53 protein-coding genes (2 of these 53 cut by a window edge) are annotated in these 57,277 nt (G+C 71.9%); 5 read left to right on the top strand and 48 right to left on the bottom strand.

Features of this window, described 5'->3' with window-relative positions; all coding sequences use genetic code 11:
• From IH09_RS02470 to fmt, 14 genes are all read right to left on the bottom strand, one after another.
• Positions 1-1,400: the 5' portion of a flavin monoamine oxidase family protein gene (locus IH09_RS02470; protein WP_052853581.1), read on the bottom strand. The gene continues 292 nt to the left of window position 1, outside the view; 1,400 of the gene's 1,692 nt are visible here — the first part of the coding sequence; the start codon lies at positions 1,398-1,400; its stop codon lies beyond the left edge, outside the window.
• Positions 1,401-1,600: 200 nt separating this feature from the next.
• Positions 1,601-2,413: a carbon-nitrogen hydrolase family protein gene (locus IH09_RS02465; protein ID WP_052853580.1), complete on the bottom strand. Its 813-nt coding sequence runs from the start codon at positions 2,411-2,413 to the stop codon at positions 1,601-1,603.
• A gap of 655 nt (positions 2,414-3,068) precedes the next feature.
• Positions 3,069-3,830 carry an ATP-binding cassette domain-containing protein gene (locus IH09_RS02460; protein ID WP_052853579.1) on the bottom strand — a complete coding sequence of 254 codons (762 nt, stop codon included), beginning with the start codon at positions 3,828-3,830 and terminating at the stop codon, positions 3,069-3,071.
• A gap of 17 nt (positions 3,831-3,847) precedes the next feature.
• Positions 3,848-4,306: a MarR family winged helix-turn-helix transcriptional regulator gene (locus IH09_RS02455; protein ID WP_052853578.1), complete on the bottom strand. Its 459-nt coding sequence runs from the start codon at positions 4,304-4,306 to the stop codon at positions 3,848-3,850.
• Positions 4,307-4,463: 157 nt separating this feature from the next.
• The gene (locus tag IH09_RS02450; protein ID WP_052853577.1) at positions 4,464-4,823 is read right to left on the bottom strand and encodes a DUF6204 family protein; all 360 of its coding nucleotides are present in this window, start codon (positions 4,821-4,823) and stop codon (positions 4,464-4,466) included.
• A 204-nt stretch (positions 4,824-5,027) separates the two neighbouring features.
• Positions 5,028-5,483 (bottom strand): Lrp/AsnC family transcriptional regulator, encoded by a 456-nt coding sequence (locus IH09_RS02445; protein ID WP_052853576.1) that lies wholly within the window; start codon positions 5,481-5,483, stop codon positions 5,028-5,030.
• A gap of 10 nt (positions 5,484-5,493) precedes the next feature.
• Positions 5,494-6,966 (bottom strand): amino acid permease, encoded by a 1,473-nt coding sequence (locus IH09_RS02440; protein ID WP_052853575.1) that lies wholly within the window; start codon positions 6,964-6,966, stop codon positions 5,494-5,496.
• A gap of 375 nt (positions 6,967-7,341) precedes the next feature.
• Positions 7,342-8,781, bottom strand: a complete 1,440-nt coding sequence (locus IH09_RS02435; protein WP_052853574.1) for a GuaB1 family IMP dehydrogenase-related protein — start codon at positions 8,779-8,781, stop codon at positions 7,342-7,344.
• A 166-nt stretch (positions 8,782-8,947) separates the two neighbouring features.
• On the bottom strand, positions 8,948-9,391 hold the full coding sequence (locus IH09_RS02430; protein ID WP_052853573.1) for a barstar family protein: 444 nt from the start codon (positions 9,389-9,391) through the stop codon (positions 8,948-8,950).
• On the bottom strand, positions 9,388-9,858 hold the full coding sequence (locus IH09_RS02425; RefSeq protein WP_052853790.1) for a ribonuclease domain-containing protein: 471 nt from the start codon (positions 9,856-9,858) through the stop codon (positions 9,388-9,390). The genes IH09_RS02430 and IH09_RS02425 overlap by 4 nt, the downstream gene beginning before the upstream one ends.
• 154 nt (positions 9,859-10,012) lie before the next feature.
• Positions 10,013-11,029 carry a sugar-binding transcriptional regulator gene (locus IH09_RS02420; protein WP_052853572.1) on the bottom strand — a complete coding sequence of 339 codons (1,017 nt, stop codon included), beginning with the start codon at positions 11,027-11,029 and terminating at the stop codon, positions 10,013-10,015.
• A 230-nt stretch (positions 11,030-11,259) separates the two neighbouring features.
• The gene (gene rpe, locus IH09_RS02415) at positions 11,260-11,940 is read right to left on the bottom strand and encodes a ribulose-phosphate 3-epimerase (RefSeq protein ID WP_052853571.1); all 681 of its coding nucleotides are present in this window, start codon (positions 11,938-11,940) and stop codon (positions 11,260-11,262) included.
• Between the two features lie 194 nt (positions 11,941-12,134).
• Entirely contained in the window at positions 12,135-13,568 is a 1,434-nt protein-coding gene (locus IH09_RS02410) for a transcription antitermination factor NusB (protein ID WP_052853570.1), read from the bottom strand.
• A 107-nt stretch (positions 13,569-13,675) separates the two neighbouring features.
• Positions 13,676-14,614 carry a methionyl-tRNA formyltransferase gene (gene fmt / locus IH09_RS02405; protein WP_052853569.1) on the bottom strand — a complete coding sequence of 313 codons (939 nt, stop codon included), beginning with the start codon at positions 14,612-14,614 and terminating at the stop codon, positions 13,676-13,678.
• A gap of 250 nt (positions 14,615-14,864) precedes the next feature.
• On the opposite strand from fmt, the gene IH09_RS02400 reads away from it, so the two are divergent.
• Complete coding sequence (locus IH09_RS02400; protein ID WP_052853568.1) at positions 14,865-15,410, top strand: hypothetical protein; 546 nt, start codon at positions 14,865-14,867, stop codon at positions 15,408-15,410.
• A gap of 292 nt (positions 15,411-15,702) precedes the next feature.
• Here the strand turns inward: IH09_RS02400 and IH09_RS02395 are convergent, their stop codons facing one another.
• The 14 genes from IH09_RS02395 to pyrR all read right to left on the bottom strand — a co-directional run bounded on the left by IH09_RS02395 (position 15,703) and on the right by pyrR (position 32,647).
• Entirely contained in the window at positions 15,703-17,838 is a 2,136-nt protein-coding gene (locus tag IH09_RS02395; RefSeq protein WP_052853567.1) for a primosomal protein N', read from the bottom strand.
• Positions 17,839-18,215: 377 nt separating this feature from the next.
• Positions 18,216-19,439 (bottom strand): methionine adenosyltransferase, encoded by a 1,224-nt coding sequence (metK, locus tag IH09_RS02390; RefSeq protein WP_052853566.1) that lies wholly within the window; start codon positions 19,437-19,439, stop codon positions 18,216-18,218.
• A 241-nt stretch (positions 19,440-19,680) separates the two neighbouring features.
• Positions 19,681-20,916, bottom strand: coding sequence for a bifunctional phosphopantothenoylcysteine decarboxylase/phosphopantothenate--cysteine ligase CoaBC (coaBC, locus tag IH09_RS02385; RefSeq protein WP_052853565.1), 1,236 nt, complete (start codon positions 20,914-20,916; stop codon positions 19,681-19,683).
• 102 nt (positions 20,917-21,018) lie between these two features.
• Positions 21,019-21,291, bottom strand: coding sequence for a DNA-directed RNA polymerase subunit omega (rpoZ, locus tag IH09_RS02380; protein ID WP_005319902.1), 273 nt, complete (start codon positions 21,289-21,291; stop codon positions 21,019-21,021).
• A gap of 70 nt (positions 21,292-21,361) precedes the next feature.
• Positions 21,362-21,979 (bottom strand): guanylate kinase, encoded by a 618-nt coding sequence (gene gmk / locus IH09_RS02375; protein WP_094794692.1) that lies wholly within the window; start codon positions 21,977-21,979, stop codon positions 21,362-21,364.
• A 38-nt stretch (positions 21,980-22,017) separates the two neighbouring features.
• A complete protein-coding gene (locus IH09_RS02370; protein WP_052853563.1) occupies positions 22,018-22,341 on the bottom strand; it encodes an integration host factor in 324 nt (107 codons plus the stop codon).
• Between the two features lie 192 nt (positions 22,342-22,533).
• Entirely contained in the window at positions 22,534-23,385 is an 852-nt protein-coding gene (pyrF, locus tag IH09_RS02365) for an orotidine-5'-phosphate decarboxylase (RefSeq protein ID WP_052853562.1), read from the bottom strand.
• Positions 23,382-24,491, bottom strand: coding sequence for a quinone-dependent dihydroorotate dehydrogenase (locus tag IH09_RS02360; protein WP_052853561.1), 1,110 nt, complete (start codon positions 24,489-24,491; stop codon positions 23,382-23,384). The genes pyrF and IH09_RS02360 overlap by 4 nt, the downstream gene beginning before the upstream one ends.
• Before the next feature lie 117 nt (positions 24,492-24,608).
• The gene (gene carB, locus IH09_RS02355) at positions 24,609-27,920 is read right to left on the bottom strand and encodes a carbamoyl-phosphate synthase large subunit (RefSeq protein WP_052853560.1); all 3,312 of its coding nucleotides are present in this window, start codon (positions 27,918-27,920) and stop codon (positions 24,609-24,611) included.
• Entirely contained in the window at positions 27,913-29,055 is a 1,143-nt protein-coding gene (carA, locus tag IH09_RS02350) for a glutamine-hydrolyzing carbamoyl-phosphate synthase small subunit (protein WP_052853559.1), read from the bottom strand. The genes carB and carA overlap by 8 nt, the downstream gene beginning before the upstream one ends.
• Positions 29,052-29,639 (bottom strand): PH-like domain-containing protein, encoded by a 588-nt coding sequence (locus IH09_RS02345; protein ID WP_052853558.1) that lies wholly within the window; start codon positions 29,637-29,639, stop codon positions 29,052-29,054. The genes carA and IH09_RS02345 overlap by 4 nt, the downstream gene beginning before the upstream one ends.
• Complete coding sequence (locus tag IH09_RS02340) at positions 29,636-30,922, bottom strand: dihydroorotase (RefSeq protein WP_052853557.1); 1,287 nt, start codon at positions 30,920-30,922, stop codon at positions 29,636-29,638. The genes IH09_RS02345 and IH09_RS02340 overlap by 4 nt, the downstream gene beginning before the upstream one ends.
• Positions 30,923-30,925: 3 nt before the next feature.
• Positions 30,926-31,912 (bottom strand): aspartate carbamoyltransferase catalytic subunit, encoded by a 987-nt coding sequence (locus tag IH09_RS02335; RefSeq protein ID WP_052853556.1) that lies wholly within the window; start codon positions 31,910-31,912, stop codon positions 30,926-30,928.
• A gap of 96 nt (positions 31,913-32,008) precedes the next feature.
• Entirely contained in the window at positions 32,009-32,647 is a 639-nt protein-coding gene (pyrR, locus tag IH09_RS02330) for a bifunctional pyr operon transcriptional regulator/uracil phosphoribosyltransferase PyrR (RefSeq protein ID WP_052853555.1), read from the bottom strand.
• A gap of 196 nt (positions 32,648-32,843) precedes the next feature.
• On the opposite strand from pyrR, the gene bldD reads away from it, so the two are divergent.
• Positions 32,844-33,344, top strand: coding sequence for a transcriptional regulator BldD (gene bldD, locus IH09_RS02325; protein ID WP_052853554.1), 501 nt, complete (start codon positions 32,844-32,846; stop codon positions 33,342-33,344).
• 192 nt (positions 33,345-33,536) lie between these two features.
• On the opposite strand, the gene nusB is transcribed toward bldD, so the two are convergent.
• From nusB to rpsD, 15 genes are all read right to left on the bottom strand, one after another.
• Complete coding sequence (gene nusB / locus IH09_RS02320; protein WP_052853553.1) at positions 33,537-33,971, bottom strand: transcription antitermination factor NusB; 435 nt, start codon at positions 33,969-33,971, stop codon at positions 33,537-33,539.
• Positions 33,972-33,973: 2 nt separating this feature from the next.
• A complete protein-coding gene (efp, locus tag IH09_RS02315; RefSeq protein WP_052853552.1) occupies positions 33,974-34,540 on the bottom strand; it encodes an elongation factor P in 567 nt (188 codons plus the stop codon).
• Positions 34,541-34,606: 66 nt separating this feature from the next.
• Positions 34,607-35,713, bottom strand: a complete 1,107-nt coding sequence (locus IH09_RS02310) for an aminopeptidase P family protein (RefSeq protein WP_052853551.1) — start codon at positions 35,711-35,713, stop codon at positions 34,607-34,609.
• A 129-nt stretch (positions 35,714-35,842) separates the two neighbouring features.
• The gene (locus IH09_RS02305) at positions 35,843-36,730 is read right to left on the bottom strand and encodes a Pro-rich N-terminal domain-containing protein (RefSeq protein WP_052853550.1); all 888 of its coding nucleotides are present in this window, start codon (positions 36,728-36,730) and stop codon (positions 35,843-35,845) included.
• 200 nt (positions 36,731-36,930) lie between these two features.
• Positions 36,931-37,371 (bottom strand): type II 3-dehydroquinate dehydratase, encoded by a 441-nt coding sequence (aroQ, locus tag IH09_RS02300; protein ID WP_052853549.1) that lies wholly within the window; start codon positions 37,369-37,371, stop codon positions 36,931-36,933.
• Positions 37,368-38,459, bottom strand: coding sequence for a 3-dehydroquinate synthase (gene aroB, locus IH09_RS02295; protein ID WP_052853548.1), 1,092 nt, complete (start codon positions 38,457-38,459; stop codon positions 37,368-37,370). The genes aroQ and aroB overlap by 4 nt, the downstream gene beginning before the upstream one ends.
• Positions 38,456-39,013, bottom strand: a complete 558-nt coding sequence (locus IH09_RS02290) for a shikimate kinase (RefSeq protein WP_052853547.1) — start codon at positions 39,011-39,013, stop codon at positions 38,456-38,458. The genes aroB and IH09_RS02290 overlap by 4 nt, the downstream gene beginning before the upstream one ends.
• Entirely contained in the window at positions 39,010-40,194 is a 1,185-nt protein-coding gene (aroC, locus tag IH09_RS02285) for a chorismate synthase (protein ID WP_052853546.1), read from the bottom strand. The genes IH09_RS02290 and aroC overlap by 4 nt, the downstream gene beginning before the upstream one ends.
• A 143-nt stretch (positions 40,195-40,337) precedes the next feature.
• Complete coding sequence (locus IH09_RS02280; RefSeq protein ID WP_052853545.1) at positions 40,338-41,165, bottom strand: shikimate dehydrogenase; 828 nt, start codon at positions 41,163-41,165, stop codon at positions 40,338-40,340.
• Between the two features lie 10 nt (positions 41,166-41,175).
• Complete coding sequence (gene mltG / locus IH09_RS02275; RefSeq protein WP_052853544.1) at positions 41,176-43,014, bottom strand: endolytic transglycosylase MltG; 1,839 nt, start codon at positions 43,012-43,014, stop codon at positions 41,176-41,178.
• A 128-nt stretch (positions 43,015-43,142) separates the two neighbouring features.
• A complete protein-coding gene (gene ruvX / locus IH09_RS02270) occupies positions 43,143-43,607 on the bottom strand; it encodes a Holliday junction resolvase RuvX (RefSeq protein ID WP_052853543.1) in 465 nt (154 codons plus the stop codon).
• Between the two features lie 14 nt (positions 43,608-43,621).
• On the bottom strand, positions 43,622-46,291 hold the full coding sequence (alaS, locus tag IH09_RS02265) for an alanine--tRNA ligase (protein WP_052853542.1): 2,670 nt from the start codon (positions 46,289-46,291) through the stop codon (positions 43,622-43,624).
• Entirely contained in the window at positions 46,291-46,638 is a 348-nt protein-coding gene (locus IH09_RS02260) for a DUF6167 family protein (RefSeq protein WP_052853541.1), read from the bottom strand. Before IH09_RS02260 ends, alaS begins: the two co-directional genes overlap by 1 nt.
• 8 nt (positions 46,639-46,646) lie before the next feature.
• A complete protein-coding gene (locus IH09_RS02255; protein ID WP_242640829.1) occupies positions 46,647-47,081 on the bottom strand; it encodes a DUF948 domain-containing protein in 435 nt (144 codons plus the stop codon).
• Between the two features lie 434 nt (positions 47,082-47,515).
• Entirely contained in the window at positions 47,516-48,127 is a 612-nt protein-coding gene (rpsD, locus tag IH09_RS02250) for a 30S ribosomal protein S4 (RefSeq protein ID WP_052853539.1), read from the bottom strand.
• A 184-nt stretch (positions 48,128-48,311) separates the two neighbouring features.
• Between rpsD and IH09_RS02245 the strand changes: the two genes are divergently transcribed.
• Complete coding sequence (locus IH09_RS02245) at positions 48,312-49,064, top strand: DUF2470 domain-containing protein (protein WP_052853538.1); 753 nt, start codon at positions 48,312-48,314, stop codon at positions 49,062-49,064.
• A gap of 117 nt (positions 49,065-49,181) precedes the next feature.
• On the opposite strand, the gene IH09_RS02240 is transcribed toward IH09_RS02245, so the two are convergent.
• The 4 genes from IH09_RS02240 to IH09_RS02225 form a co-directional block, all read right to left on the bottom strand.
• Complete coding sequence (locus IH09_RS02240) at positions 49,182-50,540, bottom strand: replication-associated recombination protein A (protein ID WP_052853788.1); 1,359 nt, start codon at positions 50,538-50,540, stop codon at positions 49,182-49,184.
• 66 nt (positions 50,541-50,606) lie between these two features.
• On the bottom strand, positions 50,607-51,248 hold the full coding sequence (locus IH09_RS02235; RefSeq protein ID WP_052853537.1) for a vitamin K epoxide reductase family protein: 642 nt from the start codon (positions 51,246-51,248) through the stop codon (positions 50,607-50,609).
• Between the two features lie 391 nt (positions 51,249-51,639).
• On the bottom strand, positions 51,640-52,902 hold the full coding sequence (gene hisS, locus IH09_RS02230) for a histidine--tRNA ligase (RefSeq protein ID WP_052853536.1): 1,263 nt from the start codon (positions 52,900-52,902) through the stop codon (positions 51,640-51,642).
• A 10-nt stretch (positions 52,903-52,912) separates the two neighbouring features.
• Positions 52,913-53,626 (bottom strand): MBL fold metallo-hydrolase, encoded by a 714-nt coding sequence (locus IH09_RS02225; protein WP_052853535.1) that lies wholly within the window; start codon positions 53,624-53,626, stop codon positions 52,913-52,915.
• A gap of 170 nt (positions 53,627-53,796) precedes the next feature.
• Here IH09_RS02225 and IH09_RS02220 point away from each other — a divergent pair, with 170 nt between their 5' ends.
• Complete coding sequence (locus IH09_RS02220) at positions 53,797-54,624, top strand: peptidylprolyl isomerase (RefSeq protein ID WP_052853534.1); 828 nt, start codon at positions 53,797-53,799, stop codon at positions 54,622-54,624.
• A 241-nt stretch (positions 54,625-54,865) separates the two neighbouring features.
• Positions 54,866-56,095: a DUF349 domain-containing protein gene (locus tag IH09_RS02215; RefSeq protein WP_052853533.1), complete on the top strand. Its 1,230-nt coding sequence runs from the start codon at positions 54,866-54,868 to the stop codon at positions 56,093-56,095.
• Between the two features lie 84 nt (positions 56,096-56,179).
• Here the strand turns inward: IH09_RS02215 and IH09_RS02210 are convergent, their stop codons facing one another.
• On the bottom strand, positions 56,180-57,277 hold the 3' portion of the coding sequence (locus tag IH09_RS02210) for a RelA/SpoT family protein (protein ID WP_110952016.1). 1,500 nt of this gene lie beyond the right edge of the window; only the last 1,098 of its 2,598 coding nucleotides appear in the window; its start codon lies off the right edge, out of view; it ends in the stop codon at positions 56,180-56,182.

The following is a 57,277-nucleotide window of genomic DNA, read 5'->3' as shown; positions in this document are numbered from 1 at the left end:
TTCTCCCAGGAGACGGTGACCGGGTTGCCGATGATGTGGGACCGGATGTCGACGTCGGGGTAGATCTCCGAGAGCGACTTCAGCATCACCTCCATCCGCTCTCCCGCGTTCAGCGGCAGCCACTTGAGGCTGTCGTCGCACCAGGTGTAGGAGAGGCAGATGACGGCGGGCCGGTCCGGGCCGTTGTCGAGGAGGTACGTACCGCGGGTCATCCGGTCGGTGAGCGTCATGCTCATCGCGTCCCGGCCGGTCCGCTCGTCGGTGTCCCGCCAGAACGGCCGGTCGACGGGGACGAACAGCTTGGACGACTCCATGTAGTGGGTGCGCTCCATCGCCGTCCAGTGGTCGATGGGGAACAGCGCCTCATCACAGGCGATCTTGCTCAGCAGCATCCAGGACTGCGCGGTGAAGACGGCCGCCTCGTACGTGCGGATGTCGCCGGCCGCGTCGGTGACCGTGACGCGGTTGCCCGCGGTGCGGTTCAGCCGGGTCACCGCGGGGCGCGGCGCACCGTCGTGCAGCGTGGCGAGCGAGGTGCCCTGGGCCCAGTGCACGATCTTCTCCGGGGCCCGTTCCCACAGGCGCAGCGGCAGTTGCTGGCTGCCGCCGACGATGCCGCGGTGGTGGTCGTCGGCCTCGGTGTAGACGACGCGCAGGATCTCCAGGATGGAGTTGGGGAAGTCGGTGTCCCAGCCGCCGGTGCCGAAGCCGACCTGGCCGAAGATCTCCCGGTGCCGGAAGGACGAGAAGGCGCTGGAGTCGCAGAGGAAGCCGTAGAAGGTCTGGTTGTCGAGCTTCTCGACGAGCCGGGCCCAGATCTCGCGGATGCGCGGTACGTCCCGTTCGCGGAGCGCGCGGTTCATGGCGGAGAAGTCCGCGCCCTCCTCCAGGCAGGCGTTCCAGGCGTCCATGACCTGGCGGAAGACCTCGGGGAGGTCGTCCACGGTGCGCGCGTAGTGCGTCTCGCCCTTGAGGTCGACGACGGTGGAGGGGGTGGCGGCGGCCAGCGGGTTGGGGAACGGCTCGGTGTGCAGGTCCACCAGGTCGATGTAGTGCTGGAGGGCGGTGGAGCTGGGCGGGAAGCGCATCGCGCCCATCTCGGCGGTCAGCGAGGGGTCGCAGCCCTCGAAGCCGACGGTGCGCAGCCGGCCGCCGATCCGGTCCGCCTCGTAGACGACGGGCTTGAGGCCCATCTTCATCAGCTCGTAGGCGGTGATGATGCCGGAGAGACCGCCGCCGATGACCGCGACCTCCTTGCCGTGTTCGACCGCCGGGACCTGGCCCAGGCCCGCCGGGTGGGCGAGGAAGTCGTCGTAGGCGTACGGGAAGTCCGGGCCGAACATGGTGATCGGCGGCTGGGCATCCGCGTGGTGGGCGGCGGTGGGCACCGTGGACGTCATCGGGTACGGACTCCTTGCGGGCGGGCGGCCGGCGGGCTGCGCGGGGCACCGGGGTGGTTCAGGGCAGGGCAGGCCGCGGCCATCGGGTCCGCGGCACGTCATCTCACGTCGGGTCCGGCCGATCGGATCGGACGCGGTCGGGTCGAGTCGGAGTGGGTCGGTTCATGTCGGGCCGGGTCACTTCACGTCGGCCGGTCGCCTCACGTCAGCGGGCCGTACAGTTCCGGCCGCCGGTCGCGCAGATACGGGTTGTCCGCCCGGGACCGCGTCAGGAAGGCGGTGTCGACATCGGCCTGCACCAGCTGCTCGGAACGGCCGGCGCGGGTGCGGACGACGCCGTCGGGTCCGGCCAGGCAGCTGAGTCCGACGAACTCGAACTCGCCCTCCGTACCGACCCGGTTGACGTAGGCGATGTACAGCTGGCTCTCGAAGGCGCGTACCGGGATGACGGACTCGGCGACGAACTGGAAGGGGTGCATCTGCGCGGTGGGCACCAGCAGCAGATCGGTGCCGGCCAGCGCGTGCGCCCGGACGTTCTCCGGGAACTCCACGTCGTAGCAGATCAGGACGCCGATCCGGACGCCGGCCAGATCGGCCTGGACGACGGCCCGCTCGCCCGGGGTGAACCACTCGCGCTCGAAGCTGCCGAAGAGGTGCGTCTTGCGGTAGTTCGCGAGCCGGGTGCCGTCCGGGCCGATCAGCTGTGCGGAGTTGTGGACCGCGTCGGGGCCGGTCTCCCGCGGCGCGCGCTCGGGGTAGCCGTAGAGCACCGCGAGACCGTGCTCGGCGGCGATCCGGCCGATGGCCCGTGCGCTGTCGCCGTCGGCGGTCTCGGCGAGGCGGTGGACGTCGGCGCCGATGGCGTAGCCGGTGAGGAACAGCTCGGGGCAGACGAGCAGTCCGGCGCCGGTCGCGGCCGCCTCGCGCGCCGCCCCGGCCAGCACCCGCAGATTGTGCGCCACGTCGCCGGGCCGTCCCGAACTCTGGAGCAGGGCGGTACGCAGCGACGACATGGGACCCCTCGGCGGGACGGTTCGGGTGGGACGCATTGACGCTACGGTCCGCCGGCGAGGCTGGACAAGGCGGCACCGTTGCGCGCCGACAGAGGATTCGTTGCGTGTGGGAGTAATTCGACGGCGATTCGTTGCGTTCGGTGTCTGCGCAGGTCACGCGGCCGGTCCGGGATGACGGGCGGACGCGGTACGGACTGAGGGCGGGCGTGCGGCTCGACCTTGGCCTGAAGTCCGCTCAAGGTGGCGGGCTCCGTCCCCGGACTCCGAGACGATGGCGCGCCGCCTCCAGCACCTGACCGTCCGCGTCGAGATCACCGGCCTGATGGACCGTTACCTGTGTTCGCTGGACGAGGCCCGGTGGTCCCGGCGCAGCGCGCCCCCACTCCCGAGTTCGGTCACCGGTGTCCCGTCTCGGCAGAGATGAGCCACGGCGGGGCCGTGACCTGCGCCAACTCGCCTACACCTTCGCGCCCCCGTGACCTGCGGTGTCCCGATCACTCTGAGCCGCCGAGGGCAGCCGGATCGGGTCAGACGAGACCGGCTCCCCTGCGCCGGGACCGGACAGCTCCGGCGGCCGGAATGTCCACCGCAGACCACGGTGGTGACCGCAGAGGCTCCGCCGTGGCACGTCCGGCGCCTGCCGCGGCAGGGGGTCTCAGGTCTGGACCCGCCGGGTGAAGCGGCGCAGGGCGAGCCAGCCGAGGGCGGCCGTGCCGACGGTGAGGGCCGTGAGATAGGCCCAGGTCGGCATGTGACCGGTGGCGGGCGTCAGGTTCGCGCGCAGGCCCTCGCTCATGTAGACGAGCGGGTCGGCGAGGGTGAGGACCTGGACCCAGCCGATCGGGTCCAGCGCGCTCCACGGGTAGTAGACGCAGCCCAGCATCGTGGCGGCGGCCAGGAGCAGGCCCAGCAGCGCCCCGAAGGCGGAGGCGTCGATCGCCGTACCGAGCAGCAGCCCGATGGTGGACGCGAGCAGCGCGCTGAGGGCGAACTGCTCCAGCAGCTCCAGCGCCCGGCGCCGGGCGGCCGAGGCGGACATACCGAAGTAGCGTCCGCGGAAGGCGAGGTTGTCCTGCACGGAGAGCGCGCGGTCCAGGGTGTTGGCCTGGGGGACGACGCCGATGCGGGACTTCACGCCGACCGGGTCGGCGCCGACCTCGCGGCCCGCGACCCAGGCGCTTCCGGCAGTGGGCGTGACCAGCGTGGTGAGCATGCCGATCGTGGTGGACTTGCCCGCGCCGTTGGTGCCGAGCAGGCCGAAGAACTCGCCCCGGCCGACCGTGAGGTCCAGACCTTCCAGGGCGACGAGACCGTCCTGCCCTCGCCGGTAGACCTTGCGCAGGCCCTCCGTACGGATGGCTGTCGCATCGTCGGCCGGGATGACCGGTGGCTGGTACGGGGCGGGTGCGGTCTTCATGGGGGACTCCTACGGGGTTACGGGGGCGGGGTTCCCTGGCCGGAAAGCCCGGTGCCGCCGAGGCGGGTCAGCAGGGTGGACAGGCGGCCGACGTCCTCCTTGCTCCACAGGGGAGCGGTGAAGACCTCGGCGGCGATCTGCTCGGCCGAGGCGAGCATGTCCGTCAGGCGTGCGCGGCCGGTGTCGGTCAGCGCCGCATAGGCCACCCGTCCGTCGCGGGCATCCGTCTCCCGCGTGACGAGCCCGATCCGCTCCAGCGGAGCCAGTCCCCGGGTCACCCCGGAGGCGGTCAGCCCCAACGCCTCGGCCAGGTCCACCCGGCGCATCCGGTCACCGGGCGCCTGCCGCAGGCGCAGCAGCATCGTGAAGTCGGCCAGGCTCACACCGTGCAGCCCCGACAGGGTCGCGTCGAACCGCTTCACCAGGGCCGTCTGGGCCCGTACGAGACGCAGCGACACATCCAGCGCATCACTCATTGCCACCTCCTTGACTGCTCAAGCATAGCATCATGCTTGAGCAGTCAAGGATTCATTTATTTCAGGGCGGTGGAGAACTCCCGCGCCGGATGCCGGGACGCAGGTCGCGCGACCGGGGTGTCTCCAGCAGACGGAAGGAGGGGGTGCTGCTGCGGAATCAGACGTTCTGCTGGGCTGCGGCGCGGCGCTGCCGTTTGCTCAGGGCTGCCTGGGAGAGGTCCTCGGCGGTGCTCCGCAGGTTCTTGTAGCCGTAGCCGCGTGCGGCCAGCCACGCCTTCGCCGACTCTTCGGCGCGTTCGGTCGCTTCCAGGATGTCCTCTTCCTCCTCCCCCGAGTCCAGGAAGCGGAAGGTGAAGGCGGGGCGCGCGGCCACGTCGTAGCTGAGGTGCCCCTCGGAGGTGAAGGCCGCGTGCAGGATGTCATGCTCCGCGGCACGGGCCAGGAGCTCGGCCCGCTGATCGGTGCCGAGTCCGTCGAAGGCACCGCGGACGGTGATACGGAAGGTACGAGTACTCATCCCGCGACCCTAACCAGCGCGGTCGGAGTAACTCCACCCTGTTTCCGGCGGCATCCGGCGGGGGCCGACGCAGGTGAGCCGCGCGTCGGCACCATTCGGCCGGGCCGTGCGCCCGGGGACCGATGCCGTCATCGGGATCGCCGTGCGTCGACGAGGGCCCACCGCCCCGGCTGCCGGCGGCCCGGGGATCGGGACGACCGGGAACTAGCCCGGCGCCCCCGACCCGAAGCGCCGCAGCAGTGGCGAGAGCACCAGCACGGACTTGGTCCGCTCCACGAACGGCTCCCCCGCGATCCGCTCCAGCACCCGCTCGAAATGCCGCATGTCGGAGGCGAAGACCTGGACGATGGCGTCCGCCTCACCGGTGACGGTGGAGGCGGACGCCACTTCCGGGTAGCGCGCCAGACCGCGGTGGATCGCCTCCGGCGAGGTGTTGCGGCTGCAGTACAGCTCGATGAAACCCTCGGTCTCCCAGCCCAGCGCGGCCGGATCGACCCGTACCGTGAAACCGGTGATGGCGCCGTCGGCCCGCAGCCGGTCCACGCGGCGTTTGACGGCCGGCGCGGACAGGCCGACCTCCTGGCCGATGTCGGCGTAGCTGCGGCGGGCGTCCTCCGCGAGGGCGTGGACGATGCGTTCGTCGAGGTCGTTCAGTCGCACAGCGGGTGGATCACTTCTCTGCCGTGGTCAGCCGGGACCGGCGCATGCCGTATCCGAAGTAGACCACAAGGCCCACGGCCATCCAGACGCCGAAGACCACCCAGGTCACGGGGCCGAGGTTGCCCATCATGTAGATGCACAGCAGGAAGCCGATCGCCGGGAAGAGCGGGGCCAGCGGCGTACGGAAGGCGCGCGGCATGTCCGGGCGGGTCCGGCGCAGCACGATCACGGCGACGTTGACCAGCGCGAAGGCGAAGAGGGTGCCGATGCTGGTGGCGTCGGCGAGCTGGCCCAGCGGGACGGCGGCGGCGAGCACCCCGCAGAACAGCGAGACGATCACGGTGTTGGCGCGCGGTGCGCCGGTCCTGGGGTGCACCCGGGAGAACACCTTCGGCACCAGGCCGTCGCGGGACATCGCGAAGAGGATGCGGGTCTGGCCGTAGAGCACGGTCAGCACGACGCTGGCGATGGCGACGACGGCGCCGAAGGCCAGCAGTACGGCCCAGACGTTCTGTCCGGTGACGGTCTTGAGGATCCCGGCCAGCGCGGCCTCCGAACCGGCGAACCGGTGCCACGGCAGCGCGCCCACGGCCACCGCGGCGACCAGGCAGTACAGCAGGGTGACGAGGACCAGCGAGAGCATGATCGCGCGCGGCAGATCGCGCTGCGGGTTCTTGGCCTCCTCGCCCGCCGTGGAGGCCGCGTCGAAGCCGATGTAGGAGAAGAACAGGGTGGCGCCGGCGGCGCTGACGCCCGCCATGCCCATCGGCATGAAGTCGGCGTAGTTCCCGGAGCGGACGCCCTGGAGGGCGACCCCGCAGAACAGGAGCAGGGCGACGATCTTGACGGTGACCATGATGGTGTTCGCGCGGGCGCTCTCCTTGGCGCCGCCCAGCAGGAAGACCATCGCGAGCATCACGACCAGCAGCGCCGGCAGATTGAAGACGCCGCCGTTGCCGGGCGGGGCGGAGAGCGCCTCGGGGATGGTGAAGCCGACCGTGCCGGCCAGCAGCTCGTTGAGGTACTGGCCCCAGCCGACCGCGACGGCGGCGACCGAGACGCCGTACTCCAGGATCAGGCACCAGCCGCAGATCCAGGCGATCAGTTCGCCGAGCGTGGCGTACGCGTAGGAGTACGAGGAGCCGGAAACCGGGATGGTGCCCGCCAGCTCCGCGTAGGAGAGGGCCGAGAACAGGGCCGTGATACCGGCCAGGACGAAGGAGAGGATGACGGCCGGGCCGGCTTTGGGCACCGCCTCGCCGAGGACCACGAAGATGCCGGTGCCGAGCGTGGCGCCGATGCTGATCATGGTCAGCTGCCATACGCCCATCGACCGACGGAGCGATCCGCCCTCGCCGCGCCCGCTCTCGGCGACCAGCCGTTCGACCGGCTTGCGTCGCATCAGCCGGGTGCCGAGACCTCCGGTGACGGGTGGCCGGGGGTTCCCGCCCCCCGCGGGTGGGGCTGCGCCGTGCTCCAACACTGGGGTGGCTCCTTCATCGCTGCCGGTCGTCTGACGGCGACCGGCAGCGGTCGGTACGCGGGCACGACGAAACACCCACTGCAGGAGACCGCCGAGCAGGCGGTCACCGCCACTCCACGTACAGCGCTTGACCTTACGGCCCGGCGCTGACCTGCCGTAATGCAGGTTCCTTGCGCAACTACGACCGATCGTTGCGCACCGGAGCACAGGGCGGTGGTTCGTTGCGCGCCACTGTCCGATCGTATGACGGCTTTCGGCGGGTCCGCCTGCCGGAGTGCGCGTCCGGCGCCGCCTCCCGGAACGCGGCCGGCCCCGCACCGGGTCGGTGCGGGGCCGGCGGAACGGCGCGCGGGGACCGGCCACGGCCCCGGCGGCTCAGCTCCAGCTGTCGTGCAGCGGCTTGCCCTCGGCGTAACCGGCGGCGCTCTGCACCCCGACCACGGCCTTCTCGGCGAACTCCGCCAGGGAACCGGCGCCCGCGTACGTGCAGGAGCTGCGGACGCCCGCGATGATGGAGTCGATCAGGTCCTCGACGCCGGGGCGCGCCTGGTCGATGAACATCCGCGAGGTGGAGATGCCCTCCTCGAACAGCCCCTTGCGGGCCCGGTCGTAGGCCGACTCCTCGCTGGTGCGGTTGCGCACCGCACGCGCGGATGCCATGCCGAAGCTCTCCTTGTACGGCCGGCCGTCGGCGGTGTGCTGGAGGTCGCCGGGGGACTCCAGAGTGCCGGCGAACCACGAGCCGATCATGACGTTGGAGGCGCCCGCGGCCAGCGCCATCGCGACATCGCGCGGGTGCCGTACGCCGCCGTCGGCCCAGACGTGCTTGCCGAACTTCCTGGCCTCGGCCGCGCACTCCAGCACCGCGGAGAACTGCGGGCGGCCGACGCCGGTCATCATGCGGGTGGTGCACATCGCGCCGGGGCCGACCCCGACCTTGATGATGTCCGCACCGGCCTCGATCAGGTCGCGCACACCCTCGGCGGCGACGATGTTGCCCGCCACGAGCGGCACCTTCGGGTCCAGTGCCCGGACGGCCCGGACCGCGGCGATCATCGACTCCTGGTGGCCGTGCGCGGTGTCCACGACGAGCGTGTCCACACCGGCGTCCAGCAGCGCCTTGGCCTTGCCCGCCACATCGCCGTTGATACCGACGGCGGCCGCGATCCGCAGCCTGCCCTCGGCGTCGGTGGCGGGGGTGTAGAGGGTGGCGCGCAGCGCGCCCTTACGGGTGAGGATGCCGACCAGCTTGCCGTCCGCGTCGACCGCGGGCGCCAGCTTGCGGTGGGCGGCGTCCAGCTGGTTGAAGGCTTCCCGCGGGTCGATGTCCGCGTCCAGGACCAGCAGGTCCCTGGACATCACCTCGGACACCTGGGTGAAGCGGTCCACCCCGGCCAGGTCGTGCTCGGTGACGACGCCAACCGGCCGGCCCGCCTCGACGACGATGCCCGCGCCGTGCGCCCGCTTGGGCAGCAGCGACAGGGCGTCGGCAACGGTCGCGGTCGGCGCCAGCACGATCGGGGTGTCCAGCACGAGGTGCCGGCGCTTGACCCAGGACACGACCTCGGTGACGACATCGATCGGGATGTCCTGCGGAATGACGACCAGGCCACCGCGGCGGGCGACGGTCTCGGCCATCCGGCGACCGGCGATCGCCGTCATGTTGGCGACCACCAGGGGGATGGTGGTACCGGTTCCGTCGGGGGCGGACAGATCCACGCCCTGCCGGGAACCCACCGCGGAGCGGCTGGGCACCATGAACACATCGTCGTACGTCAGGTCGTACGGCGGCTTCGCATCGTTCAGGAAACGCATACTGGCTCTCTCACCTGCGATTTTACGTATGGGCGGGTGGGGAGTCAGCGTCGAACCGGCACCGGATCGGGCTGCGGCTCCTAGGACATCATCCCTCATCCCGGCCGAAACAGGCGAACCGTTGTTCCCCTGGGCGACCGCCGAGCGACCGCTGCACGGCCTCCCCTCAGGCGCCGTGGCCCGCCCTGCCCCGCACCATGATCACGGCCAGCCCGGTGGCGGTGCCGCGCCAGTACCCGACCGCGTCCGCCAGCACGCCCTCGACGACGCTCCAGTCGTCCGGCGCGGCGGACGCGTAGCCCTGCCAGCCGGTCACGACCAGCAGCCGGCCGCCGGTGGCGGGGCACCAGGACAGGTCGGTGAGGCAGTCGGCGAGCGCGTCCCAGTTCCGGCCGAACCAGTCCGGCAGCCGCAGCGAGCCGGCGCACCGCGCCATGAACTCCGCCTTGTCCGCGACCCCTGTCAGGTCGAGGACCGCACCGCTCCAGCCGGCGTCCCGGGCCGCGGCCAGCGCCTCTTCCACCGGACGGTCCGCGGGCCAGGGCAGCACGCCCGGGGGCGTACTGCCGTCGAGCACCGCCGCCAGCGGCCGGGGCACGGAACCCGTCATCGGAGCACCGCCTTGAAGGACCGGTAGTGATCGTCGGTGTAGTACGTCTCGTGGCCGTCACCGGAGATGATGCGGCGGGCACCCCGGTCCTTCGAGCCCGGCGTGGGGACCGTGTACTCGTGGTAGTAGCCGCGCGACTGACGGGGCAGCAGCCGCTCGTGGTTGCCGAAGACGGTCCCGTCCTTCGGGTACGGGAAGGGCCCGCCGGCATCGATGAGCCGGAGGGTGTCCCGGGCCTGGGACGGCAGTTGGCCGGCCGGGACGGTGGGCATCCCCTTCGCCCAGCCCGGCGTTCCGGCGGCGCCGGGCGACCGCGTCCCGGTGGCGCTGGTGCCGGACGGCGCCGGACCGTGCGGACTCCCCTTGCCACCACCGCCGGTGGAGCAGCCGGTCAGGACGAGGAGCAGCCCGGCGAGCAGTGCGCCGACAGCGGCGGTGGCCCGGTGCGAGGTGGAGCGGATCATCATGGCGCCGATGCTGTCACAGCCGCGACTGCGCTGCCCGCCGGATTTCGCGCCCGGCACCGCGGGCGGCGCGGCGCGCCGGGCACGCTCCGGAGTACCGAACCCGCACCGGTCACGCCGCCGCGGGCGCGCCCGCCCGCTTCACACCCGGCCCGCGTCACACCCCGTCAGGGTCCGCGCGGTCCAGGGCGGGGCGCGGTCCCGGGCCGGTCTCCAGCAGCAGATGGTCGGCGGCGGCGGTGTCGGTCACCAGGCTCGTCACGAGTCCGGAGCGCAGCACCGCGCCGATCGCCGCGGCCTTGCGCCGGCCACCGGCGATGGCGACGACCTCGGGGATCCGCCGCAGCCGGTCCGCCTCGACGGTGATGCAGCGCTCGCCGAGATCGCGGCCGATGCGGCGGCCGTCTGCGTCGAAGAGGTGGGCGGACATCTCGGCGGCGGCGCCGAGCGAGGCGTAGTGCTCCCGCTCCTGCTCCGACAGCATGTCGTAGACGGTCGAGATGCCCGGCGCCCAGGAGCCGATGGAGACACAGGCGACGGTGACCTTGTCGAAGTACTCGAACGCGCGGGCGATACCGGTCTGGCCGCGGAGCGCCGCGGCGGTCGCCGGGTCGGGCAGCAGCATCGGCGCGTAGATGGGGTGCGCCTCGCCGCCGGCGACATCGGCCGCGCGGCGCACCGCCTCGACCGAGCCGCGGTCGGCGGTGCCCGCGTCGTACACGCCGGTCAGCTGGACGACGGTGCACGGCGGGAGCCGGTGCAGCGCGGCCGCCATGTGAATGGTCGACCGGCCCCAGGCCAGGCCCAGCACATCGCCTTCGTTGACCAGTTCGCCCAGGAGGCCGGCCGCGACCTCGCCGAGGTTCTCCGGGTCGGCGGCGTCCTCGGTGGGGGTCCCCCCGCCGAAGGCGGCGGGCGCGTCCGCGGGCGACTCGACGACGACCGCGTGCCGCAGGCCGTAGCGGGCCCGCAGGGCGTCGGAGCGTTCCGCGTCCAGTTCGGACGGCACCCGGATCTCGATGCGTACGAGATCCCGTTCGAGCGCCGTCTCCAGCACCCGGGCGACCTTGAACCGGCTGACGCCGAACTCCTCCGCGATCTGGATCTTGGACTTGCCTTCAAGGTAGAAGCGGCGGGCCATGGCCGCGGCCTGCACCAGCTCGGCGGGGCCCATTCCGGACTGTGGGCGGCTGGCTACCACGAAATTCTCCCCTTTTGCGCATCTGATCGGGTCTTTGCTCATCCTTTCAGAAACCCGGGGCCGACGGGGACCACGACCGCCGTGACGGACATGAACGCCCGGTTGCGCCACGGACAACCGACGGCCCGGCGGCAGCACGGCGGGCCGGCGCCCCGGCCCCGGCCCGTCGTCCCTCGTCCGCCGGCCCCGCCCCGGCTCCGGAATCAGTGCGCGCAGCCCCAGCTCGCGGCCGTCGCCGCCACGGCCTTCTCCCGCAGATCGCGGACCGCCTTGGCCGGATCGTCCGCGCCGTACACCGCGGAGCCCGCCACGAAGACATCGGCGCCCGCCTCCGCGCACCGCTCGATGGTGTCCGCCGAGACCCCGCCGTCCACCTGGAGCCACAGCTCCAGACCGTGCCGGGAGATGAGTTCCCGGGTCCGGCGGATCTTCGGCAGCATGATGTCCAGGAACGCCTGGCCGCCGAAACCGGGCTCCACGGTCATGATCAGCAGCATGTCGAGTTCGGGCAGCAGATCCTCGTACGGCTCGATCGGCGTGGCCGGCTTGAGGGCCATCGAGGCCCGCGCCCCCTGCGCCCGGATCTCCCGCGCGAGCCGCACCGGAGCGGCCGCCGCCTCCACATGGAAGGTGACGGAACCGGCCCCGGCCTCGACGTACCGCGGCGCCCAGCGGTCCGGGTCCTCGATCATCAGATGCAGGTCGAGGGGGGTGTCGGTCGCCTTGCTCAGCGACTCGACGACCGGCACACCGAGCGTGAGGTTCGGCACGAAGTGGTTGTCCATGACGTCGACATGGAGCCAGTCGGCGCCCTCGACGGCCTTCGCCTCCTCGGCGAGCCGGGCGAAGTCTGCGGACAGGATGCTGGGGTTGATCAGGGCCATGTCTTCAGTATGTCGTGACCGCCCCGGCGGACGGGACGCGGGCCGCGCGCCCGGCACCGGACACGCACCCGGCAGGACCCTGCGCAGGGCCCCGTGATCCTCAGGCGGCGGTGGGAGAGGTCCGATGTTCCTTCGCCGCCGTCCGGGACCGGTCCTGTGCACCCGATCCCAGGGTGTCCCGCTTGCCGCTCTCCTCAGGCCGTCCGCCGCAGCAGCGCCAGATACATCGCGTCCGTCCCGTGCAGATGCGGCCACAGCTGGACGTCCGGCCCGTCGCCGAGCGCCGGCACGCCCGGCATCAGCGGCCGGGCGTCGATCCACGCCGCCTCCGCCGCCGCGCCGCCGCGCCCCTTGATCACGTCCTCCACCACGGCCCGCGTCTCGGCCAGGTGCGGAGAGCAGGTGGCATAGCCCACCACACCGCCGACCCGGACCGCGGCCAGCGCCTGCCGGAGCAGTTCGCGCTGCAACGGCGCGAAGCCGCCCAAGTCCTCGGGGCGCCGCCGCCAGCGCGCCTCCGGCCGCCGGCGCAGCGCGCCCAGGCCCGTGCACGGCACGTCCACCAGCACCCGGTCGAAGGCGCCCGGCCGCCAGGCCGGCCGGGTGCCGTCGGCGGCGATGACCGCGTACGGGCCGGGGTTGCCCTCCAGCGCGCGCGCCACCAGGCGCGCACGGTGCGGCTGCTTCTCCGACGCCAGCAGGGCCGCACCGCGCTGCGCCGCGAGCGCGGCCAGCAGCGCCGCCTTGCCGCCGGGGCCCGCGCAGCCGTCCAGCCAGAGGCGGTCGGGGCCCTCCACCGGTGCGTTCGCCAGCGCGATCGCGACCAGTTGGCTGCCCTCGTCCTGCACACCGGCCCGCCCCTCGCGCACCGCGTCCAGCGCGCCCGGCTCACCGCCCTCGGCGAGCCGCACCGCGTACGGGGACCAGCGGCCGGGCAGCGCGCGGTCCTCGCCGACGGCGGCCAGCAGTTCCTCGGCGGTGGACCGGCCGGGGCGCGCCACCAGCGTCACCTCGGGCCGCTCGTTGTCCGCCTCCAGCAGGTCCTCGATGCCCGCGCGGCCGCCGCCGAGGGAGTCCCACAGGGCCGAGACGATCCAGCGCGGATGCGCGTGCACGATGCCGAGGTGGTCCTCGGGGTCCTCGTCGTACTCCGGGGCGACTCGTTCCAGCCAGCCGTCCAGGTCGTGCGCCGCGACCTTGCGCAGCACCGCGTTGACGAACTTGGCCCGCCCGTCGCCCAGCACCACCCGCGCGAGTTCGACGCTCGCGCTGACGGCGGCGTGCGTCGGGATCCGGGTGCCGAGCAACTGGTGCGCGCCGAGGGTCAGCACGTCCAGCACCGGCGGGTCCACCTCCCGCAACGGCCGGTCCACGCACTGCGCGAGGATCGCGTCGTACGTCCCCTGGCGCCGCAGCGTCCCGTAGACCAGCTCCGTCGCCAGCGCCGCGTCCCGGGTATCGAAGTCACCGGCTTCACGCGCCTTGCGCAGCAGCGGCGGCAGAACCAGATTCGCGTACGCGTCCCGCTCGTCGACGGCCCGCAGCGCTTCGAACGCGAGGATCCTGACCGGGTCCTTCTGCGGGCGGCGGTAGGGCTTGCTGGGGCGGCGACGCGGCTGCTGTGTCACAGAAAAGGTGCTCCGGATACGAGATGGAGAGGTCCGCCCAAGCCTACGCGGCCCCTGTGGCCCGCACCTCCGGGGACGGCCTGACGGGCGGCGGGGCCCCGCCCGTCTCAGTCGCCCAGCCGCCCGCCGGTCTCGATGCGCACACCGCGCGCCCAGTCGGCGGCCTTCATCGGCTTCTTGCCCTGGGGCTGGACCCAGAGCAGTTCGACGGCGTGGCTGCCGGTACCGGCGTAGACCGCCTTCTTCGTGACGGCGAGTTCGCCGGGCGCGAGGTCCGGACCGGCGTGGTCCGCCGCGGACACCGCCGACATCAGCTTGAGGCGTTCACCGCGGAAGACGGTCCACGCGCCGGGCGCGGGCGCGCAGCCGCGGATCACGCGGTCCACCCGCAGCGCCGGCGCGGTCCAGTCCACCTTGGCGTCCTCGACCTCGATCTTCGGGGCGAGGGAGATGCCCTCGGCGGGCTGCGGTACGGGGTGCAGGGTGCCGTCCTCGATGCCGTCCATCGTGGCGACGAGCAGCCCGGAGCCGGCGAACGCCAGCCGGGTGAGCAGATCGCCGCTGGTGTCCGTCGGCCGGATCTCCTCGGTCACCACCCCGAAGACCGGACCGGAGTCCAGCCCCTCCTCGATCTGGAAGGTCGCCGCGCCCGTCACCTCGTCACCCGCCAGCACCGCGTGCTGTACGGGCGCCGCGCCGCGCCATGCGGGCAGCAGCGAGAAGTGCAGGTTGACCCATCCGTTGGCGGGAATGCCCAGGGCGGACTTCGGCAGCAGCGCACCGTAGGCGACCACCGGGCAGCAGTCCGGCGCGATCTCCCGCAGCCGGGCCTGGAAGTCCTCGTCCCGCGGCCTGGCGGGCTTGAGGATCTCGATGCCCGCCTCCTGCGCGCGCTCCGCGACAGGACTGGCGACCAGCTTCCGGCCACGGCCTGCGGGGGCGTCGGGCCTGGTCACGACAGCCACGACCTCGTGCCGGTCCGAGGCGATCAGGGCATCGAGAGCGGGTACGGCGACCTCGGGGGTACCGGCGAAGACGAGCCTCATGGGTGGCGCACTACCTCTCACACGCAGCGGAACGGCGCACCAGTCTATGAGGCCGGGCCCCGGTCATGGGCCGTGCCCCCGGGGGCGCGCGAACTCGTCTGCGCCCTGCACGGAAGGTCGTACGCCCCCATACCGTGACCAGAGCCGCTGCTGACGCGTTGGTCAAACAGTATTGACCTATATCGGGCCGCTTTGACGGCCCGGTCTCTTTCACTGTTTCCCTTTTCACGCCGGTTCGAGAGGCTTGCTCATGGCCGACCACGCAACCCACGACGCCCAGGCGCGCGCCAGCCTGCATCTCCTGGTGCGGGACATCGAGCGGGTCCGCCGGCAGGTGGACGCGCTGCGCACCCTGACCGCCCAGCTCGGCAACGTCTACCGGCCGCGGCGCACCGGGCCCTCCGCGGGCTTCGTCGTCTACGGACGCGCGCCCGCGCCGACGGTACGCCTCGCCCAGGAGCTGCGGGACAGCGTCGAAACGCTCGTCACGGCAGCGGTCGACTTCGACCGTTCGCTGGGCTTCTCCTGGGACGCGGTGGGGTCGGCGCTCGGCGTCACCAAGCAGGCGGTGCACCGCCGTTACGGTGCCCGCCGGTCCGCCGCCCAGCCCGCCGGCGACGGCGCCGAGCCGGTGGTCCGGTCGCCCGAGGCGGCCCCGGTCCGCACGGTGGCCGTGGGCGCGGGCCTGCCCGCCGCGCCGTCGGTGCCCGCCGCCCGTTCGATGCCCGCCCAGCCGTCCCCGGCCACCAGGGAAGAGGCCCGGCCCGGCGCCTTCCCCGGCCCGCGCAACGGCTGACGCCGACGCCCCTCGCACGCCCCGGCTCCGGCGCCGCCCCCGGCGCGCGCCGCCGATCCGGGACCGCCCGCCCCGCCGGTCCTGCCGCGTAACCGGTGGCGGCACGTGTCTCGCGCCCGCCCGGTGGCCGCCCGTACGGCCGTCCCTCCCGGCCGCTGGGCGGCGGCCCCCGTCCGCCGTTCCCGTCGGCACCAAGGACGCCCCACGCCGCAGCCGCGCCACAGCCCCGACGCGCACCTCACGCGTCAGCGGGCGCCTTCGCCCCGCGGCCTCGCCGCCCGGCCGCCCCGCCTCACCCGAGATCGGGCGGATCGATCCGGACCCGTACCGGCTCCCCCGCCCGCTTGACCAGCCGCGCCGCGCGGGCCGCCTTCAGCGCTGCCGCGAGCGCCGCGCCCTGCCCCGGCCGGACCCGTACCAGCGCGCGTTCCCACTCCTCACCCGGCGGCGGGTCGCCCGGTCGGCGGGGGCGGCCCGGGTCCGGCACCGGCAGGGGCACGGGGCCCAACACCTCGGCCCCCTGCGGGAGTTCGGCGGATTTCAGCAGCTCGACGACGTCCTCGGCGCGGCCCGCCACCGAGGCCATCCGGGAGACCGGGGGGAAGCCCAGCTCGGCCCGCTCGGACAGTTCGCGGACGGCGTGGCCGACCGGATCCCAGCGCACCAGGGCCTGGACCGGCCGCAGGGTAGGCTCCGCGATCACCGCGACGGTGCCGCCCTCCGCATGGCCGCGGACCAGCGCGGCGGCCCCCAGCCAGCGGCGGAGCGCCTCCTCCCCCGCCCGCAGATCCGGCCTCCCCAGCAGCGCCCAGCCGTCCAGCAGCAGCGCGGCCGCGTATCCGTCGCCCTCCGCCACCGGTTCCGCGCCGGGCGTGCTCACCACCAGCGCGGGGGCGTCCGGCACGGAGGTCAGGACATGGTCGCGCCCCGAGGTACGCACCGGGACCGCCGGGAACGCCCGGCCCAGCTCCTCCGCCGTCCGCCTCGCCCCCACGATCCGGGCCCGCAGCCGGGTGCCGCCGCACTCCGTGCAGTGCCAGTCCGGCTCCGGCCGGCCGCACCATGCGCAGGCCAGCTCGCCCGCGTCCCGGGACTCCAGCGGGCCGGCGCAGGACCGGCAGCGGGCCGGCTCCCGGCAGCGTTCGCAGGCCAGCCGGGGGGCGTAGCCGCGGCGCGGTACCTGGACGAGCACCGGTCCGCGCCGGAGCCCCTCCCGCACCACCTGCCAGGCCATCGTCGGCAGCCGGGCGGCCCGCGCCGCCGCGTCCCGCGCCTCGTCGCCGTCCCCGACCGTACGCACCATGGGCGCCGCCGCCCGCACCTGCTCGCGGTCGGCGGCCAGCGGGCGCGCCCAGCCCGTCTCGACCAGTTGGGCGGCCTCGACGGTGCAGCTCAGACCGCCCAGCAGAAACCCGGCCCGCTCACTGACCGCACGCTGGATCAGCACCTCGCGGGCATGCGGCTGCGGTGCGTGCGGATCGCTGTGGCTGCCGTCGCCGTCGTCCCAGAGCGCGACCAGCCCGAGGTCGGCGACCGGCGCGAACATCGCGGCGCGCGTCCCGATCACGGCGCGGACGGCGCCCCTGCTGACGGCCAGCCACCGCCGGTAGCGCTCCTCGGGCCCGGCATCGGCGGTCAGCAGCACATGGCGGCCCGCCCCGATCAGCTCGCCGAGCGCCGCGTCCACCCGCGCCGCGGCCCGCCCGTCCGGCACCACCACCAGCGCACCACGCCCCGAGGCCAACGCCGCGGCCACCGCCCGCGCCAGCTCCTGCGGCCAGGTCGCACCGGGCAGCGCCGTCCACACTGCGCGCGGCGCGTCCCCCCGCGCCAGCGCCGTCAGGAAACCGGCACCGGCCGCGTACCGCTCCCAACTGCCCGGATCGGGCGGTGCGTTGGGCGGCGGCGGGGCGGGGGACGGTTTGGCCTCGGCACGCGCGCGGCGGGGCGGCACCGCCAGCTGCACCACGTCGGCGAGCGTCCCGGCATAGCGGTCCGCGACCGCCCGGCAGAGCGCCAGCAGCTCGGGGGTGAGCACCCGCTCGGACGACAGCACCTGCGCGAGCGGCGCGAGCACACCGCGGTAGTCGCTCTCCGCGACGCGCTCCACGATGAAGCCGTCGACCAGCTTGCCGCCCTCGCGTCGGCCCCCCTTCTCCCCCGCGCCGAACCGCACCCGCACCCGCACCCCGGGCTGTGCCTCGGCGTCCATGGCGGCGGGCACGGCGTAGTCGAAATAGCGGTCGAGGTGCACCAGCCCCTTGTCCACGAGCACCCGCGCCACCGGCAGGCCGGCCGCCAGCTCGGCCCCCCGCCAGGTCCGCGGCTTCGCCCGCTCCGCCTTGGTCTCACGCACGGCCTCCCGGATGAGGGCCAGCTGCTCGCCCGCACCCGTCTCCGCCCCCGGTCGCCCGTTCTCCCTGCTCACAGCATCAGTCTTAGCAGACGCCTCGGACAACGGCCGCCGGCGATCCACAACCCCGGCGGCCCCCGCGGACCGGGCCGCCTTCCACCGCCGGCCTTCCTTCCGCCGGGCCGTCTTTACCGCCCGGCGGTTTCCGTTCCGTACGCCCCGGGGCAGCGTGCTCCACCGTCCCCGTGCCTCGGGCGTCACCCGCCGGGCAGACGAGGGTGCGGGCCGCCTCCCGCCATCGAACGCCATCTCGGACACATCGAAGTATCGACGTGTCGATGTGTCACCTCGGTGCGGATCCCCCGCCCGCCTCGGCTCCACCCGAAACCCACGGCCCCGGACCGATCGAGCGGTCCGGGGCCGTGGGTTTCAACCTGTGGCAGGGCGAGGGCTCAGAGGCCCGCGGCGCTGCGGAGGGCGTCGACGCGGTCGGTGCGCTCCCAGGTGAAGTCGTCCAGCTCGCGGCCGAAGTGGCCATAGGCGGCGGTCTGGGCGTAGATCGGGCGGAGCAGGTCGAGGTCGCGGATGATCGCGGCGGGACGGAGGTCGAAGACCTCGCCGATGGCCTGCTCGATCTTGTCGGTGTCGACGGTGGCGGTGCCGAAGGTCTCGACGAACAGACCGACGGGCTCGGCCTTGCCGATCGCGTAGGCGACCTGGACCTCGCAGCGGGCGGCCAGGCCGGCCGCGACGACGTTCTTGGCGACCCAGCGCATCGCGTACGCGGCCGAGCGGTCGACCTTGGACGGGTCCTTGCCCGAGAAGGCGCCGCCGCCGTGCCGGGCCATACCGCCGTAGGTGTCGATGATGATCTTGCGGCCGGTCAGGCCGGCGTCGCCCATCGGGCCGCCGATCTCGAAACGGCCGGTCGGGTTGACCAGCAGGCGGTAGCCGTCGGTGTCCAGCTTGATGCCGTCCTCGACCAGCTCCTTGAGGACGTGCTCGACGACGAATTCGCGGATGTCGGGCGACAGCAGCGAGTCCAGGTCGATGTCCGAGGCGTGCTGTGAGGAGACGACCACGGTGTCGAGGCGGACGGCCTTGTGGCCGTCGTACTCGATGGTGACCTGGGTCTTGCCGTCGGGGCGCAGGTACGGGATCGTCCCGTTCTTGCGGACCTCGGACAGGCGGCGGGACAGGCGGTGCGCGAGGTTGATCGGGAGCGGCATCAGCTCCGGGGTCTCGTCGCAGGCGAAGCCGAACATCAGGCCCTGGTCGCCTGCGCCCTGCTTGTCCAGCTCGTCTTCCCCGTCACCGGAGGCGGCGCCCTCGACCCGCTTCTCGTACGCGGTGTCCACACCCTGGGCGATGTCCGGGGACTGCGCGCCGATCGAGACCGAGACGCCACAGGAAGCGCCGTCGAAGCCCTTCTTGGACGAGTCGTAGCCGATGTCGAGGATCTTGTTGCGGACGAGGTTGGGGATGTCGGCGTACGCCTTCGTCGTCACCTCGCCGGCCACGTGCACCAGGCCGGTGGTGATCAACGTCTCCACGGCGACCCGGGATGTCGGGTCTTCCTTGAGGAGCGCGTCGAGGATCGTGTCGCTGATCTGGTCAGCGATCTTGTCGGGGTGGCCCTCGGTAACAGATTCCGAGGTGAACAGGCGGCGGGACACATCGCTCCCTGGGGTTGCAGCGGCTGCTGGCTGATCATTGACGGAAAGGCCGAGAGCTGCGCTCGGCTCGATCCTTCCGCCAGTTTATCGGTCATGGGTGGCGTTCGGGCACGCAGTCTCGATTTATGGACCCCTCGTGACCTGGGACACTTCGGCCCACAGTGGGACGATCACGGTGCGGACCGGGCCCGGTCAAGAGGTCGCACCGGAATTCACACGACCGATGAGGCGATATCGGAAATCAGGAACGAGCCTCGCCGAACCGGGCCGAGACAAGGTCCCACACCTTGTCGGCCAGCACTTCCTTCGGCCCGAACGGCACCGGGGTCTCGGTTCCGTCGGCGGCGAGGATCACCGCCTCGTTCTCCGCCGCGCCGAACGTCTTGTGCTCTCCGACCTCGTTGACAACCAGCAGGTCACAGCCCTTGCGGGCGAGCTTGGCACGCCCGTTGGCGAGTACCTCGTCGGTCTCGGCGGCGAAGCCGACGACGAGTTGGCCGGAATGGGCCCGGTCGGCGGAAATTTCGGCGAGAATGTCCGGGTTGCGAACCAGAGTGATCGGTTCCGGTTCTTCGCCGTCCTTCTTCTTGATCTTGCCGGTGGCATAGACAGCGGGCCGGAAATCGGCTACCGCGGCCGCCATGACGACCGCGTCGGCGTCCGCCGCTGCCGTCAGCACCGCCTCGCGCAGCTGGCCTGCCGTCCCGATGTGCACCACGTCCACCCCGGCCGGATCCGGCAGCTCGGTGTGGGCGGCGACGAGCGTGACCCGGGCGCCGCGGGCCGCCGCGGTGCGGGCGAGCGCGTAACCCTGCCTGCCGGAGGAGCGGTTCCCCAGGTAGCGCACGGGATCCAGCGGTTCGCGGGTCCCGCCGGCGCTCACCACGACATGCCGTCCGGCGAGGTCCCCGGGCCGCGCCTCGGGGCCGCGGGCCAGGATCCGGCGGCAGAGCTCGAAGATCTCGACCGGGTCCGGGAAGCGGCCCTTGCCGGTGTCGACACCGGTCAGCCTGCCGACCGCCGGCTCGATGACGATCGCGCCACGGCGGCGCAGTGTGGCGACGTTCTCCCGGGTGGCCGGGTTCTCCCACATCTCGGTGTGCATGGCCGGCGCGAAGACCACCGGACAGCGCGCGGTGAGCAGCGTGTTCGTCAGCAGGTCGTCGGCGAGGCCGTGGGCGGCCTTGGCGAGCAGGTCGGCGGTGGCCGGGGCGACCACGACGAGGTCGGCGCCCTGCCCGATCCGGACGTGCGGGACCTCGTGGACGGATTCCCACACCTCGGTGCCGGCCGGATTGCCGGACAGCGCCGACCAGGTGGCCTCGCCGATGAAGTGCAGCGAGGCGGCGGTCGGTACGACCCGTACGTCGTGCCCGGACTCGGTCAGCCGCCGCAGCAGCTCGCACGCCTTGTACGCGGCGATGCCGCCGCTGACCCCCAGGACGACCCTGGGCTGGTCCCGCTCCCGCTTGTCCATCGCTTCGCTGCTCCCCGAGCCTCGGTCCATACGTATGCCCCTATGACACACCAAGGGCCCGGCAGACGCGCTGCCGGGCCCTTGGTATGGACGGTGTACTGCTTACTGGGCCGGGCCCTCGATGGCCTCGGAGGTCAGCAGGCCCGCGTTGATCTCGCGGAGCGCGATCGACAGCGGCTTCTCGTGGACGTGCGTGTCGACGAGGGGGCCGACGTACTCGAGCAGGCCCTCACCGAGCTGCGAGTAGTACGCGTTGATCTGGCGCGCGCGCTTGGCGGCGTAGATCACGAGGCTGTACTTCGAGTCGGTGGCCTCGAGAAGCTCATCAATTGGCGGATTGATGATGCCCTCGGGTGCGGTGATGGAAGAGGACACTCTCTGCCTTCCGAAGGGGTATGGAGCCGGTGTAAAGCGCAAAATTTTCGGCGGTCCGGGGCCTGCGGCCTCAGCCGCTGATGTCCCGCTCCCCGGATTGACGCAACATCAAGGCTAGCAGCTCACGGCTGACGTCCTCGACGGAGGTGTTGACAAGGGTCACATCGAACTCCGTCTCCGCGGCCAGCTCGACCTTCGCGGCCGCCAGCCGGCGCTCGATGATCTCGGGCGCCTCGGTGCCCCGGCCGGTGAGCCGGCGGACCAGCTCCTCCCAGCTCGGCGGGGCCAGGAAGACCAGATGGGCGTCCGCCATGGACTCGCGTACCTGACGGGCGCCCTGGAGGTCGATCTCCAGCAGCACGGGCTCCCCGGCCTCCAGGCGGTCCAGGACCGCCTTGCGCGGGGTGCCGTAGCGGTTGCCCGCGAATTCGGCCCACTCCAGCAGTTCACCGTTGGCGACGAGCTTGTCGAACTCCTCGTCGTCGACGAAGAAGTACTGGACACCGTGCTGCTCTCCGGGGCGCGGCTTCCTGGTGGTTGCCGATACCGAGAGCCAGACCTCGGGGTGGACGGTGCGCAGATGGGCGACGACCGTGCTCTTGCCGACCCCCGAGGGGCCGGAGAGCACGGTCAGTCGCGGACGAGCGTCCGGGGGCACGGGGGTCGTACCCCGGAATGTTGCAGCCATGCAGCGATTATTCCAGCTTCCCGGTGGTGCCGGGAAACTCAGGAACCGGCGCTGCCGAACTCACGCTCCAAAGAAGCGATCTGGTTGGAGCCAAGACCCCGGACGCGGCGGCTCTCGGAAATGCCGAGCCGCTCCATGATCTGCTTGGCGCGGACCTTGCCCACGCCGGGGAGCGACTCCAGGAGGGCGGAGACCTTCATCTTGCCGATGACGTCGTTCTCCTGGCCCTGCTTGATCACGTCATGGAGCGATGCGCCGGAGTGCTTGAGCCGATTCTTGACCTCGGCGCGCTCCCGGCGAGCCGCGGCGGCCTTTTCGAGCGCGGCTGCGCGCTGTTCAGGGGTAAGGGGCGGAAGAGCCACGCCTACGTCACCTCGGATGTCGAACTGTCGGATACGGACCGGTGTGGAACCTAGTCGCCCCGCAACCGCGGGGCAACGAGCAACGCTCTTACGTGCGGTGCTCTCGACGGAGACTAGCGGCCGAGCGCGCCGGAGTCAGCGAGAACAGACGAAAAGTCCTGGTCAGACTCTGCTGACCAGGACATTTCGGGACTAAAGTCCCGGCTGATCGACCGCCTTCCGCACTTCGTCGGCGAATCGGGCCGCCGCCGTGAGCAGCGCCTCGGGGTCCGGACCGTGCCGCAGCACACCCCGGCTGACGCTCGGCACGACATTGCGGACCGCGTCGCCGAAGACGGCGGGAAGATCCGCGGGGGTGGCGCCCTGGGCACCGATGCCGGGCGCGAGCAGCGGGCCGTTGATCGCCAGGTCGAACGCGGAGAGATCGCCGAGTGTGGCGCCGACCACCGCGCCGAAGGACCCCAGCGGCTCGGCACCGGCGTTCTCGGCCGCGAGGTGGCCGAGCATGGTGGCGGCGACCGTGCTGCCGTCGGCGCGTACCGCGCGCTGGACCTCCTGGCCCTCCGTGTTGGAGGTGAGGGCGAGGGTGAACAGGCCGCAGCCGTTCTCCCGGGCCAGGTCCACGGCGGGGCGCAGCGCGCCGTAGCCCAGGAACGGGCTGACCGTGACGGCGTCCGAGAAGAGCGGGGAGGCCGGGTCCAGGTAGGTGGCGGCGTAGGCGGCCATGGTGGAGCCGATGTCGCCGCGCTTGGCGTCCATCAGGACCAGCGCGCCGCGCTCGCGGGCCTCCACGACGGCCGTCTCCAGGACGGCCAGACCGCGCGAGCCGAAGCGTTCGAAGAAGGCGGACTGCGGTTTGAGGACGGCGACGCGGTCGGCGAGCGCCTCCACGACGGTGCGGGTGAACCGCGCCAGGCCGGCGACGTCGTCGTTCAGTCCCCAGTCGGCCAGCAGCGAGGCGTGCGGGTCGATGCCGACGCAGAGCGGCCCGCGCTCGTCCATGGCACGGCGCAGGCGGGCGCCGAACGGTTCCAGGGTCGTCATGCGGTCACCTTCTCGTGCTCGGCGCCGACGGCGTCGGCGAGGGTGGCGTACGGGCTGTCGCGCAGCCGGTCGGCGAGGCCCCGGTGGACGGCACGGCACCAGAACGGGCCCTCGTAGATGAAGGCGCTGTAGCCCTGGACGAGGGTGGCGCCGGCGAGGATGCGCTGCCAGGCATCCTCGGCGGTCTCGATGCCGCCGACCCCGACGAGGGTGATCCGGTCGCCCACCCGGGCGTACAGCCGGCGCAGGACCTCCAGGGAGCGCTGCTTGACGGGCGCGCCGGAGAGGCCGCCGGTCTCGGCGGTCAGCGCCGGGTCACTGGTCAGGCCGAGGCCGTCGCGGGCGATGGTGGTGTTGGTGGCGATGATGCCGTCCAGGCCGAGTTCGACGGCGAGGTCGGCGACGGCGTCGATGTCCGCGTCGGCGAGGTCCGGCGCAATCTTGACGAGGAGCGGCACCCGGCGGTCGGTGACCGTACGGTCGGCGGCCGCGCGGACCTCGGTCAGCAGCGGGCGGAGGTGGTCGGTGGCCTGGAGGTTGCGCAGTCCCGGGGTGTTCGGGGAGGAGACATTGACCACCAGGTAGTCGGCGTGCGCGGCGAGCCGTTCGGTGGAGGTGACGTAGTCGGCGGTCGCCGCGTCCTCCGGGACGATCTTGGTCTTGCCGATGTTGACGCCGACGGTGGTCGCGAAGACCGGCTTGCGGGCGGCCAGCCGGGCCGCCACGGCCGCGGAACCCTCGTTGTTGAACCCCATGCGGTTGATGAGCGCGCGGTCCGGCACGAGCCGGAAGAGCCGCTTCTTGGGGTTGCCCGGCTGCGCCTGGGCGGTGACGGTGCCGATCTCGACGTGGTCGAAGCCGAGCATCGTCATGCCGTCGATGGCGACGGCGTTCTTGTCGAAGCCGGCGGCCAGACCGAACGGGCCGTGCATCCGGCGGCCGAGCGCCTCGACGCGCAGTTCCTTGTGGCGGGGCGCGAGGACGGCCGCGACGAAGGTGCGCAGCACGGGGACCCGGGCCGCCAGGCGGATCCAGCGGAAGGCCAGGTGGTGGGCCTTCTCGGGGTCCATGCGCTGGAAGAAGAGCTTGAAGAACAGGTGGTACACGGGCGTGCCTTCCACGCGAGAGAGCGGGCGGGAGCGGGGATACGGGGCCTGGGGCCACAGGGCCACGGCGGTCCCATGAGGAGGGGGACACCGCTTCCGGTGTCCCCCTCGGTCGTCCTACTCCGCGCGAGCGGCGGTGAGATGTTCCGCGTGTTCCTGGAGGGAACGTACGCCCACATCACCACGGGACATCGCCTCGATGCCCTGGACCGCGGCGGCGAGGGCCTGGACGGTGGTGAGGCAGGGGATGGCGCGGGTGATGGCGGCGGTGCGGATGTCGTATCCGTCGAGGCGGCCGCCGGTGCCGTAGGGGGTGTTGACGATGAGGTCGACCTGACCGTCGTGGATGAGCTGGACGATGGTCTTCTCGCCGTGCGGGCCTTCGCCCTCGCTGTGCTTGCGGACGACGGTGGCGTTGATGCCGTTGCGGCGCAGGACTTCGGCGGTGCCGGAGGTGGCCAGCAGCTCGAAGCCGTGGGCGACCAGTTCGCGGGCGGGGAAGATCATGGAGCGCTTGTCGCGGTTGGCGACGGAGACGAAGGCCCGGCCCTTGGTGGGCAGGGCGCCGTACGCGCCGGACTGGGATTTGGCGTAGGCGGTGCCGAAGACGGTGTCGATGCCCATGACCTCGCCGGTGGAGCGCATCTCCGGGCCCAGGACGGTGTCGACGCCCTGGCCGGCCGCGTCCCGGAACCGCGACCAGGGCATGACGGCCTCCTTGACGGAGATCGGCGCGTCCAGCGGCAGGGTCCCGCCGTCGCCGGTCGCGGGGAGCATGCCCTCGGCCCGCAGTTCGGCGACGGTGGCGCCCAGGGAGATCCGGGCGGCGGCCTTGGCCAGCGGCACCGCGGTGGCCTTGGAGGTGAACGGCACGGTGCGCGAGGCACGCGGGTTCGCTTCCAGGACGTAGAGGATGTCACCGGCCATCGCGAACTGGATGTTGATCAGGCCCCGTACGCCCACCCCGCGGGCGATGGCCTCGGTGGAGGCCCGCAGCCGCTTGATGTCGTACCCGCCCAGCGTGATGGGCGGCAGCGCGCACGCGGAGTCCCCGGAGTGGATCCCGGCCTCCTCGATGTGCTCCATGACCCCGCCGAGGTAGAGCTCGTGGCCGTCGTAGAGCGCGTCGACGTCGATCTCGATGGCGTCGTCGAGGAACCGGTCGATCAGCACCGGGTGCTCGGAGATGAGCCCCGCGTGCCGGGTGAGGTACCCGGCGAGGGACGCCTCGTCGTAGACGATCTCCATCCCGCGGCCGCCCAGGACGTAGGAGGGGCGGACCATGACCGGGTAGCCGATCTCCGCGGCGATCGTCTTGGCCTCGTCGAAGGAGAACGCGGTGCCGTACTTCGGCGCCGGCAGTCCGGCCTCGGCCAGCACCCGGCCGAACGCCCCCCGCTCCTCGGCCAGGTCGATCGCCTCCGGCGACGTCCCGGCGATCGGCACCCCGTTGTCCTTGAGCGCCTGCGCCAGCCCCAGCGGGGTCTGCCCGCCCAGCTGGACGAGGACGCCCGCCACCGGCCCGGCCTGCTGCTCGGCGTGGACGATCTCCAGCACGTCCTCAAGGGTGAGCGGCTCGAAGTAGAGGCGGTCGGAGGTGTCGTAGTCGGTCGAGACGGTCTCCGGGTTGCAGTTGACCATCACCGTCTCGAACCCCGCCTGCGACAGCGCGAAGGACGCGTGCACACAGGAGTAGTCGAACTCGATGCCCTGCCCGATCCGGTTGGGTCCCGACCCCAGGATGATCACCGCCGGCTTGCTGCGCGGTGCGACTTCGTTCTCCTCGTCGTAGGAGGAGTAGAAGTACGGGGTGCGGGCGGCGAACTCGGCCGCGCACGTGTCGACGGTCTTGTAGACGGGGCGGATGCCCAGTGCGTGGCGGACCTCGCGCACCACGTCCTCGCCCAGCCCCCGGATCCCGGCGATCTGCGCGTCGGAGAATCCCAGCCGCTTCGCGTCCGCGAGGATCTGCGGGCCGAGCTCGCCGGCCGCCGCGATCTCGTCCGCGGTCTCCTTGATCAGGAAGAGCTGGTCGACGAACCACGGGTCGATCTTCGTGGCCTCGTACACCTCCTCCGGACCGGCACCGGCCCGGATCGCCGCCATGACCGTGTTGATCCGCCCGTCGGTGGGCACCTGCGCCTTCGCCAGCAGCGCCGCCCGGTCGCCGGGCGCCGCGGTGAAGTCGAAGGCGCTGCCCTTCTTCTCCAGCGAGCGCAGGGCCTTGTTCAGGGCCTCGGGGAAGTTCCGGCCGATCGCCATCGCCTCGCCCACCGACTTCATGGTGGTGGTGAGGGTGGCGTCGGCGGCCGGGAACTTCTCGAATGCGAACCGCGGCACCTTCACCACGACGTAGTCCAGCGTCGGCTCGAAGGACGCCGGGGTCTTCTCCGTGATGTCGTTGGGGATCTCGTCCAGCGTGTAGCCGACGGCGAGCCGCGCCGCGATCTTCGCGATCGGGAAGCCCGTCGCCTTCGACGCCAGCGCCGAGGACCGCGACACCCGCGGATTCATCTCGATGACGATGATCCGCCCGTCCACCGGATTCACCGCGAACTGAATGTTGCAGCCCCCGGTGTCGACCCCCACCTCGCGGATGATGGCGATGCCCACATCCCGCAGCGTCTGGTACTCCCGGTCGGTGAGCGTCATCGCCGGGGCCACCGTGATCGAGTCACCGGTGTGCACGCCCATCGGGTCGAAGTTCTCGATCGAGCACACGACCACGACGTTGTCGTGCCGGTCGCGCATCAGCTCCAGCTCGTACTCCTTCCACCCCAGGATCGACTCCTCCAGGAGCACCTCGGTGGTCGGGGAGAGCGTCAGGCCCTGACCCGCGATGCGCCGCAGCTCCTCCTCGTCGTGCGCGAAACCCGAACCTGCACCGCCCATCGTGAACGAGGGACGCACCACCACCGGGTAGCCGCCGAGCGTGTCCACGCCCGCCAGCACCTCGTCCATCGAGTGGCAGATCACCGAACGCGCCGACTCACCGTGACCGATCCGGGCGTGGACGGCCGCCACCACGCCCTTGAACAGGTCGCGGTCCTCGCCCTTGTGGATCGCCTCCACGTTCGCGCCGATCAGCTCGACGCCGTACTTCTCCAGCACCCCCTGCTCGTGCATGGAGATCGCGGTGTTCAGCGCCGTCTGCCCGCCCAGCGTCGGCAGCAGCGCGTCCGGCCGCTCCTTCGCGATGATCTTCTCGACGAACTCCGGCGTGATCGGCTCCACATACGTGGCGTCCGCGATCTCCGGATCCGTCATGATCGTCGCCGGATTCGAGTTGATCAGAATGACCCGCAGGCCCTCGGCCTTCAGCACACGGCACGCCTGGGTACCGGAATAGTCGAACTCGGCGGCCTGACCAATGACGATCGGACCGGAACCGATGACCAGAACGGACTGGATATCGGAGCGCTTAGGCACGCTGGCCCTCCATCAGGGAAACGAAGCGGTCGAAGAGGTACGCGGCGTCGTGCGGACCCGCGGCGGCCTCGGGGTGGTACTGGACGCTGAAGGCCGGCTGGTCGAGGAGGTGCAGACCCTCCACCACGTTGTCGTTCAGGCAGACGTGGGAGACCTCGGCGCGGCCGTAGGGGGTGTCGGAGACGCTGTCGAGCGGTGCGTCGACGGCGAATCCGTGGTTGTGCGCGGTGACCTCGACCTTGCCGGTGGTGCGGTCCTGCACCGGCTGGTTGATGCCGCGGTGGCCGTACTTGAGCTTGTAGGTGCCGAAGCCCAGCGCGCGGCCCAGGATCTGGTTGCCGAAGCAGATGCCGAACAGCGGCGTCCGGCGCTCCAGGACGCTCCGCATGACGGAGACCGGGTGGTCGGCGGTGGACGGGTCGCCGGGGCCGTTGGAGAAGAACACCCCGTCCGGCCCGACCGCGTACACGTCCTCGGCCGTGGCCGTGGCGGGCAGCACGTGCACCTCGATGCCGCGCTCGGCCATGCGGTGCGGGGTCATGCCCTTGATGCCCAGGTCGATCGCGGCGACCGTGAACTTCTTCGTGCCTATGGCCGGTACGACGTAGGGCTCCTTGGTGGCGACCTCGGCGGAGAGGTCGGCGCCCTGCATCTCGGGGGTCTGGCGCACCTTGGCGAGCATCGTGCCCTCGTCGGGCAGCGCCTCGCCGGAGAAGATGCCGACCCGCATGGCACCGCGCTCGCGCAGGTGCCGGGTGAGCGCGCGGGTGTCGATCCCGCTGATGCCCACGACGCGCTGGGCGACCAGTTCGTCGTCCAGCGAGCGCACCGAGCGCCAGTTGGAGGGGATCCGCGCGGGGTCGCGGACGACGAAGCCGGAGACCCAGATCCGCTGCGACTCCGGGTCCTCGTCGTTCACGCCGGTGTTGCCGATGTGCGGGGCGGTCATGACGACCACCTGGCGGTGGTAGGACGGGTCGGTCAGGGTCTCCTGGTAGCCGGTCATGCCGGTGGAGAACACCGCCTCGCCGAAGGTCTCCCCCACGGCCCCGTAGGCGCGGCCGCGGAAGCTGCGGCCGTCCTCCAGGACGAGTACGGCGGGAACCTTCGCGGTTCCCCTGGTGGAGGTGGTCATCGTGCGCCTTCCGTTTCGGTGTGCTCGGTGGTGCTTTCGGCGGTGCCGAGTGCGTTGAGGGCCTCGACCCAGGCCGGGTGCTCGGCCGCCCGGTCGCCGCGGAACCCGGAGTCGAGCTGCTTGTTCCCGTGCTCCCAGGTGACGATCAGCAGACCGCCCTCGGGGAGGACCTTGCCCGCGATGCCCTTGTCGAGGCGGCCGCCGCGCAGCGCGGCGGCCGGTACGAAGAAGTCCTGCGCCCCGGGCCGTACGACGTGCAGGCCCTGGTCGGTCAGGGTCAGCTCGGCGCGGCTGCGGGTGCCCAGACCGCGCGCCACGATCCGGTCGAGCCACTGGCCGGCGGTCGTGGAGCCGTGGTAGCGGCCGCTGAGGGTCAGCCGCGGTTCGCCGGGCTCCGCGGGCGCGGTGGGCAGCTCGGGCAGATCGCCCTGGAGCGTGCCGCGCCATTTCCAGCCCTCGCGCATCAGCCAGTAGACGAGCGCGATGAAGAGCAGCAGACCGACGACCCAGGCGATCCGGGCCGCCCAGTCGGTGACCGGCGCGGACTGCTGCGCGGCGGCCAGTTGGAACAGAGGAGAAGTCACGCCAGAATCCCGTCGACAACCGTTGTCCGGCCCCGCAGGAAGGTGTGGGTGACGCGTCCCGGCAGCTCACGGCCCTCGTAGGGGGTGTTGCGGCTGCGGGAGGCGAAGCCCGCGGGGTCCACCACTCCACGGTATGCGGAATCGACCAGCGTGAGGTTGGCGGGCTCGCCCGCCGCTATGGGCCGTCCGTGCCCTTCGAGGCGGCCGATGTGCGCGGGGCGGAAGGACATCCGGTCGGCGACGCCCGCCCAGTCCAGCAGCCCGCTGTCGACCATCGTGTGCTGGACGACGGAGAGCGCGGTCTCCAGGCCGACCATGCCCATGGCCGCGGCGCCCCACTCGCAGTCCTTGTCCTCGTGCGGGTGCGGGGCGTGGTCGGTGGCGACGCAGTCGATGGTGCCGTCGGCGAGCGCCTCGCGCAGCGCCAGCACGTCGGCCTCGGTGCGCAGCGGCGGGTTCACCTTGTAGACGGGGTTGTAGGACCGGACGAGTTCGTCGGTGAGCAGGAGGTGGTGCGGGGTGACCTCGGCGGTGACGTCCCAGCCCTTGGACTTGGCCCAGCGGACCAGTTCCACGGAGCCCGCGGTCGAGAGGTGGCAGATGTGCACGCGGGAGCCGACGTGCGCGGCGAGCAGCACATCGCGGGCGATGATCGACTCCTCCGCGACGGCCGGCCAGCCGCCGAGGCCCAGTTCGGCGGAGACGACGCCCTCGTTCATCTGGGCGCCCTCGGTGAGCCGCGGCTCCTGGGCGTGCTGGGCGACGACGCCGTCGAACGCCTTCACGTACTCCAGGGCGCGCCGCATGATGACGGCGTCGTCCACGCACTTGCCGTCGTCGGAGAAGACCCGGACACCGGCCGCGGAGTCGTGCATCGCGCCGAGTTCGGCGAGCTGCCTGCCCTCCAGGCCGACCGTCACCGCGCCGACCGGCTGGACGTCGCAGTAGCCGGACTCGCGGCCCAGCCGCCAGACCTGCTCGACGACGCCCGCGGTGTCGGCGACGGGGAAGGTGTTGGCCATGGCGTGGACGGCGGTGTAGCCGCCGACGGCGGCCGCCTTGGTGCCCGTCAGGACCGTCTCCGAGTCCTCCCGGCCCGGCTCGCGCAGGTGGGTGTGCAGGTCGACCAGGCCGGGCAGCAGGACCTGGCCGGCGGCCTCGATCACCCGGGCGCCGTCGGCGCTCAGCCCCGTGCCGACCGCCGCGATGGTCTCACCGTCGATCAGTACGTCCTGCGGCTCGCCGCCGAGGACGTTCGCCCCGCGAATAAGGATCTTGCTCATCGGTTACTTGCTCTCCTCGGTGCGGGTGCTGGTGCCGGTGCCGGCGGTGAGGGCGGGCTCGTTGCCGCCCAGAAGCAGATAGAGGACCGCCATACGGATGCTGACACCGTTGGTGACCTGTTCGACGGCGGTGCAGCGCGGCGAGTCGGCGACCTCGGCGGTGATCTCCATACCGCGGTTCATCGGGCCGGGGTGCATCACGATCGCGTGCTCCGGCATCCGGGCCATCCGCTCGCCGTCCAGGCCGTAGCGCCGCGCGTACTCGCGCTCGGTCGGGAAGAAGGCCGCGTTCATCCGCTCGCGCTGGACGCGCAGCATCATCACCGCGTCCGACTTGGCGAGCACGGCGTCCAGGTCGTACGAGACCTCGCAGGGCCACTGCTGCACGCCGATCGGCACCAGGGTGGGCGGCGCGACCAGCGTGACCTCGGCGCCGAGCGTGGTCAGCAGGTGGACGTTGGAGCGGGCGACGCGGCTGTGCAGGATGTCACCGACGACGGTGATCCGGCGGCCGGAGAGGTCGCTGCCCACGCCCTCGCCGAGGCGGCGGCGCATGGTGAAGGCGTCCAGCAGCGCCTGGGTGGGGTGCTCGTGGGTGCCGTCACCGGCGTTGACCACCGAGCCGCCGATCCAGCCGGAGGTCGCCAGGCGGTGCGGGGCGCCGGAGTCGTGGTGCCGGATGACGACGGCGTCCGCGCCCATCGCCTCCAGCGTCAGAGCGGTGTCCTTGAGCGACTCGCCCTTGGAGACCGACGAGCCCTTCGCGGAGAAGTTGATGACGTCCGCCGAGAGCCGTTTGGCGGCCGCCTCGAAGGAGATGCGGGTGCGGGTCGAGTCCTCGAAGAAGAGGTTGACTACGGTGCGCCCCCGCAGGGTGGGGAGCTTCTTGATCGGCCGGTCCGCGACCCGGGCCATCTCCTCGGCGGTGTCGAGGATCAGGACGGCGTCGTCGCGGGTGAGGTCGGCGGCCGAGATGAGGTGACGCTTCATCCGGTATCTCCGTGTGTGTGGGAGGTGTACGGGAATGTCCGTTGGGCAGGCAGGCAGGGGTGCGGGCCCGGGGTCACCGGGTCCGTACGCGGTGCGCTAGCGCTCGCCGGCCGGGGCGGTCCGGCCGGCCGCGGCGGGCCCGTGCGACGAGCCGGTGCGGGGCGCGGCGGAGCGGACGCCGAGCAGCACGGCGTCCCGGCCGTCCTCCTCGGTGAGCTGGACCTTGACCGTCTCCCGCAGCGACGTGGGGAGGTTCTTGCCGACATAGTCGGCGCGGATCGGCAGCTCGCGGTGGCCGCGGTCGACGAGGACCGCCAGCTGCACGGCGCGCGGCCGTCCGATGTCGCCCAGGGCGTCCAGCGCGGCGCGGATCGTCCGCCCGGAGAAGAGCACGTCGTCGACGAGCAGGACGACGCGGCCCTCGATGCCGTCGGCGGGGATGTCGGTCCGGGCGAGCGCGCGGGCCGGACCCAGCCGCAGGTCGTCGCGGTACATGGTGATGTCGAGCGAGCCGACCGGGATCGCGCGGCCGGTGATCTCTTCGAGCTTGGCGGCCAGCCGCCGGGCGAGGAACACGCCGCGGGTGGGAATCCCCAGCAGCACCACATCATCCGCGCCCTTGGCGCGTTCGACGATCTCGTGGGCGATGCGGGTGAGCATGCGCGCGATGTCCGGGCCTTCGAGCACCGGACGCGCGGGGCTCTGAGCCCGTACGTCGGAACTGTTTGCGTCCATAAGAAACGGACCTCCTTCTCCGCCTCACAGGACGGACGTTAAAGGACGTCAAAATTACGCAGCCCAGGCTACCAGGAGCCGTCCCGGAGGCCGCGCGCACCCCTGACGGGCGAAGCGGTGGCCCGTTCGGCTTGACGAAGCAGAATTACGCTGCGTAACCTCACAGTGAGTTACCAGTCTTCGTCCGGGGAGCTTTATGTCCAGCGAATACGCCAAACAGCTCGGGGCCAAACTCCGTGCCATCCGCACCCAGCAGGGCCTCTCTCTCCATGGTGTCGAGGAGAAGTCCCAGGGCCGCTGGAAGGCCGTGGTGGTGGGCTCGTACGAGCGTGGCGACCGTGCCGTGACCGTGCAGCGCCTTGCCGAGCTCGCGGACTTCTACGGCGTGCCGGTGCAGGAGCTCCTGCCGGGCACGACGCCCGGCGGAGCGGCCGAACCGCCGCCGAAGCTGGTGCTCGACCTGGAGCGCCTCGCCCATGTCCCGCAGGAGAAGGCCGGCCCGTTGCAGCGCTACGCCGCCACGATCCAGAGCCAGCGCGGCGACTACAACGGCAAGGTCCTGTCCATCCGCCAGGACGACCTGCGCACCCTCGCGGTGATCTACGACCAGTCGCCCTCGGTGCTCACCGAGCAGCTGATCAGCTGGGGCGTGCTGGACTCCGACGCGCGCCGCGCGGTCGCCCACGACGACATCTGACACCCGCCGTCGCAGAAACACCGAACCGCCGTCCCGGTCACCGGGGCGGCGGTTTCGCTGTGTGCGGCCGGGGGCGCCCCACGTGCGGCGCCCCCGGGGCCGACGCGCGGGCCAGACGGCCCCGTACGGGCATGCGAAGGGCCCGGAGCACTCCCTACCGCTCCGGGCCCGTTCACGCGCTCTGCCGTCCGCCTACCGCGTTTCGCGCCGCAGGCCCGGCTTCAGCTCCTTCAGACGGCCGAGCAGGCCGTTGACGAAGGCCGGGGAGTCGTCCGTGGAGAACTCCTTGGCGAGCTGAACCGCTTCGTCGATCGCCACCGCGTCCGGGGTGCCGTCCACCCAGATCAGCTCGTAGGCGCCGAGCCGCAGGATGTTGCGGTCGACGACCGGCATCCGGTCCAGCTCCCAGTCGACGGAGTAGGTGGCGATGAGCTCGTCGATGCGCTCGGTGTGGTCCGCGTACCCCTCGACCAGCTCCAGGGTGTACTCGTTCACCGGCGGCTGCCGGGGGTCGGTCCGGGCGTGCCGCATCCAGTCCGCGAGCACGGACTGCACATCGGCACCGCGCTGGTCGGCCTCGAAGAGGATCTGGAAGGCACGCTTACGGGCCTTGTTGCGGGCAGCCACGGTTAGCTGTTCACCCGGCCGAGGTAGTCGCCCGTGCGGGTGTCGACCTTGATCTTCTCGCCGGTCGTGATGAAGAGCGGCACCTGGATCTCGTAGCCGGTCTCCAGCTTGGCGGGCTTGGTGCCGCCGGTGGAGCGGTCGCCCTGGACGCCCGGCTCGGTCTCCGCGACGATCAGTTCGACGGCGGCCGGCAGCTCGACGTAGAGCACCGAGCCCTCGTGCTGGGCCACGACGGCCTCGAAGCCCTCGAGGAGGAAGTTCGCGGCGTCGCCGACGGACTTGCGGTCGACCATCAGCTGGTCGTAGGTGTCCATGTCCATGAAGACGAAGTACTCGCCGTCCATGTACGAGAACTGCATCCCGCGCTTGTCGACAGTGGCCGTCTCGACCTTCACGCCGGCGTTGAAGGTCTTGTCGACGACCTTGCCGGAGAGCACATTCTTCAGCTTGGTGCGGACGAAGGCCGGGCCCTTACCGGGCTTGACGTGCTGGAACTCGACGACGGACCAGAGCTGGCCCCCTTCGAGCTTGAGCACCAGGCCGTTCTTGAGGTCGTTCGTGGAAGCCACGGTTGCGGAATCTCCTGGACTGCGGGTGATGGGTACCTCGAAACCGCACGCGGCGAGCCCGGTGGCTCACAGCGCGAGCAGCTCCTTGGTCGTGATCGTGAGTAGCTCGGGTCCGCCGTCCGCCTCGGGGCGGACGACGAGTGTGTCGTCGATCCGGACGCCGCCGCGGCCCGGGAGGTGTACCCCCGGCTCGACGGTGACCGGCACGCAAGCGTCCAGTTTACCCATGGCGGCGGGTGAGAGCTGCGGGTCCTCGTCGATTTCGAGTCCGACGCCGTGCCCGGTCCACGGTCCGAGCCGCTCGCCGTGCCCCGCCGCATCCAGTACATGGCGTGTCGCGCGGTCCACTTCGCGGCACTCCACACCCGGCGCCAGCGCCTCCCGGCCGGCCCGCTGGGCGGCGAAAACGAGATCGTAGAGGTCGATCTGCCAGTCCGCCGGCGTGGTGCCGATCACGAAGGTACGGCCGATCTCGCAGCGGTAGCCGCGGTAGTTGGCACCCAGGCCGACGGTCAGGAAATCACCCTCCTCCACCCGCCGGTCCGTGGGCAGATGCCCGGGGCGGCCGGAGTTCGGGCCGGCCGCGACGGAGGTGGGGAAGGCCGGGCCGTCGGCGCCGTGGTCCACGAGGCGGCGCTCCAGTTCGAGCGCGAGATGCCGCTCGGTGCGGCCGACGAGGATCGATTCGAGGAGTTCGCCCAGCGCCTGGTCGGTGATCTCCGCGGCGATCCGCAAACAGGCGATCTCGTCGTCGTCCTTGACCAGCCGCTGCGCCTCGACGGCGCAGGCCAGGTCCGTGAGCCGCACCTGCGGGGCGACCTGGCCCAGCGCCCGGTGCCGGGAGACGGTGAGGTGGTGCTCCTCGACGGCCAGGATGTCCGCGCCGGCCTTCGCGGCCAGGTCGGCGGCGGCCACGACGGGGTCGCCGCCGCGGTTCGGCAGCACGGACACCCGTACGTCCTCGGCGGGCCGCCCCTCGGACGGGTCGCCGCCCAGTGCGCCGCCGCAGAGCAGGATGTCGTCGGCCGGGCCCAGCAGCAGGGCACCGTCGGCCGGCGCGCACCCGGTGAGGTAGCGGACGTTGGCGGGGCGCGAGATCAGTGCGGCGGTGCTTCCGGTCGCCGCGCAGCGGTCGCGCAGCCGCATGCGTCGGGCCGCGTACAGCTCGGACATATTCCGAGCCTACGGTCGGTCGGCGGCGACGGCCGGTCGAGAGCGGCCGGGCGGGCTAGCGGACGCGCACCGAGGACGGGCGCCGGGGCACCGTACGCGTCCGGCGAGGCGGCGGCGGGCTCCCGCCGGCTACCAGCTGGGCGGGCTGGCGATGCTGCGGGCGACGACGTCGTCCAGTACCCGGACCGTCGTGGCGACGTCGTGCGCGGAGTTGTCGATGATCGGCAGTCCGGAGCCGTACCAGCCGGCCATCCGGCCGTGGATGCGGGCCACCTCCTCGTCGGAGAGGCGGCGGTTGCCGCTGCGCCGGGCGTTGCGCTCCAGCACGATCTCCAGTCCCGGCAGCAGGACGACCGGGAGCAGGCCGGGGCCCACGTGCCGCTTCCAGCCGCCGAGGCCGACGACCGGCCGGTCCGGGAAGACCGCGTCGTCGAGGATGCAGGAGATGCCGTTGGCGAGGAAGTTACGGGCCGCGAAGCCGCAGGTGCGGCGGGCCAGGCGGTACTGCGCCTCGGAGTGGTCGTTCCAGCCCGCCTGCGGATCGGCGAAGCCCGCGCGGACCCATTCGCGGACGTCGTCGAGGCTGATGTGCGCGGTCGGCACCCGCCGGATGCCGGCCCAGTGGCGGGCGACGCTGGTCTTGCCCGCACCGGCCGGGCCGATGAGCAGCACCGCGACGGCCGCGTGCGCGGCGTCCTGCGCGGCACTGTCGGCCTGCGGGCTGGGCAGCGCCACCGGGGCGCCGGGGGGCAGCCGGACATGGCCGGCGAGGTCCGCGCTGTGCGGGGCGGGCGGGGCCTGCCGCGGCGCGGGACCGCCCCAGCCGGGGCCGCCGGGCGCCGGGCCGCCGGGCGCGGGCGGCACCGGCGGGGCGGCGGGCGCCGGGGGGACCGGCGGGGACGGTGGCGAGCCGGGCGGTATCGGAGGGCCGGGGTGGGGCGTCCAGTGCATACCGGCCCCCGGTCCCGGCACCTGCCGGCGGGGCGGTGGCAGCGGAGCCCCCACTGCGTGCTGCATCCGGTGGCTCTCCGTCTCGTGCGGTCGACTTGGTGCGGTGCGCGGGCGCCGGACCGCACCGCGCGGTACGGCGTGCGGCAACCGGCCTGCCCGGCCGGGCTGTTGTGCCGCATGGCCGTCGGCGGCGCTGCAGCGAACCGTACCGCCCCCGGCGTTCGGGGTGTGAACGTCCGGGGGCGGTACGGAGTGCCCGGAAGGGCTCAGCCTTGCAGCTCGTCGGCGAGGGCGCGCAGCGCGAGACGGTACGAGCCGATGCCGAAGCCGGCGACCGTACCGCTGGCGACGGCCGCGATGACCGAATTGTGGCGGAACTCCTCGCGGGCGTACGGATTCGAGATGTGCACCTCGATGAGCGGGGCGGTGCGCTGGGCTGCCGCGTCCCGCATGCCGTACGAGTAGTGCGTGAAGGCACCGGGGTTGAGGACGACCGGAATCGTTCCGTCCGCCGCCTCGTGCAGCCAGCGGATCATCTCGCCCTCGTCGTTGGTCTCCCGGACCTCGACGTCGAACCCCAGCTCCGTGCCGAGCGCGGTGCACTGCTCGACCAGCCCGGCGTAGGAGGTGGCGCCGTACACATCGGGCTCACGGGAGCCCAGCCGGCCGAGGTTGGGGCCGTTCAGGACGAGGACCCGGCGGTTCATTCGGCGATCTCCGCGTGGGCGGCGAGCAGCATGGCCGGGTCCGGGCCTTCGAGGACGGTCGGCTTGGCGAGGCCGTCCAGGACGATGAAGCGCAGCCGGTCACCGCGGGACTTCTTGTCGACCCGCATGGTCTCCAGGAGCTTGGGCCACTGGTCGCCGCGGTACGTCAGCGGCAGGCCGACGGAGGCCAGTACGGTGCGGTGCCGGTCGGCGGTGGCGTCGTCCAGGCGGCCCGCGATACGGCCCAGTTCGGCGGCGAACACCATGCCGACGGAGACGGCGGCGCCGTGCCGCCAGTTGTAGCGCTCGTTCTTCTCGATGGCGTGCGCCAGGGTGTGGCCGTAGTTGAGGATCTCGCGCAGACCGGATTCCCTGAGATCGGCGGAGACCACCTCGGCCTTGACCCGGATCGCCCGTTCGATCAGCTCGCAGGTGTGCGCGCCGTCCGGGCGCTTGGCCGCCTCCGGGTCCGCCTCGATCAGGTCCAGGATCGCCGGGTCGGCGATGAAGCCGGCCTTGATCACCTCGGCCAGGCCGGAGACGTAGTCGTGCACCGGGAGGGAGTCGAGGGCGGCCAGGTCGCACAGCACACCGGCCGGCGGGTGGAAGGCGCCGACGAGGTTCTTGCCCTCGGCGGTGTTGATGCCGGTCTTGCCGCCGACCGCCGCGTCCACCATGCCCAGCACCGTCGTCGGCACCGCGATCCAGCGCACCCCGCGCAGCCAGGTCGCCGCCACGAAGCCCGCCAGGTCCGTGGTGGCGCCGCCGCCGACCCCGACGATCACATCGCTGCGGGTGAAGCCGGTCTGCCCCAGGGCCTTCCAGCAGTACGCCGCGACCTCGGCGGTCTTGGCCTCCTCGGCGTTCGGCAGCTGGATCGCGATCGCCTCGAAGCCCTGGGACGCCAGGTCCTCGCGCAGCGCCTCACCGGTGGCGGCCAGCGCCTCGGGGTGCAGCACCGCGACCCGCTTCGCACCCGTCCCGATCAGGCCGGGCAGCTCACCGAGCAGCTGCCGCCCGACGAGCACCTCGTACGGCTCGGTGCCCGCCGTACCGCCGACCTGGATACGGGTGGCCTGCTCCGTCATGCCTCTTCCTTCCTGTGGGCGGCCCGCGGGACGTCGCCCGCGGCCGGCCGTAGCTCCAAAGCGTCCAGGACCGCGTCGGCGACGTCCTCGGGGGCGCGTCCTCCGGTGTCGATCACGGCGCGCGCGACCTCCGTGTACAGCGGGCGGCGCGCGGTCATCAGCTCGCGCCAGCGCTGCCGCGGGTTGACCGCGAGCAGCGGGCGCGGCGCGTCCAGGCCGACCCGCTTGACGGCGTCGGCGAGCGGCACGTCCAGGAAGACGACGGGCAGGCCCGTCAGCAGCTTCCGGGTACCGGCGTCCATGATCGCGCCGCCGCCGAGCGAGAGGACGCCCGGGTGGCCGGCGAGCGCGGCCTGTACGGCCGCCCGCTCCAGGTCGCGGAAGTGCGGCTCGCCCTCGTCGATGAAGATCTCCGCGATCGGCTTGCCGGCCGTGGCGACGATGTCGGCGTCGGTGTCCCGGTAGCCGGCGCCGAGCCGCTCGGCCAGCAGCGCGCCCACCGTGGACTTGCCGGCCCCGGGCGGGCCGATCAGTACGACGGCCGGCGACGTCACTTGATCGCCAGGTTGTCGAGGAAGCTCCGCACGTTGCGGCGGGTCTCCGGGACGCTGTCGCCGCCGAACTTCTCGACGACCGCGTCGGCCAGGACGAGCGCAACCATGGCCTCGGCGACGATGCCGGCGGCCGGGACCGCGCAGACGTCGGAGCGCTGGTGGTGCGCCTTGGTGGCCTCGCCCGTGCTGACATCGACGGTCGCCAGCGCCCGCGGCACGGTCGCGATCGGCTTCATCGCCGCCCGCACCCGCAGCAGTTCACCGGTCGTCAGCCCGCCCTCGGTGCCCCCGGAGCGGCCCGTCGTACGCCTGATCCCGTCGTCGGTCGAGACGATCTCGTCGTGCGCCTTGGACCCCGGCACCCGCGCCAGCTCGAAGCCGTCGCCGACCTCGACACCCTTGATGGCCTGGATGCCCATCAGGGCGGCGGCCAGCCGGGCGTCCAGCCGGCGGTCCCAGTGCACATGCGAGCCGAGGCCCACCGGCACGCCGTACGCCAGCACCTCGACCACCCCGCCCAGGGTGTCGCCGTCCTTGTGGGCCTGGTCGATCTCGGCGATCATCGCCTTGCTCGCGGCCGCGTCCAGGCAGCGCACCGGGTCCGCGTCCAGCTTCTCGACGTCGGCGGGCGCGGGGTAGACGCCGTAGGGGGCCTTCGCCGCGGCCAGTTCGACCACGTGCGAGACGATCTCGATGCCGGTCGTCTCCTTGAGGAAGGAGCGGGCGACGGCGCCCAGTGCGACGCGGGCGGCGGTCTCCCGGGCCGAGGCGCGCTCCAGGATCGGACGGGCCTCGTCGAAGCCGTACTTCTGCATCCCCGCGAGGTCCGCGTGGCCGGGGCGGGGGCGGGTCAGCGGGGCGTTACGGGCCAGCGCGGCCAGCTCCGCCGCGTCGACCGGGTCGGCCGCCATCACCTGTTCCCACTTGGGCCACTCGGTGTTGCCGACCATCACCGCCACCGGCGAGCCCAGCGACAGACCGTGCCGCACCCCGCCCAGGAAGGTGACCTCGTCCCGTTCGAACTTCATCCGGGCACCGCGGCCGTAGCCCAGCCGGCGCCGGGCCAGCGCGTCCGCCACCAAGTCCGTGGTGATCGGAACCCCGGCCGGAAGGCCCTCCAATGTCGCCACGAGTGCGGGGCCGTGCGACTCCCCCGCCGTCAGCCAGCGCAACCTGCTCAACGGTGCTCCTCATGTACTGCTCATCCGCGTACGGTCTCCCCCTGATCCTCCCACGTCGCGCCGGGCGGGCGGGGTCCCGTCCAGGGAACGGACCCGGTACGGGCGGGGCGGACGGAGACGGTGCGGGTGCGCGGTGCGGCGGTTCAGCGCGCCGCGAGTGCCGCCTCGCCCGCCGCGCGCATCGCGGCCAGCGGCGCCGGCGCCCGTCCGGTCATCTGCTCCACCTGGAACACCGCCTGGTGCACCAGGAGATCGAGACCGCCGACGACCGCCCCGCCGCGCGCGGCCCAGGCTGCGGCCAGCGCCGTCGGCCAGGGGTCGTAGAGGACGTCGAAGAGCGTGCCGGGGCGGCCGGGTACGGCGGCGGCGAGCGCGTCGGTGGTGCCGGCCGGGGTGGTGGCGATGGTCAGCGGCGCCGTGAGCGCCTCGGCGGCGTCGTCCCACGGGGCGGTACGGACGGTGACGCCCAGCCGCTCGCCCCAGCCGCGCATCTCGTCGGCGCGCGCCGCGCTGCGGACATAGGCGGTCACCTCGCCGTCGCAGATCCGGGAGAGCGCGGCGAGCGCCGAGGAAGCGGTGGCGCCGGCGCCCAGGACCGAGGCCCGTTCGACCCGTTCGACGCCGCGCTCGCGCAGCGCGGCGAGGATGCCGGGGATGTCGGTGTTGTCGCCGAGGCGGCGCCCGTCGGCCGTCAGCACGACGGTGTTCACCGCCTCCACCGAGGACGCGGTGGCGCTGATCCCGTCGAGCAGCGGGATCACGGCGCGCTTGAGCGGCATGGTCAGCGAGAGCCCCGCCCAGGTGGCGTCCAGCCCCGCCATGAAGGCGGGCAGCCCCGCCTCGTCGACCTCGTGGCGGCCGTACTCCCAGCCCGTCAGCCCCAGTGCGTCGTAGGCGGCGCGGTGCAGCACCGGCGAGAGGGAGTGGGCGATGGGCGACCCGAGGACCGCCGCCTTCTTGTTGTCCGGCACGGTCCCGCCCTCAGTTCTTCTTCTGCCGCTCGTTGAATTTCTCGACCAACTTTTCATGGTCGGCCAGATTCGTGGTGAAGTCCGTCGTCTTCCCGTCGACCGAGACGAAATAGAGCCACTTCTGCGTGTTGTCCGGATTGATTACGGCCTTCAGCGCTTCCGCACCCGGATTCCCGATCGGGCCGGGCGGCAGACCCTGGTTGCGATACGTGTTGTAGGGGTCCGGGTAGTTCCGGATCTCCTTCAAACTTATGTTGATTTTGCTCTGGTTCTTCAGATAGTTGAAGGTCGAGTCGAATTCGAGTTTCTGGTTCGAGTCCACATTCGTCGGGGAGAGCCGGTTGTAGATGACGGCGGCCATTTTACGGAAGTCGTCGTGCGTCCTTCCTTCGGCCTGGGTGAGGCTGGCGACGGTCAGGAGCTCCAGGGGCGATTTCAGATGGAGTTCCTCGGCCTTCGCCGGCAGATCGTACTTCTCGTACTCGTGGGTGGCCCGGTTCACCATCTGCTTGAGGACGTCCACCGGCTTCGCCTTCTCGCCCACGCTGTACGTCGAGGGATAGAGGAAACCGTCCAGCGGGTCCTTGATATTCGGGACACTGTTGGCCCAGGAAGGCAGCCCGAGATTCTTGACCTGACTGACGGCGACGTCCTTGGTGGTGCCCGCCTTGAGATTGAGCTTTTTGTCGATGAGCTCGTAGACCGCGCTGGCCCGCAAGCCCTCACTTATCGTCAGGCCGTTGCGGCTCTTGGGGTCCAGCATCAGCTCGACGGCCGCGGCCCCGGACATTTCCTTGCGCAGCGAGTAGACGCCCCCCGGGAGGCCCTTCGCCTTGTTGTTCTCCTCCACCGCGCGGGTGAACGCACCGGCACTCTTGACGACGCCCGCACGCTTGAGAATCCCGCCCATTTCCGAGACCAGCGCACCGGACGGAATCTCGACCTGAACGGCGCCGGAGCCGTCGCCCTCGAAGTCCGGCGGCGGCGCGAAGTGGCTCTCGTAGAAGTCGTAGCCGAAGTAGCCGACGGTGCCCACGACGCCGGCGATCGCCACGGTGACGACCAGGCAGGCGACGCCGCTGCGCCGTTTGTTCTTCTTGCCGCGGCGCTCGCGGCCGTCCCGGCGCCGCTCGCGGGGGGCGGGACGCGCGTCGGTCTCGTCCTCGCCGTCGCCGTCCCCGGCGAAGAACGCGGGTTCCGGTTCCCGTTCGCGGGACTTCGGTTCACGCGGCTCCGGTTCGTGCGGCTGCGGTTCGTGCAGTTGCGGTTCGTGCAGCTCCGCTCCCACCCGGTCCGGCTCCGCCCGCCAGTCGTCGCCGGCGCCGTCCGGGTACGGCTGCCCGGTCTGCTGCGGATGCTGCGACTGCGAGTACTGCTCCTGCTGCGGATACTGCTCTTGTTGCCCGTACTGCTCTTGCTGCGGGTGCTGGCCTTGTTGCGGGTGCTGCGGATACTGCTCTTGCTGCGGGTGCTGAGGATGCTGGCCTTGCTGCGGATACTGCGGCGGCTGCTGTTGCGGGTACGGCTGCTGCTGTTGCGGCTGCTGGCGTCCGTGCTGGGGCTGCGGCGGCGGGTAGGCGTCCGGCGTGCCGTAGTAGTCCGGGGTCGCACCGTGGTACGGATCGACCGGCGGCTGCTGCTGGCCGTAGGGGTCGTACGGGTCGTACGACTGCTGCGCACCGTGGACGCCGTGCCAGTCCCCGTTGTACTGGTGCTGGGGATGCGGGGCGGACTGCGGTCCGCCCCACTGAGGCTGCTGCTCCCGGCCTCCGTAGGGACCCTGGTCTCCGTAGAGCGGGTCCTCGGGATGCCACGGTTCGGAGCCATAGCCCCGGCCATACTCGGTCATCGATCCCCTAGAGCCGAGAGGCGGTGCGCTGCTGACTGGCAGCGCGCTTGCTGTGTCGATCCGCCTCTTCCTGCACGAGCGGCTGTTCGAACCGCCGCCACATCGCGCGGAACGTTACCGTACCGCGATCAGATGACCACTTCGACGCTCTCGCCCGGAGGCCGCCCGGAGACCCGTTCGGTCTCCAGCGCACTCTGGAGAATGACCACCGCGGCCGCCTGGTCGACCACCGAGCGGCCCTTCTTGCTCTTGACCCCGGAGGCCCGCAGACCGTGGGTCGCGGTGACCGTGCTCATCCGCTCGTCGACCAGCCGGACCCCGACGGGCGCGATGTTCCGGGCCAGCTCCTGGGCGAACGCCCGGACCTTGGCCGCGGCCGGCCCCTCTCCCCCGTTGAGGGAGCGGGGCAGACCGACCACGACTTCCAGCGGCTCGTACTCGTCGACAATCGCCTTCAGCCGCCGGTGTGCTGAGGGCACGTCACGTCCCGGCACGGTTTCGACGGGGGTGGCGAGGACCCCGTCGGGGTCGCACGAGGCGACCCCGATGCGGGCGTCCCCGACATCCACGGCGATGCGCCGGCCACGTCGCATGGAGCTCACGCGGGTCAGACCGTCTCGGCGACGAGCCGCTCGACGGCCTCGATGGCCTCGGGTACCGCGGCGGCGTGCTGACCGCCGCCCTGGGCGACGTCCGGCTTGCCGCCGCCACCGCCGCCGAGGGTCTTGGCGGCCGCGCGGACCAGCTCGCCGGCCTTGATGCCGCGCTCGCGGGCGGCCTCGTTGGTGGCGATGACCGTCACCGGGCGGCCGTTGGCGACGGTGAACAGGGCCACGACGGCGGCGCGGTCACCGGGGATCCGGCCACGGACGTCCAGCACCAGCTTGCGCAGATCGTCGGCGGAGGTGCCGTCCGGGACCTGGCCGGCGGCCAGCGCCACACCGTGGACGTCCTTGGCGCCCGCGGCCAGCCCGGCGGCGGCCTGGAGCACCTTCTCGGCGCGGAACTTCTCGATCTCCTTCTCGGCGTCCTTCAGCTTGGCCAGCACACCGGAGATCCGCTCGGGCAGTTCCTCCGGGCGGCCCTTGACCAGTTCGGTGAGCTGCGAGACGACCGTGTGCTCACGGGCCAGGAACTTGTACGCGTCCACGCCGACCAGCGCCTCGACGCGGCGCACGCCGGAGCCGATGGAGGACTCGCCGAGCAGCTTCACCAGGCCCAGCTGGGCGGTGTTGTGGACGTGCGTACCGCCGCACAGCTCCTTGGAGAAGTCGCCGATGGTGACGACCCGCACCCGGTCGCCGTACTTCTCGCCGAACTCGGCGATGGCGCCCTGCTTCTTGGCGTCCTCCATGCTCATGACCTCGGCACGGACGTCGAGCTCGCGGGAGAGCACCTCGTTGATCTTCTGCTCGACGTCCGTGAGGACCGCGCCGGGCACCGCGGCGGGCGAGCCGAAGTCGAAGCGGAAGCGGCCCGGGGAGTTCTCCGAACCGGCCTGGGCGGCGGTCGGGCCGAGCGCGTCGCGCAGCGCCTGGTGGGTGAGGTGGGTGGCGCTGTGCGCGCGGGCGATGGCGCGCCGGCGGGTCACGTCGATGGCGGCGTACGCGGCGGAGCCGAGCACGACCTCACCGACCTGGACGACGCCCTTGTGCACCGTGACGCCGGGCACCGGCTGCTGGACGTCGCGGATCTCGACGACGGCGCCGGAGTCCAGCCTGATCCGGCCGGTGTCGGCGAGCTGACCGCCGCCCTCGGCGTAGAAGGGGGTGCGGTCCAGGACGACCTCGACCTCGTCGCCCTCGTGGGCGGCGGGGGCCGGGGCGCCGTTGACCAGCAGGCCGACGATGCTGGATTCGCCTTCGGTGCTGCTGTATCCGGTGAACTCCGTGGCGCCCGCCGTGTCGGCGACCGCGCGGTAGGCGGACAGGTCGGCGTGCCCGTGCTTCTTGGCCTGGGCGTCGGCCTTGGCGCGCTCCCGCTGCTCCTTCATCAGGCGGCGGAAGCCGTCCTCGTCCACCGAGAGGCCCTGTTCCGCGGCCATTTCGAGGGTGAGGTCGATCGGGAAGCCCCAGGTGTCGTGGAGCAGGAACGCCTTGTCGCCGGCCAGGACCGCGCCGCCGGACGCCTTGGTCTCGGTGACGGCGGTGTCCAGGATGTTGGTGCCGGCCTTCAGCGTCTTGACGAAGGCGGCCTCCTCGGCGAGGGCGACCGTCTCGATCCGCCGGCGGTCCTCCAGCAGCTCCGGGTACTGCTGGCCCATCGTCCTGATGACGACGTCCAGCAGCTCGCCGACGACCAGACCGCCCGCGCCGAGCAGCCGCATGTTGCGGATGGCGCGGCGCATGATGCGGCGCAGGACGTAGCCGCGGCCCTCGTTGCCGGGGGTGACGCCGTCGCCGATGAGCATCGTGGCGGTGCGCATGTGGTCGGCGACGACCCGCAGCGAGACGTCGGAGCCGTCGGCGGCGCCGTAGCGCACGCCGGTCAGCTCGGTGGCCTTGTCGATGACGACGCGCAGGGTGTCCGTCTCGTACATGTTGCGGACGTCCTGGAGGATCATCGCCAGGCGTTCGAGTCCGAGGCCGGTGTCGATGTTCTGGCTGGGCAGGTCGCCGAGGATCTCGAAGTCCTCCTTGCCGGTGCCCGCCCCGCGCTCGTACTGCATGAAGACCAGGTTCCAGATCTCCACATACCGCTCGTCGTTGACGGCCGGGCCGCCCTCGACGCCGAAGGACGGGCCGCGGTCGTAGTTGATCTCGGAGCACGGGCCGCAGGGGCCCGGGACGCCCATGGACCAGTAGTTCTCCTTCTTGCCCAGCCGCTGGATCCGCTCGGCCGGTACGCCGACGACCTCGCGCCAGATCCGCTCGGCCTCGTCGTCGTCGAGGTAGACCGTGATCCAGAGCTTCTCCGGGTCGAGGCCGAAGCCGCCGTCGGCCTGCGAGCTGGTGAGCAGCTCCCAGGCGTACTTGATGGCGCCTTCCTTGAAGTAGTCGCCGAAGGAGAAGTTGCCGCACATCTGGAAGAACGTGCCGTGCCGGGTGGTCTTGCCGACCTCTTCGATGTCCGGCGTACGCACGCACTTCTGCACGCTGGTGGCGGTCGCGAAGGGGGGCTTGACCTCGCCGAGGAAGTACGGCTTGAAGGGCACCATGCCCGCGGGGACCAGCAGCAGCGTCGGGTCGTCCGCGATGAGTGACGCCGACGGCACGACGGTGTGCCCGCGCTCCTCGAAGAAGCGCAGCCAGCGGCGGCGGATTTCAGCCGACTCCATCAGTGGTCCTCATTTCCAGTCGGTCCGGTCAGCCCGGTCGGTCCGGTTGTTCTCGTGATTCGGTACGGCGATTCGAGCACCGCGTGGCGGCGCGGTCCGGGCAGCTCGCGCACCTCGGTCGTCTCGGTGAGACCGAGTGCCTCGTGCAGCTGTTCTTCACGGTCCGCCATTCCCGTGCGTACGTCCACTGCAAACTGGCGCAGCCGGTGGCCGGTTTCGACGGCCTTCTCCGCGGCCTGCGCGGCGAGGCTGTCGGGCTGGAGCCGGCGCAGCTTGCGGTGGACCTTGGTGGTGGCCCACACACCGGCGGCTGCGCCGGTGGTGAACCAGAATGCGCGGCGGAACATCGCGGTGATCAGTCCTTGGAGCGACGGGTTCGGCGCCCGCCACGGCGGGCGCCGGGCAGGGTGCGGCCGACGACGACGGTGCGCTTCGGCTCGGGTTCGCCCTTCTTGCCGATCGCGCGGCGCACGCCGTAGCCGAACGCCGCCACCTTGACCAGGGGTCCGCCGAAGGCGGAGGACACCGTCGAGGAGAGCGCGGAGGCGTTGGCGGTGACCTCTTGGACATCGGCGGCGATGGCGTCGACACGGGCCAGCTGGGTGTGCGCGGAGCGGACGGTCGCGGACGCGTCGGCGAGGAGCGGAACGGCCTGGTCGGACACTTCGGCCACCATCTTGGTGGTCGCCTTGAGCGTCTGTGCGAGCCTCACCAGCACGAGGGCGAGGAACGACACGAGGATCGCCCAGAAGACGGCCACGAGAATCCCGGCCACCTCTCCACCGGACACGTTGGCACCACTCTCCGACTGGTTTTTGCTCTGATCTCGTCCTGCTCGAACGGCGACCTCGACCTTATCGCGCCGCGACTGTCCGCCCGTACCCCAGTTCCCCGTGCGGCGGGTGGAGCCGGGCGGGGCGGGCGGGGCGGCGCCGCGGCGCGGGGGTGGTCAGCCGCCGGCGCCCCGGTCACCGCCGGCACCGGGTACGGCCGCCCGGGAGCGGCTCCGCGTCCGGTGAACTCTCGGAAAAATTGGCCGAGTTGACACCCCGCCCGGCCCGCAGGCGCGGGCGGCGGCCGGAGCCGGGCCGCGCCACGGGACGCCGGCGACCGTACGGGCCGTCGATGCGGCGCCGGGTACGCACGAACCCGCCGTCTCCCCGCCGCGAGCGCGGTGGGAAGACGGCGGGCCGAGTGCCGTACGGCGGAGCGGTGACGCCTGGATCAGCGGGCGTAGTACTCGACGACGAGCTGCTCGTCGCAGATCACCGGGATTTCCTTGCGGTTCGGGTCCCGGTCGAGACGGAACGCCAGCGCCGGGAGGTTGACCTCCAGGTAGCGCGGGGTCTCGCCGTCCGTGTCGTAGCCACCCTCGCGGGCGACCTGGAACGGGTGCTTCTCGCGGCTGCGCTCGCGGACCATCACGACGTCGCCGGGGCGGACGCGGAAGGACGGCTTGTCGACCTTGCGGTCGTTGACCGCGATGTGGCCGTGCACGACCATCTGACGGGCCTGGTAGATCGTGCGGGCGATGCCCGACCGCAGGACGAGCGCGTCCAGACGGCGCTCAAGCTCGATGATCAGGGCTTCGCCCGTCTTGCCTTCGACCTTCCGAGCGCGGTCGTAGGCACGGGCCATCTGCCGCTCGCTGATGTCGTACTGCGCGCGCAGACGCTGCTTTTCGAGCAGCCGGACCTTGTAGTCACTGTTCTGCTTGCGGCCACGGCCGTGCTCGCCGGGCGGGTAGGGACGGGCCTCGAAGTACTTGACGGCCTTCGGCGTCAGGGCGATGCCGAGTGCGCGCGACTTCTTGACCTTGGGACGCGACTGGTTCACGTGGAACGGACCTCCGTGTAAGTTAGGTGAGGCTTACCTTAGCGGAGGAGAACGCATGTTTCGACCTGGGATCCCCCTGCCCAGTGCTGGTCAGAGCACCGAGGCGGGTCAGCCGCGTCCCGTGGAAGACGCCCAGCGGCCCTCGGCTGCCGAGCGTGTACGCACCCTCGTAGAGTCCAATGGTATGGCGTCGCTGAGCATTCCCGGCGTCGAGGAGCTGGACGAGACCGGGCTCTCGGCACCCGTCTGCCGGACGGTGACACCCGACGGGGACGTGCTGTTGCTGGTCCCCGGCGACTCCGCGGCGGCGCGGGCGGCCGCGCACGCGCCGGACGACGACCTCACCGCCGTGATGGAGATCACGGATGTCGCACCCGTTTCGGTGCCGCACCGCATCCGCGGACGGGCCTGGGTGGCCGGCTGGCTGGCCACCGTACGCGGTGATCAGCGCGCCGAGGCCGCGCTGCTGCTCGCGGAGCGGCACCCCGTCGGCGAGCTGCTCGGCATCGGGGAGGCACTCCAGCCGGAGCACGTGCCGGGCGAGTACGGGCACGCCGCCTGGACGATGCTGCGCCTGGAGGTCGGCGAGTGCGCGGTGGACGATCTGTGGGGCGCGGAGCCCGTCGAGCCCGACGAGTTCGCCGCCGCCACCCCCGATCCGCTCCAGGCCCACGAGGCGGAGCTCTTGCAGCATCTGCACGCGGCCCACGGCGACCAGGTACGCGGGCTGTGCGCGCTGCTGGGCGACCGCACGGCGCACTGCGGGCTGCGCGACCGGGCCGTACCGGTGGGCCTGGACCGCTTCGGGCTGCGGGTGCGCTTCACGGACGCCGAGCGCCGCTCGTTCGACGCGCGGTTCGACTTCCCCGAGCCGGTGCGGGACGTGGCCGAGCTGCGGCGCGCGATGCATGTGCTCTTCGAGGCCGCGGCGCAGTGACCGGGCGGCGACGGCCGGCCCGGTGACGCCACAAGGTGACCTATCGGGCCCGTGCGGTCGGCCGCTGTGCCGGTCCCGCGTCGCACCGGGCCCGCGCCGCGCGGTGCGACGGCTCCGTCAGTCGCCGCTCTCGCCGCGCAGCCTGGCGCGGACCCGGTCGGCGACATCGGCATAGCGCGCCTCGGCGCCGTGCCGGGTGGGGGTGTAGTACCGCTTGCCGTGCACCTCGTCCGGTGCGTACTGCTGGGCCGCGATACCGCCCGGCAGATCGTGCGGGTACTGATAGCCCTGGCCGTGGCCGAGCTTCTGCGCCCCCTTGTAGTGGCTGTCGCGCAGATGGGCCGGGACCGCGCCGGCCTGACCGGCCCGGATGTCCGCCAGCGCGGCGTCGATGGCCAGGTAGGCGGCGTTCGACTTCGGCGCCAGGGCGAGCGCGATGGTGGCCTGGCTCAGGATGATCCGGGCCTCGGGGAACCCGATCATCGCCACCGCCTGGGCCGCGGCGACCGCGGTCTGCAAGGCCGACGGATCGGCCAGACCGATGTCCTCGCTCGCCGAGATCATCAGCCGCCGGGCAATGAACCGCGGGTCCTCCCCCGCCTCGATCATGCGGGCCAGGTAGTGCAGCGCGGCATCGACGTCGGAGCCGCGGATGGACTTGATGAGGGCGCTGGCCACGTCGTAGTGCTGGTCGCCGTCGCGGTCGTACTTCACCGCCGCGCGGTCGACGGAGTCCTCCAGGGTCTGGAGGGTGATCTCCTTCTCCTTCTTGGCCAGCGCGGAGCCGGCCCCGGCCTCCAGCGCGGTCAGCGCGCGCCGGGCGTCACCGCCGGCGATCCGCAGCAGATGCGCCTCGGTGTCCTCGGGGAGGGTGACCGCGCCCGCCAGACCGCGCGCATCGGTCAGCGCGCGGTGCAGCAGCCCGCGCAGATCGTCGTCGGTGAGCGGTTCGAGGGTCAGCAGCAGCGAGCGGGACAGCAGCGGGGAGATCACCGAGAAGTACGGGTTCTCGGTCGTCGCCGCGATCAGGGTGACCCAGCGGTTCTCGACGGCGGGCAGCAGGGAATCCTGCTGGGCCTTGCTGAAGCGGTGGATCTCGTCGAGGAAGAGGACCGTTTCCTTGCCGTAGCCGCCCGAGGCGCGCCGGGCGCCGTCGATGACCGCCCGGACCTCCTTGACGCCCGCCGTGATCGCGGAGAGCTCCACGAAGCGCTTGTTCGTCGCCTGGCTGACGACATGGGCGAGGGTCGTCTTGCCGATGCCGGGCGGCCCCCACAGGAAGACCGACGAGGGCCCGGCGGGACCGCCGCTCCCCTCGCCGACGAGGCGGCGCAGCGGCGAGCCGGGCTTGAGCAGATGGCGCTGCCCCACGACCTCGTCGAGGGTGCGCGGACGCATCCGTACGGCGAGCGGGGACCCCGCGGGGTCCTTCTCCTGACGGTCTTCGGCAGCGGCGGTGAACAGGTCGGGCTCCACGTCCACGAGCCTATGTCACGCCACTGACAGCCCCGCCGGGGCCGTGGTGAACGCCCCGGGGACCGGTCAGATCAGGGAGCTCCAGTACGACCACCACTTGGTGAGGATGAGCAGCAGCATCACGCCGTACCACAGCACCGGCACGACCCAGTGGAATTCCAGCACGGTCCGCCGCAGCCCCGCGGGCACCGGGATGATGCCGTGCTTGATGTTGTGCACGGTGGTGTACCAGAACATCAGGATCGTGATGCACCAGGTCAGCGTGCACCACAGGCAGAGCGCGTTGATGCTGTACAGCGACTGGGACATCAGCCACATGCAGAAGACCGTGCCCCCCAGGGTGCCGAGGTTCAGGCCGATCCAGAACCAGCCGCGGTAGCGGGCGCCCGCCAGCAGGCCCATGCCGATCGCGATGACCGCGCCGAAGGTGATCAGGCCGGCGACCGGATTCGGGAAGCCGAAGACCTCCGCCTGCCAGCTCTGCATGACGCTGCCGCAGGAGATGATCGGGTTGAGGCTGCAAGCCGGCTTGAAGTTCGGGTCCTTCAGCAGCTCGATCTTGTCCAAGGTGATGATCCAGGACGCCAGGGCGCCCAGCGCACCGGTGATCACCAGGAGCCAGGCGAGCCCGCGACCCGAACCGCTGGTCCCCGCGCCGCTCGCGCGGTCGTCGTCGGTGGACACGTCGTCAAGCGCTGTCGTCGTCATATCGCCGTTCCGTCGATCCCTTGGGGAATGAGGCCGAAAACCACCGGCCGCGGGAGAGCGGCCGCGCCGTTCATTCTGCCCCAACTCCGTGACAGATCAGCGTTCGATGGACATAAAGACGACCCACCCGGGGCCGCCGCGCACCCCGCCGAGCGGCGCCCCGGCCGGACACCCGGCCCCTGGCGGACCGCCCCGCCACCGCCGGGGCGGCGACGGAATCATCCCGCGGAGTGAGTGAGCGGACACCGCATTGACGACGCCCCCCGTGCCCGGCCGCCATGCCCGGCCCCCGCGTCCGGTATCGCGCACCCGGCACGGCGAAGGGCCCGGACGGTTCATCCCGCCGTCCGGGCCCCACTCATGCGTCCGCCCGCGCGGCGGGCGACGGGCCTCAGCCCAGCGCGCGCCGGACCTCCTCGACCACGGCGTCCCGCGCCACCGCGCGCTGCTCACCGCTCACCAGGTCCTTGAGCTGCACGATGCCCTCCGCCAGGTCCCGCTCGCCCGCGACGATCGCGAGCCGCGCGCCCGAGCGGTTGGCCGACTTCATGGCGTTCTTCAGGCCCTTGCCGCCGTACGCGAAGTCGGTGGCGACACCGGCCCGGCGCAGCTCGGTGACCGTGCCGAAGAGCTCCCGGCGGGCCTCCTCGCCGAGCGGCACCGCGTACACCGCGGTGGCGGCGGGGGTGTCCAGTGTGATGCCCTCGGCCTCCAGCGCCAGCACCGTCCGGTCCACGCCCAGCGCCCAGCCGACGGACGGCAGCGCGGGGCCGCCGATCATCTCCGAGAGCCCGTCGTAGCGCCCGCCGCCGCCGACCGCGGACTGCGAGCCGAGGCCGTCGTGGACGAACTCGAAGGTGGTGCGGGTGTAGTAGTCCAGCCCGCGCACCAGCTTCTCGTCGTCCTCGAAGGCCACGCCCGCCGCGGTCAGCAGCTCGCGCACCTGCTCGTGGTACGCCTTGCACGCCTCGCACAGGTGGTCGCGGAGCACCGGCGCCCCGGTGAGCTGCCGCTGGACGGCCTCGCGCTTGTCGTCCAGCACCCGCAGCGGGTTGATGTCGACCCGGCGCCGGGTGTCCTCGTCGAGGTCGAGACCGCGCAGGAAGTCCTGGAGGGCGCCCCGGTACGCGGGGCGGCACTCGGCGTCGCCCAGCGAGTTCAGCAGCAGCCGGAAGTTGCTCAGTCCGAGGGACTTGTACGCGTCGACGGCAAGGATGATCAACTCGGCGTCCAGCGCCGGGTCCTCGGCGCCGATCGCCTCGGCGCCGACCTGCGAGAAGTGGCGGTAGCGGCCCTTCTGCGGGCGCTCGTAGCGGTAGTACGAGCCGGAGTACCAGAGCTTGACGGGGAGGTTGCCCCCCTTGTGGAGGTTGGCCTCCAGCGCCGCCCGCAGCACGGACGCGGTGCCCTCGGGCCGCAGCGCGAGCTGGTCGCCGCCCTTGGTCTCGAAGGCGTACATCTCCTTGGTCACGATGTCGGTGGACTCACCGACCCCGCGCGCGAACAGCTCGATGTTCTCGAAACCGGGCGTCTCGATGTAGCCGTACCCGGACTTCCTCAGCGGCGCGGCGATCGCCTCGCGCACCGCGAGATAGGTCGCGGACTGCGGCGGAATCAGGTCGTACGTGCCCTTGGGGGCCTTGAAGGTGCTCACGGAAGCTTCGTCACATTCCTCGTCGCGGAGCGGCGGTCGAGCCGTCTCCGAGGCCGGCGGCCACGTCCCGCAGGAAGGGGTTGGTGGCGCGCTCGCGGCCGATGGTGGTCTGGGGGCCGTGGCCGGACAGCACGACGGTGGAGTCCTCCAGCGGCAGGCACACACGCGCCAGCGACCGCAGGATCTCGGCGTGGTCGCCGCCCGGCAGATCGGTACGTCCGATGGAGCCGGCGAACAGCAGGTCGCCCGAGAAGAAGACCGGCGGAATGTCGGCCTGCTCGGGCATCCTGAACGTCACCGACCCCTTGGTATGGCCGGGTGCGTGCGCGACGGAGAACCGCATACCGGCGAGGTCCAGCGCACCGCCGTCGGTCAGCTCCCTGACGTCGTCCGGCTCCCCCACCGTGAGTTCGCCCATGAGCTGGCGGCCGATGGAGCGGCCCAGGGCCTTCTCCGGGTCGCTCATCATGTAGCGGTCCTCGGGATGTATCCAGGCCGGGACGCCGTGCGCGCCGCACACCGGGACGACCGAGGCGACATGGTCGATATGCCCGTGGGTGAGCACTACCGCGACGGGCTTGAGCCGATGCTTCCTGAGCGTGTCCTCGACGCCCTGGGCCGCTTGGTGGCCCGGGTCGATGATCACGCACTCCTCACCGGCGGCGGGGGCGACCACGTAGCAGTTGGTCCCCCAGGCCCCGGCGGGGAACCCGGCAATCAGCACGTTCGTCCTTAAAGGTCGTGGAGGTCGGTGACGGCCGGTCCGCGAAGCCGCTCCCGGATCGTCTCGGCAGCTCCAGAGCCTACCGGCGCGACTCCCACCGGTGCGAACCCGTATACGGTACGGCCACGGCAGACGAGAGCGACCAGAGCGCAGGACGAAGGAGACGACCGGTGGTCAGCAGCGATCAGCGGCGGCGGCAGCTCGCCCGGGAGAAGTTCGAGCGCCAGCAGCAACGGCGGTCCGCGGCCCGGCGGAAGGCCAAACGCCGCAACGTGATCCTCGCGTCCGTCCTCGCGGTGGCGGTGGCCGGCGGTGCCGCCGCGTACGCCTCGGCCGGGCTGGCCGGCGGGAGCGAGGACAAGAGCTCCGATCAGGCCGCGGCCCCGTCCAAGGCGCCGGACCCGTGCGGCAAGCCCGCGAAGGGCGCACCGTCCAAGGAGACGTGGCAGAAGGAACCGGCGATGTCGGTCGACACCTCGGCCTCCTACGCCGTGACGCTGGCGACGACCTGCGGCACGATCGACCTGAAACTGGACGCCGGCAAGGCGCCGCACACCGTGAACTCCTTCGCGTTCCTCGCGGGCAAGGACTTCTTCGACCACAGCAAGTGCCACCGCCTGGTCGACCAGGGCATCTACGTCCTCCAGTGCGGCGACCCGACCGGCACCGGCCAGGGGACGCCCGGCTACACCATCCCGGACGAGAACCTCAAGGACCCGCAGCTCAAGGGCGGCGTCTATCCGGCGGGCACGGTCGCGATGGCCAACCGCTACGACGGGAGCGACGCCAAGACCCGCAACTCCGGCGGCAGCCAGTTCTTCCTCGTCTACCAGGACAGCAAGCTGCCGCCGAACTACACGCCGTTCGGCACGATCACCGGTGGTATGGACGTGCTCCAGAAGATCGCCAAGGCGGGCTCGACACCCGACCCGGCGACCGGTAACACCGCGCCGAACGCCACGGTCGTCATCGACAAGGCGACGGTCAGGAAATCCTGAGCCCGGCGGGGGCACCGTCGCCGGCGTCCCCGTACCCGAGCCGCGGAATTCGGTCGTGCTGGATGCGGACAGCAGACCGGCGGTCGCCTAGATTGGCGTTGTGCAGGGTGCCTGGTCCGACGGCTGGCCCCGCACCCGCAAGACAGCCCGTCGGACCGGCCGGGCGTGGCTCAGCCGGACAGAAACTGTGGACGATGCCGGGGGGCCGCGCGCCTCGACGGCATCATGTGGAGGAGGCGCTGTGAGCAGCGACCCGTGGGGCCGCGTCGATGAGACGGGGACCGTGTACGTGCGTACCGCCGACGGCGAGCAGATCGTCGGTTCGTGGCAGGCGGGATCTCCCGAGGAGGCCCTCGCCTACTTCGAGCGCAAGTACGAGGGTCTGGTCGTCGAGATCGGCCTCCTGGAGCGGCGGGTCAAGACCACCGACCTGTCGGCGAAGGACGCCGCGGCCGCCATCGACCATCTGCGCACGCAGGTCGACGAGCACCACGCGGTGGGCGATCTGGAGGCGCTGCGCAAGCGGCTCGACGCCCTCGTCGGCACGGTCGAGTCGCGCCGCGAGGAGCGCAAGGCGCAGAAGGCCAAGCAGAGCGACGAGGCCCGGCAGGCCAAGGAGAAGCTGGTCACCGAGGCCGAGGAGCTGGCGGTCAGTGAGCAGTGGCGGTCGGCCGGTGAGCGGCTGCGGGCACTGGTCGACACCTGGAAGGGCCTGCCCCGCCTCGACCGCAAGACGGACGACGAGCTCTGGCACCGCTTCTCGCACGCCCGCTCGGCGTTCTCCAAGCGGCGCAAGGCGCACTTCGCGTCGCTGGACGCGCAGCGCGAGGACGCCCGTAAGGCCAAGGAGAAGCTGGTCGCCGAGGCCGAGTCGCTGTCGGGCTCGACGGACTGGGGGGCCACCGCGGCCCGCTACCGCGACCTGATGACGGAGTGGAAGGCCGCGGGCCGCGCCCAGCGCGAGCACGAGGACGACCTGTGGAACCGCTTCCGCGGCGCCCAGGACGTCTTCTTCCAGGCGCGCGGTGAGGTCTTCGCGGAGCGCGACGCCGAGCAGCAGGAGAACCTGACCCGCAAGGAGGAGCTGGTCGTCGAGGCCGAGAAGCTGCTCCCGGTGACGGACCTCAAGGCGGCGCGGGCCGCGTTCCGTACGGTCAACGAGCGGTGGGAAGCCATCGGCCACGTGCCGCGGGACGCCCGCCCCAAGATCGAGGGGCGGATGCACGCCGTCGAGCGCGCCATCCAGGAGGCCGAGGAGACCGAGTGGCGGCGGACCAACCCCGAGGCGCGGGCGCGCGCCGCGGGCCTGACCGGCCAGCTCCAGGACGCCGTCGACAAGCTGACGAAGCAGATCGACACCGCGCGGGCGGCCGGCAACAACGCCAAGGCCGACAAGCTCGCCCGGGAGCTGGAGGGCCGCAAGGCGCTGCTGGACCAGGCGCTCAAGGGCCTGGAGGAGTTCGGCGGCTGAGAATTCCGGCGCCGGCATGACGGAGCGGCCCGGTACGGATCCTCCCGTACCGGGCCGCTCCGCCGTTCCTGCGGCGCCCGCGCCCTACGGCCGACGGGCCGAGGTCACCCGGTAGACGTCGTAGACGCCCTCCACGCCCCGAACCGCCTTGAGCACATGGCCCAGGTGTTTGGGGTCGCCCATCTCGAAGGTGAAGCGGGAGGTGGCGACCCGGTCGCGGGAGGTCTGGACGGCCGCGGACAGGATGTTGACGTGCTGGTCCGACAGGACGCGAGTGACGTCCGACAGGAGCCGGGAGCGGTCCAGCGCCTCCACCTGGATGGCGACCAGGAAGACCGAGGACTGGGTGGGCGCCCACTCGACCTCCAGGATCCGTTCCGGCTGCTTGGACAGCGAGTCGACGTTGACGCAGTCTGCACGGTGCACCGAGACGCCGCTGCCGCGGGTGACGAAGCCGATGATGGGGTCGCCGGGCACCGGCGTGCAGCAGCGGGCGAGCTTGACCCACACATCGTCGACGCCCTTGACGACGACGCCCGGATCGGCGCTGGAGCGCCGCTTGGAGCGCGGCCGGATCGGCGTCGACTCGGCGATGTCCTCGGTGGCCTCGTCCTGTCCGCCGAGCGCCTGCACCAGTTTCTGCACGACGCCCTGCGCGGCGACATGGCCCTCGCCGATGGCGGCGTAGAGCGAGGAGATGTCGGGGTAGCGCATCTCGTGCGCGAGGGTGACCAGGGAGTCGCCGGTCAGGATCCGCTGGATCGGCAGGTTCTGCTTGCGCATCGCCCGCGCGATGGCGTCCTTGCCCTGCTCGATGGCCTCGTCGCGGCGTTCCTTGGAGAACCAGCCGCGGATCTTGTTGCGGGCGCGCGGGGACTTGACGAAGCCGAGCCAGTCGCGCGAGGGGCCCGCGCCGGGTGCCTTGGAGGTGAAGACCTCCACCAGGTCGCCGTTGTCCAGGGTCGATTCGAGCGGTACGAGCCGCCCGTTGACCCGTGCCCCTATCGTGCGGTGGCCGACCTCGGTGTGCACCGCGTACGCGAAGTCGACGGGGGTGGCACCGGCCGGCAGCGCTATGACGTCGCCCTTCGGTGTGAAGACGAAGACCTCGTTGCGGGAGAGGTCGAAGCGCAGCGATTCGAGGAACTCGCCCGGGTCCTCGGTCTCCTTCTGCCAGTCCAG

Origin of the sequence: Streptomyces celluloflavus (genome assembly GCA_000720995.1) — a bacterium.
GTDB classification, from domain to species: Bacteria; Actinomycetota; Actinomycetes; order Streptomycetales; family Streptomycetaceae; genus Streptomyces; species Streptomyces celluloflavus.
Note: the sequence above shows the minus strand (reverse complement) of the source record. Positions and strands in the feature narration are given on the sequence as shown.

Excerpts from the sequence above, each read along its gene's own strand:
- fmt (WP_052853569.1), bottom strand. The coding sequence starts at position 14,614 with ATGAGGCTCGTCTTCGCCGGTACCCCCGAGGTCGCCGTACCCGCTCTC.
- IH09_RS02460 (WP_052853579.1), bottom strand. The coding sequence starts at position 3,830 with ATGAAGACCGCACCCGCCCCGTACCAGCCACCGGTCATCCCGGCCGAC.
- gmk (WP_094794692.1), bottom strand. The coding sequence starts at position 21,979 with ATGGCTGCAACATTCCGGGGTACGACCCCCGTGCCCCCGGACGCTCGT.
- IH09_RS02245 (WP_052853538.1), top strand. The coding sequence starts at position 48,312 with ATGGCGTCGCTGAGCATTCCCGGCGTCGAGGAGCTGGACGAGACCGGG.
- IH09_RS02340 (WP_052853557.1), bottom strand. The coding sequence starts at position 30,922 with ATGAGCAAGATCCTTATTCGCGGGGCGAACGTCCTCGGCGGCGAGCCG.
- IH09_RS02400 (WP_052853568.1), top strand. The coding sequence starts at position 14,865 with ATGGCCGACCACGCAACCCACGACGCCCAGGCGCGCGCCAGCCTGCAT.
- pyrR (WP_052853555.1), bottom strand. The coding sequence starts at position 32,647 with ATGGACGCAAACAGTTCCGACGTACGGGCTCAGAGCCCCGCGCGTCCG.
- IH09_RS02450 (WP_052853577.1), bottom strand. The coding sequence starts at position 4,823 with ATGAGTACTCGTACCTTCCGTATCACCGTCCGCGGTGCCTTCGACGGA.
- rpe (WP_052853571.1), bottom strand. The coding sequence starts at position 11,940 with ATGGCCCTGATCAACCCCAGCATCCTGTCCGCAGACTTCGCCCGGCTC.
- IH09_RS02235 (WP_052853537.1), bottom strand. The coding sequence starts at position 51,248 with ATGACGACGACAGCGCTTGACGACGTGTCCACCGACGACGACCGCGCG.
- IH09_RS02435 (WP_052853574.1), bottom strand. The coding sequence starts at position 8,781 with ATGCGTTTCCTGAACGATGCGAAGCCGCCGTACGACCTGACGTACGAC.
- IH09_RS02420 (WP_052853572.1), bottom strand. The coding sequence starts at position 11,029 with ATGGGCCCCGCCGAGCTGGTGCAGGCCGCGGCCATGGCCCGCCGCTTC.
- bldD (WP_052853554.1), top strand. The coding sequence starts at position 32,844 with ATGTCCAGCGAATACGCCAAACAGCTCGGGGCCAAACTCCGTGCCATC.
- aroQ (WP_052853549.1), bottom strand. The coding sequence starts at position 37,371 with ATGAACCGCCGGGTCCTCGTCCTGAACGGCCCCAACCTCGGCCGGCTG.
- carA (WP_052853559.1), bottom strand. The coding sequence starts at position 29,055 with ATGACCACCTCCACCAGGGGAACCGCGAAGGTTCCCGCCGTACTCGTC.
- IH09_RS02335 (WP_052853556.1), bottom strand. The coding sequence starts at position 31,912 with ATGAAGCGTCACCTCATCTCGGCCGCCGACCTCACCCGCGACGACGCC.
- ruvX (WP_052853543.1), bottom strand. The coding sequence starts at position 43,607 with ATGCGACGTGGCCGGCGCATCGCCGTGGATGTCGGGGACGCCCGCATC.
- IH09_RS02260 (WP_052853541.1), bottom strand. The coding sequence starts at position 46,638 with ATGTTCCGCCGCGCATTCTGGTTCACCACCGGCGCAGCCGCCGGTGTG.
- aroB (WP_052853548.1), bottom strand. The coding sequence starts at position 38,459 with ATGACGGAGCAGGCCACCCGTATCCAGGTCGGCGGTACGGCGGGCACC.
- IH09_RS02305 (WP_052853550.1), bottom strand. The coding sequence starts at position 36,730 with ATGCAGCACGCAGTGGGGGCTCCGCTGCCACCGCCCCGCCGGCAGGTG.
- IH09_RS02310 (WP_052853551.1), bottom strand. The coding sequence starts at position 35,713 with ATGTCCGAGCTGTACGCGGCCCGACGCATGCGGCTGCGCGACCGCTGC.
- pyrF (WP_052853562.1), bottom strand. The coding sequence starts at position 23,385 with ATGACGACCCTGGAACCGTTCGGCGCCCGCCTGCGCCGTGCCATGGAC.
- alaS (WP_052853542.1), bottom strand. The coding sequence starts at position 46,291 with ATGGAGTCGGCTGAAATCCGCCGCCGCTGGCTGCGCTTCTTCGAGGAG.
- coaBC (WP_052853565.1), bottom strand. The coding sequence starts at position 20,916 with ATGGACAAGCGGGAGCGGGACCAGCCCAGGGTCGTCCTGGGGGTCAGC.
- mltG (WP_052853544.1), bottom strand. The coding sequence starts at position 43,014 with ATGACCGAGTATGGCCGGGGCTATGGCTCCGAACCGTGGCATCCCGAG.
- IH09_RS02455 (WP_052853578.1), bottom strand. The coding sequence starts at position 4,306 with ATGAGTGATGCGCTGGATGTGTCGCTGCGTCTCGTACGGGCCCAGACG.
- IH09_RS02425 (WP_052853790.1), bottom strand. The coding sequence starts at position 9,858 with ATGATGATCCGCTCCACCTCGCACCGGGCCACCGCCGCTGTCGGCGCA.
- IH09_RS02465 (WP_052853580.1), bottom strand. The coding sequence starts at position 2,413 with ATGTCGTCGCTGCGTACCGCCCTGCTCCAGAGTTCGGGACGGCCCGGC.
- IH09_RS02430 (WP_052853573.1), bottom strand. The coding sequence starts at position 9,391 with ATGACGGGTTCCGTGCCCCGGCCGCTGGCGGCGGTGCTCGACGGCAGT.